40 protein-coding genes and 1 pseudogene are annotated in these 40,575 nt (G+C 58.5%); 21 read left to right on the top strand and 20 right to left on the bottom strand.

Features of this window, described 5'->3' with window-relative positions; genetic code table 11:
* Positions 1-225 precede the first annotated feature (225 nt).
* The 7 genes from ACSHXH_RS17065 (at position 226) to ACSHXH_RS17095 (ending at position 5,335) form a co-directional block, all read left to right on the top strand.
* On the top strand, positions 226-747 hold the full coding sequence (locus ACSHXH_RS17065) for an acyloxyacyl hydrolase (protein WP_435673006.1): 522 nt from the start codon (positions 226-228) through the stop codon (positions 745-747).
* Between the two features lie 303 nt (positions 748-1,050).
* Positions 1,051-1,851, top strand: a complete 801-nt coding sequence (locus ACSHXH_RS17070; RefSeq protein WP_435673007.1) for a hypothetical protein — start codon at positions 1,051-1,053, stop codon at positions 1,849-1,851.
* A gap of 83 nt (positions 1,852-1,934) precedes the next feature.
* Complete coding sequence (locus ACSHXH_RS17075) at positions 1,935-2,297, top strand: hypothetical protein (protein ID WP_435673008.1); 363 nt, start codon at positions 1,935-1,937, stop codon at positions 2,295-2,297.
* A gap of 35 nt (positions 2,298-2,332) precedes the next feature.
* Positions 2,333-2,740 carry a hypothetical protein gene (locus ACSHXH_RS17080; protein WP_435673009.1) on the top strand — a complete coding sequence of 136 codons (408 nt, stop codon included), beginning with the start codon at positions 2,333-2,335 and terminating at the stop codon, positions 2,738-2,740.
* A 242-nt stretch (positions 2,741-2,982) separates the two neighbouring features.
* Positions 2,983-3,885: a 2-dehydro-3-deoxygalactonokinase gene (locus ACSHXH_RS17085; protein ID WP_435673010.1), complete on the top strand. Its 903-nt coding sequence runs from the start codon at positions 2,983-2,985 to the stop codon at positions 3,883-3,885.
* Positions 3,882-4,490: a 2-dehydro-3-deoxy-6-phosphogalactonate aldolase gene (locus tag ACSHXH_RS17090; protein ID WP_435673011.1), complete on the top strand. Its 609-nt coding sequence runs from the start codon at positions 3,882-3,884 to the stop codon at positions 4,488-4,490. Before ACSHXH_RS17085 ends, ACSHXH_RS17090 begins: the two co-directional genes overlap by 4 nt.
* A complete protein-coding gene (locus ACSHXH_RS17095) occupies positions 4,490-5,335 on the top strand; it encodes an SMP-30/gluconolactonase/LRE family protein (RefSeq protein WP_435673012.1) in 846 nt (281 codons plus the stop codon). Before ACSHXH_RS17090 ends, ACSHXH_RS17095 begins: the two co-directional genes overlap by 1 nt.
* A 98-nt stretch (positions 5,336-5,433) precedes the next feature.
* On the opposite strand, the gene ACSHXH_RS17100 is transcribed toward ACSHXH_RS17095, so the two are convergent.
* From ACSHXH_RS17100 to ACSHXH_RS17110, 3 genes are read right to left on the bottom strand one after another with little or no spacing between them, the layout of a single operon-like run.
* A complete protein-coding gene (locus tag ACSHXH_RS17100) occupies positions 5,434-6,408 on the bottom strand; it encodes a glucokinase (protein WP_435673013.1) in 975 nt (324 codons plus the stop codon).
* A gap of 1 nt (position 6,409) precedes the next feature.
* Complete coding sequence (locus ACSHXH_RS17105; RefSeq protein ID WP_435673014.1) at positions 6,410-7,738, bottom strand: GH1 family beta-glucosidase; 1,329 nt, start codon at positions 7,736-7,738, stop codon at positions 6,410-6,412.
* A 12-nt stretch (positions 7,739-7,750) separates the two neighbouring features.
* Positions 7,751-8,776 carry a substrate-binding domain-containing protein gene (locus tag ACSHXH_RS17110; RefSeq protein WP_435673015.1) on the bottom strand — a complete coding sequence of 342 codons (1,026 nt, stop codon included), beginning with the start codon at positions 8,774-8,776 and terminating at the stop codon, positions 7,751-7,753.
* 242 nt (positions 8,777-9,018) lie between these two features.
* Here ACSHXH_RS17110 and ACSHXH_RS17115 point away from each other — a divergent pair, with 242 nt between their 5' ends.
* The 6 genes from ACSHXH_RS17115 to uvrA all read left to right on the top strand — a co-directional run bounded on the left by ACSHXH_RS17115 (position 9,019) and on the right by uvrA (position 18,477).
* Complete coding sequence (locus tag ACSHXH_RS17115; protein WP_435673016.1) at positions 9,019-10,287, top strand: ABC transporter substrate-binding protein; 1,269 nt, start codon at positions 9,019-9,021, stop codon at positions 10,285-10,287.
* A gap of 132 nt (positions 10,288-10,419) precedes the next feature.
* Complete coding sequence (locus ACSHXH_RS17120) at positions 10,420-11,439, top strand: carbohydrate ABC transporter permease (protein ID WP_435673017.1); 1,020 nt, start codon at positions 10,420-10,422, stop codon at positions 11,437-11,439.
* A gap of 13 nt (positions 11,440-11,452) precedes the next feature.
* Positions 11,453-12,610, top strand: a complete 1,158-nt coding sequence (locus tag ACSHXH_RS17125) for a carbohydrate ABC transporter permease (protein WP_435673018.1) — start codon at positions 11,453-11,455, stop codon at positions 12,608-12,610.
* A 70-nt stretch (positions 12,611-12,680) separates the two neighbouring features.
* The gene (locus ACSHXH_RS17130; protein WP_435673019.1) at positions 12,681-14,339 is read left to right on the top strand and encodes an alpha-amylase family glycosyl hydrolase; all 1,659 of its coding nucleotides are present in this window, start codon (positions 12,681-12,683) and stop codon (positions 14,337-14,339) included.
* A gap of 26 nt (positions 14,340-14,365) precedes the next feature.
* Positions 14,366-15,454, top strand: a complete 1,089-nt coding sequence (locus tag ACSHXH_RS17135) for an ABC transporter ATP-binding protein (RefSeq protein ID WP_435673020.1) — start codon at positions 14,366-14,368, stop codon at positions 15,452-15,454.
* Positions 15,455-15,606: 152 nt separating this feature from the next.
* The gene (gene uvrA, locus ACSHXH_RS17140) at positions 15,607-18,477 is read left to right on the top strand and encodes an excinuclease ABC subunit UvrA (RefSeq protein ID WP_435673044.1); all 2,871 of its coding nucleotides are present in this window, start codon (positions 15,607-15,609) and stop codon (positions 18,475-18,477) included.
* A gap of 5 nt (positions 18,478-18,482) precedes the next feature.
* Here the strand turns inward: uvrA and ACSHXH_RS17145 are convergent, their stop codons facing one another.
* The 6 genes from ACSHXH_RS17145 to ACSHXH_RS17170 form a co-directional block, all read right to left on the bottom strand.
* Positions 18,483-20,057 carry a Hint domain-containing protein gene (locus ACSHXH_RS17145; RefSeq protein ID WP_435673021.1) on the bottom strand — a complete coding sequence of 525 codons (1,575 nt, stop codon included), beginning with the start codon at positions 20,055-20,057 and terminating at the stop codon, positions 18,483-18,485.
* A gap of 147 nt (positions 20,058-20,204) precedes the next feature.
* A complete protein-coding gene (gene mmsB, locus ACSHXH_RS17150) occupies positions 20,205-21,077 on the bottom strand; it encodes a 3-hydroxyisobutyrate dehydrogenase (RefSeq protein ID WP_435673022.1) in 873 nt (290 codons plus the stop codon).
* Positions 21,078-21,080: 3 nt separating this feature from the next.
* Complete coding sequence (locus tag ACSHXH_RS17155) at positions 21,081-22,124, bottom strand: enoyl-CoA hydratase/isomerase family protein (protein ID WP_435673023.1); 1,044 nt, start codon at positions 22,122-22,124, stop codon at positions 21,081-21,083.
* A gap of 84 nt (positions 22,125-22,208) precedes the next feature.
* Positions 22,209-23,348, bottom strand: coding sequence for an acyl-CoA dehydrogenase family protein (locus tag ACSHXH_RS17160; RefSeq protein ID WP_435673024.1), 1,140 nt, complete (start codon positions 23,346-23,348; stop codon positions 22,209-22,211).
* Positions 23,349-23,423: 75 nt separating this feature from the next.
* Positions 23,424-24,551 (bottom strand): carboxylate-amine ligase, encoded by a 1,128-nt coding sequence (locus ACSHXH_RS17165; RefSeq protein ID WP_435673045.1) that lies wholly within the window; start codon positions 24,549-24,551, stop codon positions 23,424-23,426.
* A 100-nt stretch (positions 24,552-24,651) separates the two neighbouring features.
* Complete coding sequence (locus tag ACSHXH_RS17170; protein ID WP_435673025.1) at positions 24,652-26,151, bottom strand: CoA-acylating methylmalonate-semialdehyde dehydrogenase; 1,500 nt, start codon at positions 26,149-26,151, stop codon at positions 24,652-24,654.
* Between the two features lie 99 nt (positions 26,152-26,250).
* On the opposite strand from ACSHXH_RS17170, the gene ACSHXH_RS17175 reads away from it, so the two are divergent.
* The 3 genes from ACSHXH_RS17175 (at position 26,251) to coaD (ending at position 28,232) form a co-directional block, all read left to right on the top strand.
* Positions 26,251-27,156, top strand: coding sequence for a LysR family transcriptional regulator (locus ACSHXH_RS17175; RefSeq protein ID WP_435673026.1), 906 nt, complete (start codon positions 26,251-26,253; stop codon positions 27,154-27,156).
* 57 nt (positions 27,157-27,213) lie between these two features.
* Positions 27,214-27,648 carry a CBS domain-containing protein gene (locus tag ACSHXH_RS17180; RefSeq protein WP_435673027.1) on the top strand — a complete coding sequence of 145 codons (435 nt, stop codon included), beginning with the start codon at positions 27,214-27,216 and terminating at the stop codon, positions 27,646-27,648.
* Positions 27,649-27,731: 83 nt separating this feature from the next.
* Entirely contained in the window at positions 27,732-28,232 is a 501-nt protein-coding gene (gene coaD, locus ACSHXH_RS17185) for a pantetheine-phosphate adenylyltransferase (RefSeq protein ID WP_435673028.1), read from the top strand.
* 55 nt (positions 28,233-28,287) lie between these two features.
* Here coaD and ACSHXH_RS17190 read toward each other — a convergent pair whose 3' ends face one another.
* From ACSHXH_RS17190 to gap (ACSHXH_RS17215), 6 genes are all read right to left on the bottom strand, one after another.
* Positions 28,288-28,452 (bottom strand): hypothetical protein, encoded by a 165-nt coding sequence (locus tag ACSHXH_RS17190; protein WP_435673029.1) that lies wholly within the window; start codon positions 28,450-28,452, stop codon positions 28,288-28,290.
* A 372-nt stretch (positions 28,453-28,824) separates the two neighbouring features.
* The gene (locus ACSHXH_RS17195) at positions 28,825-29,301 is read right to left on the bottom strand and encodes a hypothetical protein (RefSeq protein WP_435673030.1); all 477 of its coding nucleotides are present in this window, start codon (positions 29,299-29,301) and stop codon (positions 28,825-28,827) included.
* Positions 29,302-29,382: 81 nt separating this feature from the next.
* Complete coding sequence (gene gap, locus ACSHXH_RS17200; protein ID WP_435673031.1) at positions 29,383-30,384, bottom strand: type I glyceraldehyde-3-phosphate dehydrogenase; 1,002 nt, start codon at positions 30,382-30,384, stop codon at positions 29,383-29,385.
* Positions 30,385-30,483: 99 nt separating this feature from the next.
* Positions 30,484-30,627 (bottom strand): glyceraldehyde-3-phosphate dehydrogenase, encoded by a 144-nt coding sequence (locus tag ACSHXH_RS17205; protein ID WP_435673032.1) that lies wholly within the window; start codon positions 30,625-30,627, stop codon positions 30,484-30,486.
* Between the two features lie 87 nt (positions 30,628-30,714).
* Positions 30,715-31,974 carry an MFS transporter gene (locus tag ACSHXH_RS17210; protein ID WP_435673033.1) on the bottom strand — a complete coding sequence of 420 codons (1,260 nt, stop codon included), beginning with the start codon at positions 31,972-31,974 and terminating at the stop codon, positions 30,715-30,717.
* A gap of 218 nt (positions 31,975-32,192) precedes the next feature.
* Positions 32,193-33,197, bottom strand: coding sequence for a type I glyceraldehyde-3-phosphate dehydrogenase (gap, locus tag ACSHXH_RS17215; RefSeq protein ID WP_435673034.1), 1,005 nt, complete (start codon positions 33,195-33,197; stop codon positions 32,193-32,195).
* A 376-nt stretch (positions 33,198-33,573) separates the two neighbouring features.
* Between gap (ACSHXH_RS17215) and ACSHXH_RS17220 the strand changes: the two genes are divergently transcribed.
* Together ACSHXH_RS17220 and ACSHXH_RS17225 are read left to right on the top strand one after the other, a co-directional pair.
* Entirely contained in the window at positions 33,574-34,530 is a 957-nt protein-coding gene (locus ACSHXH_RS17220) for a DUF808 domain-containing protein (protein ID WP_435673035.1), read from the top strand.
* Positions 34,531-34,575: 45 nt separating this feature from the next.
* Entirely contained in the window at positions 34,576-34,887 is a 312-nt protein-coding gene (locus ACSHXH_RS17225; protein WP_435673036.1) for a hypothetical protein, read from the top strand.
* 93 nt (positions 34,888-34,980) lie between these two features.
* Here the strand turns inward: ACSHXH_RS17225 and tkt are convergent, their stop codons facing one another.
* Positions 34,981-37,026 carry a transketolase gene (gene tkt / locus ACSHXH_RS17230; RefSeq protein WP_435673037.1) on the bottom strand — a complete coding sequence of 682 codons (2,046 nt, stop codon included), beginning with the start codon at positions 37,024-37,026 and terminating at the stop codon, positions 34,981-34,983.
* 236 nt (positions 37,027-37,262) lie between these two features.
* Between tkt and ACSHXH_RS17235 the strand changes: the two genes are divergently transcribed.
* Together ACSHXH_RS17235 and ACSHXH_RS17240 are read left to right on the top strand one after the other, a co-directional pair.
* Entirely contained in the window at positions 37,263-37,790 is a 528-nt protein-coding gene (locus ACSHXH_RS17235) for a hypothetical protein (RefSeq protein ID WP_435673038.1), read from the top strand.
* A complete protein-coding gene (locus ACSHXH_RS17240) occupies positions 37,790-38,182 on the top strand; it encodes a cell division protein ZapA (protein WP_435673039.1) in 393 nt (130 codons plus the stop codon). The genes ACSHXH_RS17235 and ACSHXH_RS17240 overlap by 1 nt, the downstream gene beginning before the upstream one ends.
* Before the next feature lie 79 nt (positions 38,183-38,261).
* Here the strand turns inward: ACSHXH_RS17240 and grxD are convergent, their stop codons facing one another.
* From grxD to xth, 4 genes are all read right to left on the bottom strand, one after another.
* Entirely contained in the window at positions 38,262-38,624 is a 363-nt protein-coding gene (grxD, locus tag ACSHXH_RS17245; protein ID WP_435673040.1) for a Grx4 family monothiol glutaredoxin, read from the bottom strand.
* Positions 38,617-38,754 carry a hypothetical protein gene (locus ACSHXH_RS17250; protein WP_435673041.1) on the bottom strand — a complete coding sequence of 46 codons (138 nt, stop codon included), beginning with the start codon at positions 38,752-38,754 and terminating at the stop codon, positions 38,617-38,619. The genes grxD and ACSHXH_RS17250 overlap by 8 nt, the downstream gene beginning before the upstream one ends.
* Before the next feature lie 106 nt (positions 38,755-38,860).
* Positions 38,861-39,103, bottom strand: a complete 243-nt coding sequence (locus ACSHXH_RS17255) for a BolA/IbaG family iron-sulfur metabolism protein (RefSeq protein WP_435673042.1) — start codon at positions 39,101-39,103, stop codon at positions 38,861-38,863.
* 76 nt (positions 39,104-39,179) lie between these two features.
* Complete coding sequence (gene xth / locus ACSHXH_RS17260) at positions 39,180-39,962, bottom strand: exodeoxyribonuclease III (RefSeq protein ID WP_435673043.1); 783 nt, start codon at positions 39,960-39,962, stop codon at positions 39,180-39,182.
* A 333-nt stretch (positions 39,963-40,295) separates the two neighbouring features.
* Between xth and ACSHXH_RS17265 the strand changes: the two are divergent.
* Positions 40,296-40,575, top strand: a pseudogene (locus ACSHXH_RS17265) (hypothetical protein); the annotation flags it as partial.

The raw sequence follows: 40,575 nt of genomic DNA on the forward strand, positions 1-40,575 counted from the left end.
GGTACTGCGACTCAAGTCGTGGGAGAGTAGGTCACCGCCAAACCTAATAAACCTCCAAATATCTCTCCTAAACGATACCTTGAATTTGACCCCCACGGCTTGCCGCGGGGGTTTTTTCTGGCCCTGTCCGTACCAGTTACCCACATGTTCAGCTAGGTCGCGCCGCTGGACTTTTGGTGTGAAATGACCCAATCCTTAGGGCGCGCAAGTGCAGGAGCAAACGACATGGCTGACGGTAGTTTCGCGGTTCTTTTATTCGTTCTTGGTCTGACTGATATGAGCATCAATCATTGCGGCACGCAGCCGGGATGCCTTGGTGCATCTGACACGTCCTCTCGGGTGTCCCTGTCACTGGGCGAGGTGGTCGAACGGCGCGCAGAGCCTGCATCAGAGCTGTATCTGCGCTATGACCTTGGGCAAAAGCGCGGCCCATTTGGGCAGGTGGCAGGGCTGTCCATTGGCGAAAACGGCGAAACATGGGTCGGCTTTGGCGCAACCTATGACATTCCCTTCGGTCAAACCGGAGCGTATGCGGAATTGCATGCCATGCCGGGACTCTATTTTGACAATGGCGGTTTTGACCTGGGTGGTGAGGTTGCCTTTCGCTCGGGGATCGAGCTGGGGTACGAGACCCGGCAAGGTTGGCGCATGGCACTCAGCTATGATCATCGGTCCAATGCGGGGATATACGAAGAAAACCCCGGCATTGAGACAATCCAGTTCAAAGTTTCAGTCCCGCTGAAATGATCGCCGCACGGGCCGTCATCACGGTCATACGGATTGTTTGAAGACTTGCACGCAAAGCACATCACGGATTAGGGTTGCGGTGCGCTTTTACCGCGTCCCGATCATGTCGGGTGCGTGTAAGGTGGCAGTTATTGTGTTCAGTTTATTCTTTAGCGGCTTATGCAATCACAAAGAAGACGCCCCTCCGGCAGCGAAATACGCCGGGCGAACAGAATTGCCAGCAGGACCTTGTCCTCGTCAACCGGGGATCAGGTCTGTCGGACCTGTAATAGTGGAGAGATTTGCGACAGTCTGCGCGCTCAATTGGCCCGCAATGCCGAAGATCAGGATCAGGCGATGTTGGCGTCCGCAACCTATGACCCCGATGCGCCGCTCCCGGAAGGCTACCGCCGTGCGACGGATGCCGATTTGCAGGCGATTGGGCTGTCGGATGGGGAAACAAGCTTGCTGGATATGCCGGGAGAGCCTGATTTTCACGCAGAGGCTTTCGTGCGAACAGCTGCTAACGGTAGCGAAAGCTATGTTGTGGGCTTCAAGGGCACCAGTTTTACGTCGCTCAGCGATTGGCGGAATAATCTGGGGCAGGGTATGGGAAGCGAAACATCCTACTATCGTCGTGCAGCCAGAATTGGACGTCAAGCTATGAATTCAGGTCACGATATTTCGTTTGTCGGGCATTCTTTGGGTGGTGGTCTTGCTGCGACAGCGTCCGGCGCAGGCGGATTGCCTGCACAGACGTTCAATTCTGCGGGCTTGTCACAGGCAACGCTTGACCGCATTGCTTTCGAAAATCCTTCACTTGTGAGCGCAACACATGTGGAAGGTGACATCCTGAATGGATTGCAGGACAATACGCCAATGGCGGATGCTTACGGGACGCGACGCGGTATACCTCCAGCCAGTGGATGGACATTTGGGGATGTAGCGGGCGGTGCTGTCGGCGCGGTTGCTGGGTCGCTTCTTGGTGGTAACACGACGACAGGCGGCCTTATTGGCGCCTATGGGACACGTGGCGTACGTTTGCACGGAATGGAATCAGTAGAAGAAGCGCTGGAGCATGAAGAAGACATGCTGCGAGAAGAGATGGATGCGAACGGATGCTAAAATGGTTCAAATGGGGGCGATACGCTCTTCTCATAGCGTTCATATTTGCGGTTGCTGCATGCCAAGATGAGGGATCAACGAACATGAATGATAGAGCAGTTGACATTGGCGAAGTAGGTCCTGACGGCAACCACATGATATTTCGGCGCATTGAACAGGATGATTTCGACGCTGTGCGCGCGTATCTGGAGGCAGGTTTGGACCCGAATGTCCGTGGATTTATGGACGAGACGGCGGCGATTTGGTCTGCTGGGTCGAACTCATGGCGAATGGTTGAAATTCTGATTGAGTATGGGGCTGATTTATCATTGCAGTCACGAGATGGGCGTACCCTTTCAAGCATGGTGCGGCAAAGTCTTGACCTCGGAAACGTTCGGCTGACCGCGCCAGATGGTCAAGCTTTCCTGCGCGTACAGGACGTTTTGCGTCAAAGAGGTTTGTTGTAGGCTTATTGCATCGCTGGAATGTTCTTGCAGCGGTCATGACGGTATCTCTTGCGGCATTCCATCCGGCCATTACCGAAGATGCGAGAACGTCTTCCAACGACATGAATGAGATCGCGGAAGACGGCAATCACATGATCTTTCAGCGTATTTTACGCGATGATTTCGACGGCGTGCGCACGTATCTCGATGCGGGGGCTGATCCCAATGTCCGGGGGTTCATGAACCAAACTGCCTCCATTTCTGCGGCGGCGTCAAATTCCTGGCGCATGGTTGAGGTCTTTTTCGAGTACGGCGCTGAGCTATCGCTTGAATCGCGTAATGGGAGGTCGGCTTCCAGTATTGTGCAGCAGCGACTTGAGCTGGGAAATGTAAGTTTGTCATCTCCTGATGGGCAGGCCTTTGTGCGCATCCAAGATATCTTGGGACAGCGTGGTGTGCTCTGAAAAGAGGCAGTGCCGCAATGGCATCTATGGGCTAGGGTGACGGGCTTTCATCCAGCGCGTCAACGGCGACTCTCTGATCCGACCCGCGCACAAGTGCTTGATGGGGCTATAGAACAGGTCTACGACGCAGGGAATAGCCCGGTAGGTCACGCCACGGACCTCGGCATCACAGAACACTAAGAGGCTCTCCTAATGCTTCCCTACACGCTCCTCCACATTTTTCATGGTCCGCAGGGCAGAGCATGACGGATTGGATCGCCGTTGATTGGGGGACATCGCAGTTGCGTGTCTGGGGGATGACAGGCACGGGCACTGTGACCTTTCGCAAAACCAGTGAGGCCGGGATGAACGGGCTGCCTCAGGATGGGTTTGAGCCTGCGTTGATCGACCTTGTCGGTGACGACATGCCCATGGCCGAAACCCCGGTGATCGTTTGCGGCATGGCGGGGTCGCGGCAGGCCTGGGCCGAGGCAGACTATGCCGCCGTGCCCTGCGTAGCACCTGGCTTGGACCGTGCGACAGCGGTTCAAACGCAAGACAAACGCCTGTCAGTGCATATTCTTCCCGGTGTCAAACAAGCCAGCCCAGCCGATGTGATGCGTGGTGAGGAAACCCAAATCTCCGGATTCCTGACCCTGAACCCGAAATTCGCTGGCATTATCTGTTTGCCCGGAACGCACACCAAATGGGTGCATATCAGCGCGGGCGAAATTGTAAGCTTTCGCACCTTTATGACAGGTGAGCTTTTTGCGCTTTTGTCGGATCGTTCTGTTCTGCGGCACACGGTGTCTGGCGATGGCTGGGATTGGGATGCGTTTACCGACGCGGTCAGCACCGCAATGTCCAACACGTCTGATCTGGCCGCGCGGCTTTTTTCCATACGCGCCGAAGGGATACTGAACGATCTTGATGCAAAGACCGCCCGTGCGCGACTGTCCGGTCTGTTGATCGGTTCGGAGCTTGCCGCCGCGCGACCTTACTGGCTGGGCCAGCATGTGGCGCTGATTGGCGATGATGCGCTGTGCAAGGCTTATGCGGACGCACTTGGCGCGCAAGGCCTGCCAGTCGAGCGGACCGATGCGGACCGGATGACACTTGAAGGCCTCAAAGCCGCCTATGCTGGCCTTAAGGCCACCACGTCATGAGTAGTCGCAACATCATCGCAATCCTGCGCGGCATCACTCCGTCAGAAGTCGTGCCCATTGCTGAGGCATTGATTGACGCAGGCATCGACAAGATCGAGGTGCCGCTGAATTCGCCTGATGCCTTTATATCGATCAAAGCGCTGGTGAACTCAGTTGGCCGCCGTTCGCTGATCGGCGCGGGCACCGTGCTGACACCCGATGATGTGCACCGTCTGCACCGGATCGGCGCGCAGTTGATCGTGTCGCCGGATTGCAATCCACGCGTGATTGTGGCGACAAAGCAGCTCGGCCTGCAAAGCTTTCCCGGTGTGATGACACCCACCGAGTGTTTCACCGCATTGCGCAACGGCGCGGACGGGTTAAAGCTGTTCCCCGGTACGTTGATCGGTCCCGCAGGGCTCAGGGCGCTCAAGGCGGTGTTGCCTGACGGGGTCCAGACCTATGCAGTGGGCGGGGCCGACCCGTCAAACTTTGCCGAATGGCGCAATGCTGGCGTGGACGGATTTGGCATTGGAACCGCGCTATACGCACCGGGGCTTTCGGTGGACGACATCACTTCCCGCGCGCGCGACATCGTTGCCGCCTATGACAAGAGTATGACCTGATGGCATCCGTTTTCAGCACCAGCATTTGCGCCCTTGGTGAGGGTCCGTTGTGGCATCCTGAGGAACAGGCGCTTTACTGGTTCGATATCCTGGGCAAGCGGCTTTATCGCAACGATGGCAGTAATGAGCTAAGCTGGGACTTTGATGAACATGTATCGGCGGCCGGATGGGTGGATCACGGCGTGCTTCTGATCGCCAGTGAGACATCGCTATCCCTGTTCGAAACCGCGACCGGCGAAACGACGTTTGTGCATCCCTTGGAGTTTGACAACCCGGTGACCCGGTCAAATGATGGCCGCGCCGACCCGTGGGGCGGGTTCTGGATCGGGACAATGGGCAAAAACGCCGAGCCGGGGGCAGGCGCCATTTATCGCTATTATGACGGCACGCTGACCAAGCTGTTTGACCGGATCACAATTGCCAATGCGATTTGCTTTGCGCCAGGCGGGACGCATGCGTTTTACACCGACACCCACAAACGCAAAATTCTGCGCGTGGCATTGGACGCGGATGGCTTTCCTGATGGCAAGCCGTCGCTGTTTGTCGATCTGACCGAGGCACAGGCCAACCCCGATGGGGCTGTTGTGGATGCTGCGGGAAACCTGTGGGTGGCCCATTGGGGCGTCGGGCGCGTGGTGTGTTACGGCCCGAACGGCGATCTGCTGCGGTTCATCACCGTGCCGGCGGTGCAGTCCACATGCCCGGCCTTTGGGGGGCCGGACCTCGCAACGCTGTTTGTCACCTCAGCGGCGGATGGGCTTGATCCTGCGGGGCCAAAGGATGGGATGACCTTTGCAGTTGAAGCTGGAACAAAAGGCCAGCCCGAGCATCGTGTGGTTCTTTGAGGGGTAGATGAAATTTTACCGTTTGGTAAAAAAATATCACTTTGTGTATAAGATACGAAGTGTATTTTAGATAATTGTTATAATTGCAAAATATATACTCACACCGGGCCGATCAGCTCTGCCAGATGCGCGGCTGATCCGGACAGGGCTGCGTAGTCATCCTCTACCAGATGCACCGGGAATTGCCGCATGAAATCCGAAAAACGGCCCTTGTCGCAAAAGGCCTCGCGGAAGCCGAGCCGGATCAGGTGTGGCGCAAAATGGCGGGTGACGCCGCCGATCAGGTAAATCCCGCCAAACGGCAAATGCACGAGCGCAAGATTGCCCGCAGCGCGGCCCATCATTCGGATGAACAGGCGCGCGGCATCCTCGGCAAGGGCGCTTGTCCCATCATTGACCGCCTGCATGATGCCACCCGCATCAAGTGGCGTGACGACACCTGCTTCCGCGCAGATAAATTCGTAAACCCGTTCAAAGCCTCGGCCTGAAAGGACATCCTCCAACCCCGGCGTGCCGTGTTTGCGCGCGATCCAATCAAGCAAGCGCAATTCATCCGCGCTTTGCGCAGGCAGGGATACGTGACCGGCCTCGGATGGGGGAACAAGCGTGCGGTCACCCAGCCGGTAGACTGCCGCAGCGTTCATGCCGGTGCCCACGCCAATCACCAGCCGCGCGGCGTGATCCCCGGCGCTCTGGCCCGGTAGAAGAGTGCGTACCGCGTCTGGCGTCAGATGATCAAGGCCGTGTCCTTGCGCTTGCAAGTCATTCAACACCGCCACGGTTGTGGCGCCGGTGGCATCCGCAACAGACGCACGGTCGACAGTCCAGCTCAGGTTCGTCAACTCACCAATCCCGTCGCGCACAGGCCCGGCCATGGCGACGCAGGCGGCATCCGGGGACACGTTCTGGTCCGCCAGATAGGCGCGCAGGACAGACACCAGATCGGAGTGATCCGCGTTGCGAAACCGCTTGATCGTGTCAGTCCGCACCGTGGCACCATCGGTCAGTGCAACACGTGTGTTGGTGCCACCCAGATCGGCGACAAGGGCGGTGAGAGTCGGATGTTTGTTCATGTCAGGTCCCGGTCAGCGCGGATTTGAGCGCGTGGTACGAGGATTTCGGCGTGCGGTCCAGCGTGTCAAAATCGACATGCACCAGCCCGAACCGTTTGTCATAGCCAAGCGCCCATTCGTAATTGTCCATGAGCGACCAGATGAAATAGCCTTTGACCGGCGCACCATCGGCCATCGCGCGTTGTATGGCCGCGACATGTTGGTTGAGATACGCAATGCGGTGCGGGTCCGCGACACTGCCGTTCCTGATCACGTCCGGTGCGGCCATGCCGTTTTCCGTCACATATAGCGGCAAATCGCCGGTATAGTCGCGGGCGGTGCGGGTCAGGAAGTTATACAGGCCTTCGGGGTAGATTTCCCAATCCATATACGTCTTGGGCAAGGGGCCTTCGACCTCGTGATGGCTGGGCCATGGCCCATCATTTGGCGCGATGATCTTGCGGGTGTAATAGTTGATCCCGCACCAGTCCAGCGGGCTTTGGATGACGCCGAAATCGTCCTGCCAGCCTTTGGGCATGTGCGGCTCCAACCCCTGCATGACAGTGGCGGGATAGCGGCCTTTGAATGCGCCAGACAAAAAGAATTCGTTGTAATATCCGTCGTATAGCGCCGCTGCTTCATGTGCCGCCTCGGTGTCGTCGGCAGGCGTGGCCCATTCCATGTTGAACACGCCGCCAAGGTTGGTCATCCCCAAGCCACGCATCGCCTGAATGGCGGTGCCGTGGGCCAGCAACACATGGTGCATCGCGTGGGCGGTGGCGCGGATGTCGCGCAGACCCGGCGCGTGATGGCCCAGGAAATGCGACAACCAGCCAACGCACCACGGCTCGTTGATCGGGGCAACTGAATGCATCCGGTCGCCGATCCGACCCATGATCGTTTCGGTGAATGCACCGAACCACTTGGGCATGTCCGGGTTGCGCCAGCCGCCCAGATCGGCCAACGCCACAGGCAATTCCCAATGGTATAGCGCGGCACAGGGTTTAAGCCCGCGCTCCAGCATTGCATCGGTCAACCGGTCGTAGAAGTCGAGACCCTCTGGGTTCGGCGTGCCGCGCCCTTCGGGCAGAACCCGCGCCCAGCTTGTGGAAAAGCGATAGGCATCAAGCCCGGCCGCCGCCACCAGATCAAGGTCGGCTTCAAATCGATGGTAATGGTCACAGGCCCGATCACCATTTTCCGCGCGCACCACATTGCCGGGGGTGGCGGCAAAGCTGTCCCAGTGGGTTTTTCCCGCGCCGCCAAAGGCATGGCCTTCGATTTGATAGCTGGATGTGGCGGTGCCAAACAGAAAGTCGTCAGGAAAATCCTGCCGTTTGAACGTCAGCATCAGGCAATTCCTTCAGGTTGCGGCAGGGCCCGTAGACCGCCCGATGATCAGGTCTGCTTCGAGCAGGCGGGTTTTCGGCGCATGTTTTGGGGCCGTGATCAGCGACAGCAACATTTCCGCCGCTTCGCCGCCCGCGTAGCGCACCGAGGACCGCAGCGCGGTAAAGATCGGCACATCATCGCCGTTCTCAAGATAGCTGAGCGCGTCGTCATGGGTGATGATCGAGACATCGCGCGCCAACACCAGACCGGCCTCGTGCACCGCGCGGCGCACGCCAATGGCGGTGATGATCGACGCGCAGACAAACGCCGTGGGTTTGATGGCGCGTGACAGCATCTCCTTGGCGGCGCGGTAGCCGTAGACTTCGGTCATTTCCTCGCTGCGCATGAGCGTGGGATCAATCGACAGCCCGTTGTTCTTGAGCGCGGCTTCGTATCCCCGGCGGCGGCGGAACGCGAAGTCCATATGCTCGAGCCCATTCAGAAGAGCGATCCGGCGATGCCCCAATTCGATCAGGAAGTGGGTGCCGCGTTCAAAGGCACCGCGGTTGTTCACGTCGATCCACGAGTAGGGCAGGTTCACATCGGTCGAACGTCCATGCACCACAAAGGGCAGGCCGATCCGTCCCAATAGCCCGATGCGGGCGTCATTGATCACCGGACCATGCACGATGATCCCGTCGACAGTGCCCCGGGCGCGGATATCCTGGTAGGCGCGCGCCTCTTCCTGATCCGGCACCAATGTGAGCATCATGTCATAGCCCGCGCGCGCATAGGCTTCGCCGGCACCTGCGATAAAGTCACCGAACACCGGGTTGACCATCTCGTGCTGGTTCGAGACGGGAATCACGTGCCCAATGGCCAGCGCGCGCCCTGTGGCCAATCCTTTGGCGCGGGTGTTGGGACGGTAATTCAGATCGTGCGCGGCTTTCAGGACGCGGTTGCGCGTGTCTTCATTGACCTCGGGATACCCGTTCAGGGCGCGGCTGACCGTGGTCTGCGACAGGTTGAGATGTTCTGACAGTTGCTTGAGATTCACTGATTTTGCCCAAAGCGCTTTGAAAACTGGGGTCAAGTTAGACACAATTCAAAGTATATGCAAAGCCCCTTTGCGCGTGCCAAGTTTCTGCAATGCAGCATAAATGGTGGGATTTTCTGCGGCTACACTGGATTGACAGATGGCCTCAAATCGCTACGTTCAGCGTATCCAAAGCGCTTTGGAGTGATTCCGAGGCGGTGGATTCGGTTAGGCGTCAAAAGGCGCAACTTGGGAGGAATTTCATGAAAAAGACACTCACATCGAGTGTGGCCATCGCCGCGCTGTGGTCCAGCGCCGCGTTCGCGGAAAATGTCACCGTATTTGGTCCGTGGCTTGGCCCGGACCAGGAACTGGTCGAGGCCGTATTGTCGGACTTTGCCGCGAAATCAGGCCACACTGTCAGCTATGTCGGCTCTGACAGCTTTGAACAGCAGATCGTCGTTGATGCCGAAGCCGGCTCTGCCCCGAACGTCGCTGTCTTTCCGCAGCCGGGTCTTGCATCGGACATGGCCGCGCGCGGATTCCTGACACCGTTGAAAGAGGGCACTGCGGAATGGCTGGCAGAAAACTATGCGGCTGGTCAGTCCTGGGTCGATCTGGGAACCTATTCAGGCCCCGATGGCGCGGACAGCCTGTATGGGTTTTTCTACAAGGTCGATGTGAAGTCGCTGGTCTGGTATTCGCCCGAGAATTTCGAGGATGCAGGCTACGAGATCCCGACGACGATGGAAGAGCTTAAGGCGCTGACCGATCAAATCGTTGCGGATGGCGAAACGCCGTGGTGCATTGGTCTGGGATCGGGTGGCGCAACCGGCTGGCCTGCGACCGACTGGGTCGAGGAAATGATGCTGCGCACGCAAGACCCAAGCGTTTACGACCAATGGGTGTCCAACGAGATTCCGTTCAACGACCCACGCGTCGTCGCCGCAATCGAAGAATTCGGCGCGTTTGCCCGCAATGATGATTACGTGGCCGGTGGTGCAGGGGCCGTGGCCTCGACCGATTTCCGCGATAGCCCCAAGGGTCTGTTTGCGGCACCGCCCCAGTGCTACATGCACCGCCAAGCGTCGTTCATTCCTGCGTTCTTCCCGGAAGGCACCGAAATTGGCGCGGATGCGGACTTCTTCTACTTCCCGGCCTATGCTGAAAAAGACCTTGGCTCTCCGGTTCTGGGCGCAGGCACACTTTGGGCGATCACCAACGAAAATCAGGCGGCCCATGATCTGATTGCCTATCTTCAGACACCCGAAGCGCACGAGATCTGGATGGCCAACGGTGGCTTCCTGACGCCGCACAAGGGTGTGGACAGCTCCAAGTTCGCAACCGAAGCGGCGGCCAAGATGAACGACATCCTTCTGGGCGCCACCACCTTCCGTTTTGATGCATCTGACCTGATGCCCGGCGGTGTTGGCGCGGGCACGTTCTGGACCGGCATGGTCGACTATTCCGGTGGCAAGGACGCAACCGAAGTGGCGACTGAGATCCAGAATAGCTGGGACGCGCTGAAGTAAGAGTATCTTGCAAAAATGTTGGACTGTGCGGGTAGCCGCGCAGTCCGCACCCACAAAGCTGCAAAGCCAAGACCCGTATAAGGGACAGCCAGTGGCACACACTGGATCAGCACACATTTTGGGAGGGACAGAATGAATCCCGCAATTCAAGGTTTGTTGACCATCGCCATCGGCGTCGGCGGATGTCTGAGCTATTTTTATTTTTCCAATCAATTTCTGGACAAAGTGCTGTTTCCGGCAAAGGGTCCGAACGCGGGCAAGAACATAAACCGCGCCAACATCGTGCGGCCGTGGCTGTTCCTGTTTCCTGCACTTCTGGCGCTTGGGCTTTACCTTGCCTATCCCGTGGTCGAGACGATCCGCCTGTCCCTGACCGAACGCGAAACACTGCCTGACGGCAGCACGGTCTACAATTTCGTTTGGTTCGCAAACTATGCGCAAATGGCCTCTGAGCCGAAATTCTGGGAGGCCATGCGCAACAACATGCTGTGGCTGATTGTTGTGCCCGCCATGTCGACCGCCTTTGGCCTGCTGGCCGCACAGCTGACCGACCGGATCAGGTGGGGCAATGTCGCCAAGTCGCTGATCTTCATGCCGATGGCGATTTCCTTTGTCGGCGCGGCGGTGATCTGGCGGCTGGTGTACGATGCCCGCCCACCGGGCACTGAACAAATCGGCCTTCTGAACGCGATCTATGTTTGGATCAGTGGTAATGACCCGCAGCAATGGCTGACCGTTCCGTTCTGGAACAGCTTCCTGCTGATGATCGTGCTGATCTGGATTCAGACCGGCTTTGCCATGGTGATCCTGTCCGCCGCCCTGCGTGGTATTCCCGAGGAAACGATCGAGGCGGCGATTGTGGACGGGGCCAACCCGTTTCAGATCTTCTTCAAAATCAAGATGCCGCAGATCGCGGGCACCATCGTGGTGGTCTGGACGACGATCACGCTGGTGGTTCTCAAGGTCTTTGACATCGTTTTTGCGATGACCAACGGCCAATGGGAGACGCAAGTTCTGGCCAATTACATGTTCGACAAGCTGTTCCGCGCCAATGACTGGGGTGTCGGATCGGCGAGTGCGATCGTGATCATGCTGCTGGTGACGCCGATCCTTGTCTGGAACGTGCGCAATGCGCGCAATGAAATGCGCTGAGGGAGACAGGGCTATGGATAATATTGCAGGAACCAAATCCTCTCTCACGTGGGCGGTGCATATCTCGGTTGTGGTGCTGGTCGCGTTGTGGCTGTTCCCGACGGTCGGTCTTTTGGTGTCATCCTTTCGGACGGCGGACCAGATTTCCACATCGGGCTGGTGGAACGCGCTGTTCCCGACGGAACAAAGCCTGACATTGCGCACCGCAGATCCGGGCGCACAGGTCCTGGTGGACGGTGTGTACGTGATCGAAGGCAACCTGTTCACAGGCGAAGACCTGTCCGACGAGATCGACATGTCGGCGTGGGGCACGTCCTCGCGCGATGTGGGGGCCTATGCGCCCGGTGACACCGCAGAACTGCGTGATGGGGAACGCATCACCGTTGCCGCAAATGGCGATTACCGTCTGGAAAGCCCCGTCGAGATGGAGGGCAGCCGCGGCCAGCGGATCTTTGTGACTGCCGAACTGCCGCCCGATTTCACGCTTGAGAATTACCAGCAGGTGCTTTTCTCGGGCAACGCGACCGACAGCATGACCAAGGCGTTCTTCAACACGCTGACCGTTACCATCCCGGCAACAATCATTCCGATCGTGGTTGCGGCCTTTGCGGCCTATGCGCTGGCATGGATGGATTTTCCGGGACGGGCACTTTTGATAGCGGTGGTGGTCGGGCTTTTGGTGGTGCCATTGCAATTGGCGCTGATTCCGCTGCTCAAGCTTCATTTGGGGATCGGCATTGGAAAGGGGTATCTGGGGACGTGGCTGGCCCATACCGGGTTCGGGTTACCTCTCGCCATTTATCTCTTGCGCAATTACATGGTCGGGCTGCCTCGGGATATCATCGAAAACGCCCGCGTGGATGGCGCAACAGAGTTTCAGATTTTCACGAAGATCATCCTCCCACTGTCCTTTCCGGCGCTCGCCAGCTTTGCGATTTTCCAGTTCCTCTGGACATGGAATGATCTTCTGGTCGCCAAGGTGTTCCTGATCGACGCAACCGGTCAGACCACCGTGATGACCAACCAGATCGTCGAGCTTTTGGGAACCCGAGGCGGCAATTGGGAAATCCTTGCCACAGCGGCGTTTGTGTCGATCTCTGTTCCGCTTTTGGTGTTCTTCGCCATGCAGAAATACCTCGTGCGCGGCTTGCTCGCGGGCTCTGTTAAATAACACGTCCCGCCATTGGCGGGGCCAAATCAACACTGCTCTCGCCAAAGGCGGGGCTTCGAAAACAGGATGAATGAACGTGGCAAACACTCTGGCCGCAGAAAACCCCGCTGTAGACGCTGACTGGTGGCGTGGGGCTGTGATCTATCAAATCTACCCGCGCAGCTTTCAGGACAGCAATGGTGACGGGGTTGGCGACCTTTTGGGCATCGCGCATCGTCTGCCCTATGTGGCGTCATTGGGTGTGGATGCGATCTGGATCAGCCCGTTCTTCACGTCGCCGATGAAGGATTTCGGCTACGATGTCAGCGATTATTGCGATGTCGATCCGATGTTCGGGTCACTGGCGGATTTCGATGTTCTGGTGCAGACCGCGCACCGGCTGGGCATCCGGGTGATGATTGACCTTGTCCTGTCCCACACATCCGACCAGCACCCGTGGTTCATGGAAAGCCGCGCGAACCGGACCAATGCCAAGGCAGATTGGTACGTCTGGTCCGATCCCAAGGACGATGGCACGCCGCCGAACAACTGGCTGTCGATCTTTGGTGGATCCGCTTGGCAATGGGATGCGCGGCGCGAACAATATTACCTGCACAACTTTCTGACGTCACAGCCCGATCTGAACTTTCACACCCCGGATGTTCAGGATGCACTGCTTGAGGCGACGCGGTTCTGGCTGGACAGGGGCGTGGACGGGTTCCGTCTGGACACCATCAACTTCTATTTCCACGACAAGGAGCTGCGCAGCAATCCGGGCCTGCCCAAGGACAAACGCAACGCCACCATCGCGCCATCGGTGAACCCGTACAATCATCAGGAACATCTCTATTCCAAGAACCAGCCCGAAAACCTTGGGTTTCTGGAACGGTTCCGTGTGTTGCTTGACGAATACCCCGGCACCACATCCGTGGGTGAGGTGGGCGATGCGCAGCGCGGGCTTGAAATCATGGGTGAATACACGCGTGGCGATGACCGGGTTCACATGTGTTACGCGTTCGAGTTCCTATCCGGGGCTGAACCCACCGCCGCGCGCTTTGTCGAGGTTCTGGGGCAGGTCGATGAGGTGGCTGAAGAGGGCTGGGCATGCTGGGCATTTTCGAACCACGATGTGGTTCGGCACGCAAGCCGGTGGAACCTGTCTCCGGCGGCGCAGCGGTTGTTTACAACGCTGATGATGTGCCTGCGCGGATCGGTGTGCCTCTATCAGGGCGAAGAGCTGGGTCTGACCGAAGCCGACGTGGCGTTCGAAGATTTGCAAGACCCCTATGGAATTGAATTCTGGCCCGAGTTCAAAGGCCGCGACGGCTGTCGCACCCCGATGGTGTGGCAAGCGTCGAACCAGAATGGCGATTTCACCACCGGCCAGCCGTGGTTGCCGGTGAGCCATGAACATCTGCACCGCACGGTCGCGCATCAAGAAGCCGACCCGGCGGCGATCCTGCACCATTACCGTCGCGCCATCGCGTTCCGTCAGGCACAGCCCGCCTTGGCAAAGGGCGACCATGACGGTGTGAAAAACGATGGCAGCATCGTGTATTTCACCCGCAGCTACGAAGGCAGCACCATCTTTTGTGCTTTCAATGTCAGCGACCAGCCGGCGACGATGGCGATGCCTTTGGGCAAATGGGCGCAGATCGGTCTGGAGTTGGGGAGCGCCGGACCACAGGCAGACGGCAAACTGCATCTTGGCCCGTGGCAACCCTGCCTCGCGCTTAAAATGATATCCTGACACACGGGATAAGGGAGGGACAAACCATGGCCAATTTGAAGCTGACAGATGTCGAAAAGACCTATGCCGGTGCGGTCAACGTGCTCAACAACATCAATCTCGACATCACGCAGGGAGAGCTGATCGTCTTTGTCGGGCCTTCTGGCTGTGGCAAGTCCACGCTTTTGCGGATGATTGCGGGGCTGGAAAAGATCACTGGCGGCACGCTTGAAATTGATGGCGAGGTGGTCAACGACATGCCGCCCGCGATGCGCGGTATTGCCATGGTGTTCCAATCCTACGCTTTGTACCCGCACATGACCGTGCGCGAAAACATGCAGTTCGCGCTCAAGATCGCCAAGAAACCGCAGGCAGACATTGACGCAGCGGTGAACCGCGCCGCGAAGATGCTGCAACTCGACGAATATCTTGACCGTTTGCCCAAAGCGCTTTCCGGCGGCCAGCGTCAGCGTGTGGCCATTGGTCGGTCGATTGTGCGTGATCCAAAGGTGTACCTGTTCGATGAACCGCTCTCGAACCTCGACGCCGCGTTGCGCGTGGCGACCCGGATCGAGATTGCCCAGCTCAAGGAACAAATGCCACAATCGACCATGATCTATGTGACCCACGATCAGGTGGAAGCCATGACCCTGGCCACCCGCATCGTGGTGCTGGCGAATAAGGGCATCGCGCAGGTCGGCGCGCCTTTGGAACTGTACGAACGGCCAAACAGCGAATTCGTGGCCCAGTTCATCGGCTCTCCGTCAATGAACCTGCTACCGGGCGAGATTGTCGGCACCGGCAGCCAGACCACGATAAAAATGGACGGCGGCGGCACGGCTGTGTCCCACTACCCGACCAACGACGCGGATATGGGCCTGAAGGTGAATGTCGGCGTGCGGCCCGAGGATTTCCTTGAAACCGATGGCGATTATATCTTTGAGGGCAAGGTCAACATCACCGAGGCTCTTGGTGAAGTGACGTTGCTGTATTTCGAAAAGCAAGGTGAGGCCGAAGCGGTGATCGGCAAACTGCCCGGTATCCATGCCGATCTGCGCGGCAAGCCTGTCAAGCTGGGCGCAAGCCCGGACAAGGTGCATGTCTTCGCGGGTGGCACGTCGTTGCTTTATCGGTAAGTACAAAGCAAAGCGCCTTCTAAGGCGCTTTGCTAAGACTATTCGAATAGTCTTTGAGCGCGATGCGTCGCGTTCCCACTTTGTTCTCAAAATTCGATTGGCGAAACCTCGGCAGTCCCCTATGTGTTAAAGCAATGACCACCGGGGGCAGTATGGCCGAGTTGAAGAACATCGAAGTGCGCGGCGCGCGCGAACACAATCTCAAGAATATCGACGTCGATATCCCGCGTGACCAGCTAGTTGTGATCACTGGCCTGTCGGGCTCTGGCAAGTCGTCGCTTGCCTTTGACACCGTTTATGCCGAAGGTCAGCGCCGCTATGTTGAATCCCTGTCCGCCTATGCGCGGCAGTTTCTTGATATGATGCAAAAGCCGGACGTGGATCACATTTCCGGCCTGAGCCCTGCGATTTCCATCGAACAGAAAACCACGTCCAAGAACCCGCGCTCGACCGTTGGCACCGTGACCGAGATTTACGACTACATGCGCCTGTTGTTCGCACGGGTCGGCACGCCCTACAGCCCGGCCACCGGCATGCCCATCGAGGCGCAGCAGGTGCAGGACATGGTCGACCGCGTCATGGGTATGGAGGAGGGCACGCGCGCCTACCTGCTGGCCCCCATCGTGCGCGACCGCAAGGGCGAATACCGCAAGGAATTCCTTGAGTTGCGCAAGCAAGGGTTTCAGCGGGTCAAGGTCGATGGTCAATTTTACGAATTGGACGAACCACCCACGCTTGACAAGAAATTCCGCCATGACATCGACGTTGTGGTGGACCGTCTGGTGGTGAAAGAGGGGCTTGAGACCCGTCTGGCCGACAGTTTTCGCACCGCGCTTGATCTGGCGGATGGCATCGCGATCATGGAAACCGCGCCAAGCGAAGGCGAGGGAGAGCCGGAACGCCATACGTTTTCCGAGAAATTCGCCTGTCCTGTCAGTGGCTTCACCATCCCTGAGATCGAACCGCGCCTGTTCTCGTTCAATGCGCCGTTTGGGGCGTGCCCGGAGTGTGATGGCCTTGGGGTAGAGCTGTTCTTTGACGAACGCCTTGTCGTACCCGACGCCACGCTCAAGATCGCCGATGGTGCGCTTGCCCCGTGGCGCAAGGGCAAATCCCCGTATTTCCTGCAAACCATTGAATCCATCGCCAAGCATTATGAGTTCAACAAGGGTTCCCGCTGGAAAGACCTTGATCCGCATATCCAGCAGGTGTTTCTCTACGGATCTGGCGACGAAGAAATCCCGTTTCGCTATGACGAAGGTGGTCGCGTCTATCAGGTCAGCCGCACTTTTGAAGGCGTGATCCCGAACATGGAGCGCCGCTACCGCGAAACCGATAGCAACTGGATCCGCGAAGAATTTGAACGCTACCAGAACAACCGCTCTTGCGGCACCTGCGGCGGCTACCGCCTGCGGGAAGAGGCGCTCGCGGTCAAGATTGCGGGCGTGCATGTCGGTCAAGTGGTTCAGATGTCGATCAAGGAAGCGTTTGACTGGTGCTCATCGGTGCCCGAACACCTGACCAACCAGAAGAACGAGATTGCCAAGGCGATCCTCAAGGAAATCCGCGAACGGCTTGGTTTTCTAAACAATGTTGGACTGGAATACCTGACGCTGTCGCGCAATGCGGGCACGCTTTCGGGCGGCGAAAGCCAGCGTATTCGTCTTGCGTCACAGATCGGGTCGGGGCTGACGGGCGTGCTTTACGTCTTGGACGAGCCGTCCATCGGCCTGCATCAGCGCGACAATGACCGCCTGTTGGGAACGCTGAAATCCTTGCGTGATCAAGGCAATACGGTGATTGTCGTCGAACATGACGAAGAAGCGATCCGCGAGGCCGATTACGTCTTTGACATCGGTCCGGGGGCCGGTGTGCATGGCGGGCAGGTGGTGTCGAAAGGCACCCCGCAAGAGGTTGCCGACGATCCCGCGTCCCTGACCGGACAATACCTGAGTGGCGCGCGCGAAATCGCGGTCCCGACAGAGCGGCGAACGGGCAAAAAAGGCAAGTCGATCAAGGTGGTGAAGGCGACTGGCAACAATTTGCAGAATGTTACCGCAGAATTTCCACTGGGCAAATTTGTCTGCGTCACCGGCGTGTCTGGCGGCGGCAAGTCAACGCTGACAATTGAAACGCTGTTCAAAACGGCCTCCATGCGCCTGAACGGCGCGCGGCAGACGCCTGCGCCTTGCGAGACGATCAAAGGGCTGGAGCATCTGGACAAGGTGATAGACATTGATCAGCGTCCCATAGGTCGCACGCCGCGGTCGAACCCGGCCACATATACCGGTGCCTTCACCCCGATCCGTGACTGGTTTGCCGGTCTGCCCGAAGCCAAGGCGCGCGGCTACAAGCCGGGGCGGTTCAGCTTTAACGTCAAGGGGGGGCGCTGTGAGGCCTGTCAGGGCGATGGGGTGATCAAGATCGAGATGCACTTCCTGCCGGATGTCTACGTCACTTGCGAGACCTGCAAGGGCGCGCGATATAACCGCGAAACGTTGGAAATAAGGTTCAAAGGCAAGAGCATAGCCGACGTTCTTGATATGACGGTTGAGGATGCACAAGAGTTCTTCAAGGCGGTGCCAAGCATCCGTGAAAAGATGGATGCGCTGATGCGCGTCGGGCTTGGGTACATCAAGGTTGGCCAGCAGGCGACGACCCTGTCGGGCGGCGAAGCACAGCGCGTGAAGCTGTCGAAAGAGCTGGCCAAACGCTCAACCGGGCGGACGCTTTATATTCTCGATGAGCCAACAACTGGCTTACATTTTGAGGATGTACGCAAGCTTCTTGAAGTGTTGCACGAACTTGTGGAGCAGGGCAATTCGGTCATCGTGATTGAACACAATCTGGATGTGATCAAGACCGCTGACTGGCTGATCGATATCGGCCCCGAAGGTGGCGATGGAGGCGGTCAGATCGTGGCGACCGGCACACCGGAACAGGTGGCGGCTGTTGAGGCGTCCCATACAGGGCGCTACCTCAAGCCGATGCTGGAGGCCAAGAAGAAGATCGCCGCCGAGTAAACCCACTATAGGGCACGGGCCTGCAAAGCCCGTGCTTCATGCGATTTCAGAATGGGTCTTGCCGCATCCCATCCACCTGAGGAAATATCGGCAAGCTCAGGGAAAAGCGTCAAAATTTCCTCATGTGCGTCTTGATCAAAACAGGCGGACATCATCGGTCCGGGCAAATAGCTTTCCGATGCCAAGCCAGAGCTTTCGAGGATCTGGTGACGGTCAAACAGCAGGTGCACGTAGGTCACCTGTTCGCCGCGCATGACATGTCGGACGGTTTTCCCGTTCACCAGATCCTTGGCTTTGACAAACACTTCGGACTCTCCGAACAACAATTCTGCCCAAATGTCACGGACCAGGACCCGGTGCTGTGGGGAAAGCATCACGTCCTCGGTTGCGCCATAGCTGCCTGCGGATATGCAGACGGGGGAAAACCTGTCCGTGGCCACAACCGTTTTGCTGCCAGCCCACCGGATCGGTTGGGGGCCGTCATCCAGCGTGGTCACCAAATCGCCTTCACGCAAGGAATCCACTGGTTTGGGGCCGTCCGGCGTATCGATCAGGGTGCCTGCCACGAAACAAGGAAGCTGGTTCACCTGCACGATGGCAGTGTCTTGTTGGCCCAGCCCGTTCGAGACGGTGTAGTTGAAATACGCGGTCTCAACATCGCCATCTGACAGAACGGTCAAGGTGCCGTCGGCGTTCAGAGTTACAACCTGACCAGAGGTGAGCGTGACTGTGCTGCCCACGACGACGGCTATGCCGTTGATATGGGTGACAGTCAGCGTGCCGCCGGTTGTGACGTCATTGGCCGTGACATCAATGATCTTGGAGCTGTTGAGGCCCACATTCGTGCTGTCGTCAACCGCGACCAGCGATGCTTGGGCCGATCCGCCTGCGATCAGCAGATTGGTGTCGAACGCGTTGTCCGACACGTCAGCCACACCGATTTTGATGGTGTTTGGAACACCTGCCGTGACCGGCGCCGCAACACTGAGCGTGACGGTAAACCCGTCCATTTCAGTGTTGAACTGGTCGGACATGTTGTCGTTGTAAAGGTTGGCCGCGGTCGAGCCGTTGATATTGCCGACGGACACGTTGCCGTTGCCCACTGTCACGGTGGCCTGGACCCCGTTGACCCAGATCCCGACAACATCAAGGAATTGAGAGTTAATATATTCGGGGTATTCCTCGGAACTGATGACAAAGTCGAGAGTGAGAAGATTCCCGTTCGGCGTGAAGGTGATTTCCAGAAATGCCGCATCAAATGTGGGTTGGTTGCCGGAAATCGCGGTGAAATCACTGTCACCGGCAGTGCCGTGCGAGGTAGACCGCCCGCCCGTTGTGTTGGTGTTCAGCGTCCCGGAGTTATTGGTGACCCCGGTTGCAGTGCCGGTGGATAGGATAACCCCGGTGTTGCCCGGAGTCAGCTCGGGCGAGATCGTATCGCCGTTTGTGTAGATGCCGGATGCTACGGCCGCGCCGGTATAGGACGCGCTGTTGACGGTGATGCCCGCGCCAAAAATGTTGGTCGCCATTTGCAGCGCCGTGGCGCCTGTGTTGATCGTCAGAGCCTGAGCAATGGGCATAACCGTGCCGCCTTACCATGAAACACCAGTTGCTTATGGTTTTGCCTGCCCAAGGCGGCGAATGTTTGTGGCAAATTCGTTAACTTTAAGGTTCTTTTTTCGGCTTTGTCCTGCGTGCTGCATCAATTGTGGCGGGTGGGCTGGCGATCAGGACCGCCTCTTGCCTTCAAACCGGGGCAACATAGCCGAAAAATCGCGCCCTTTGCCGTCCTCGTCTTCGACAAAGGCTCGGTAAAGCTCGGTTGCGGCCTGACCCAGTGGGGTGTCGGCATTCGACGCTTCGGCGGCCTGTTGGCTCAGTCGCAGGTCCTTGAGCATCAATTCTGCTGCAAAACCCGGGGTATAGCCGTTATCAGCCGGGCTTTTCGGACCAATGCCGGGGGCCGGGCAATAGGCGTTCATCGACCAGCTATACCCCGAAGAGGTGCTGACCACGTCGAACATTGCTTGCCGGTCCAGCCCGAGTTTATCTGCCAAAGCAAAGGCTTCGCAGGTGGCAATCATCGTCACGCCCAGGATCATGTTGTTGCAGATCTTCGCGGCCTGACCGTTCCCGGATGTGCCACAATGGACCGATTTTTGCCCCATTATCTCAAACAGCGATAGGGCGATCTGATAGGCCTCGACAGAGCCGCCCACCATGAAGGTCAGCGTCCCGGCAGAGGCGCCGCCAATCCCGCCGGACACCGGCGCATCAAGCGGCAAAAGCCCCGCCGCTTCCGCATCTTGCGCCACGGAGCGCGCGCTGTCGACATCCACGGTCGAGCAATCCAGCAGGACCGCGCCTTGCGATATGGCGGGGATGATTTCGGCGGCCACGGCGCGCAGGATATCGCCGTTGGGCAGCATGGTGATCACCACATCCGCGCCCGTTGCCGCCTCAGCCGCGCTGCGCGCGTTCGACACGCCGTTCACCGTGACGGTCGCCATGTCAAAGCCACTCACCTTGTGACCCGCGCGCGCCAGATTGGCCGCCATCGGCGCGCCCATATTGCCCAGACCGATAAATCCGATTTTCATGTTTTACGCCTTTCGTTCGAATGTCAGTGTGTGGCCAGTCACTGGACGCAGCATCGCGTCGATCGCGTCGGCGGGCACCCTGTCCAAGTCATGAATCCAGCGGGGGGATTTGTCTTTGTCGATGATCGCCGCCCGAATGCCTTCGATGAAATCGCCACGCTCCATCGCGCGCGAGGTAAATCGGTATTCAAGGTCAAAGGCATCGCGGATGGTCAGGTTCTCGTGGCGCAGCCGGTGGAGGATCTCGACCGCGCAGGCCATTGCCAAAGGCGCGTTGCGCGACAGGCGTGCCAGGGTGTCCGCCGCAAATGCGTCTGTGCTGGCACGGAGCGTTGATGTGATCGCGTTCAGGGACTGCCCGGCAAACAGCGCGTCGATCTCTGGCTGTCTTGCGGCAAGAGGTGACGCGGGCGCAGACTGTGCGGCACGGGTCAGGGCGGCCACATTCCCATCGGCACAGATCTTGGCTTTGACGGTGGGCCAAAGGTCTTCTGGCAGGTACAAATCCGCAAACCCGGCATAGATCGCATCGCCCGGACCCATACGATCGGCGGTGAGGCCAAGGTAGTCTCCCAAGCGCCCCGGAGCGTTGGCCAGAAGGTATGATCCACCGACATCGGGGATCAGCCCGATCCCGCATTCTGGCATGGCAATGAGGCTGCTATCGCCCACCACGCGGTGTGATCCATGACACCCAACGCCCACGCCTCCGCCCATGGTGAACCCCTGCAAGAAGCTGATGACCGGTTTGGGATATTCGGCAATCAGCGCGTTCATGCGGTATTCATCGCGCCAAAAGCGCTGGCCATAGGTGTAATCGCCGGCAGTGCCGGTGGCATACATTTCGGCAATATCACCTCCCGCACAAAAAGCTTTGTCGCCCTCTGCATCAATCAGGATCACCGTGACGGTCGGGTCCACCCGCCATGTCCAGAGCGCGTCTTCAATCGCCAGACACATCTCGTAGGTCAGCGCATTGAGCGCCTTGGGACGGTTGAGCGTGATGCGTCCGGCATGGCCGTCTTTGCGGATGTGAATGTCAGTCATGGGTCTGTGCCTTGTGGTCAGCGGGGAGGGGGCGCTGCCCCCGCGCGTGCCGCGCCCCCCGGGATATTTTGGAACCAGAGAAGATCAGGACGCCAGCATCTGCCGCGCCACGATCAGGCGCATGATTTCGTTGGTGCCTTCAAGGATCTGGTGCACGCGCAGATCGCGGACCAGCTTTTCGATCCCGTAATCGGCAAGGTAACCATACCCTCCATGCAGTTGCAGGCAGTGATCGACCGTGCTGCTGCCCGCTTCGGTGACGAATTTCTTGGCCATTGCACAGAAAGTGCCGGCGTCCGGTGCGCCTGTGTCCAACTTCCATGCCGCCTGCCGCAGGAAAACGCGGGCGGCCTGCATCTCGATCTCCATATCGGCAAGGCGGAACTGCAAGGCCTGGAACTGGTCAATGGATTTGCCGAAGGCTTTGCGCTCGCGCATATAGGCCAGCGTCGCGGTCAGCCCGGCTTGAGCCGCCCCCAAGGAACAGGCCGCGATATTGAGCCGTCCACCGTCCAGACCGGCCATTGCATAGGCAAAGCCGCGTCCTTCATCCCCCAAAAGGTTTCCTGCGGGGATCTTGCACGCGTCGAATTGCACCTGGCGGGTGGGCTGTGACCGCCAGCCCATTTTATCCTCCAACCCACCAAAGCTGAGGCCCTCGGTACCATCTTCGACCAACACCGCCGACACGCCTTTGGGGCCGTCTTCGCCAGTGCGGACCATGGTGATATAGGCGTCTGAATAGCCCCCGCCCGAGATAAACGCCTTTGTGCCGTTGAGCGTGTAGCCTGCGTTTGTCCGTTCTGCGCGGGTTTTCAAAGCGGCAGCGTCGGACCCGCTACCGGGTTCGGTCAGACAATAGCTCAGCACGGTTTCCATCGTCAGGGCATGTGGCAGCACGCGTGCTTTCATCTCGTCCGACCCGTAGGCGTCGATCATCTTGGCGCACATATTGTGGATCGACAGGAACGCCGCCACCGACGGGCAGGCCATCGACAGCGCCTCGAACACAAGCGTTGCGTCCAGACGGCTGAGCCCCGATCCGCCACTGTCCTCAGAGACATAAAGCCCTGCAAAGCCCAATGCGCCCAAACGCGGCCAGAGATCTTTGGGAATGGTGCCCTGCGCCTCCCATGCGCGCGCATGGGGCGCAATGTGTTCCTGACCAAAGGCATAGGCCATGTCGAAAATGGCAGTCTGTTCGTCCGAAAGGGCAAAATCCATCGCGCCGCTCCTCCCCTGGATGCGTGAATTGAACGCTTGTTTAATTTCCAACTGTTTCAGGAGTTTTGCAAGGGGTCAAAGCCCGTCATGGAACGCCTCGACCAAATGGCTGACCACGGCCTGCATCTGGGCATCCGCGTCTTTGCCTGCCGCTTTGGCCTCGGCCACAACAGCGCGTTGGCGCGTGCTGGCATTGCCCTGTGCGACGATGTCGCGGCTGTGTTCAAGCTCGGTCAGGCAACGCAGGATACCGGCGTCCTGTTCCAGCAACGCGATCAGTTCCTCATTGAGTTCCGCCATCGGGACGATCTCGCCCCGGCCGAAATCAATCAGACCGTCGCTGACCCCGTAGCGTTGTGCGCGCCAGCGGTTTTCGCCAATCAGGAAAGGATCATAGCGGCGCCAGCGCTGGTTGCGCACCCGCAGACGCCAGAGCATGCGCAAGAGGCATTGGTTGAGTGCGGCAAGCGTCAGAGTGTCTTCCAGCCGGGGCTGAACATCCATGATCCGGGTTTCCAACGTGGGAAACCGGGCAGACGGGCGCAGATCCCACCAGATTTTTGAACTGTCCTCGATCACGCCCAGATCGATCAACACCTGCACAGACCGTTCGTATTCCGACCAATTGTCAAAGGTGGGTGGCAACCCGGTGCGGGGCAGGTTGTCGAACACCGAAATCCGGTAAGACGCAAGCCCGGTATCTTCGCCCTGCCAAAACGGCGAGGACGTGGACATCGCCAGAAGATGCGGCAGGAAATACGCCATTTGTCCCATCAGATCGGCCCGCAGGGCATCGTCATTCAATCCCACATGCACATGCATCCCGCAGATGAGCATCCGCCGCACCACGCCCCCCAGCGCTGTTTGGAGGTCGTTGTAGCGATCCTTGTTTGTGTGGTGCTGGGTCTTCCAATCGCCGAACGGGTGGCACGACGCGGCAATCGGCGCAAGGTTATGTGCCTTGGCACAGCGCGCCACCGTGCTGCGCAGGCGTTTGAGATCGTCGCGCGCGGCGTTGATATCGGCACAGACCTTGGTGCCGATCTCGATCTGGCATTGCAGAAACTCAGGGCTGACCTGGCTGTCCAACTCGGCGGCGCAGGCCTCCATCAACCCGTCAGGTGCTTGCGCCAGCGCCATACTGTCGAGATCGACCAGCAGGTACTCTTCCTCGATGCCGATGGTGAAATCCGGTTCCTGCATTGCGCGCCTCGCGTTGTCCGCTCCCAGAATGGCGCGGGTGTCGGCAAAATGCAAAGGGGCCGCACTTTGGCGGCCCCGATCTTGAGTGTGTTGGCTGACCTCAGTCCATCGCTTTGAAGTTGAATTCGCCGCCCTCCTTGATGCCCGAGGGCCAGCGCGACGTGATCGTCTTGGTGCGTGTGTAGAACTTGAACGCGTCTGGGCCATGCTGGTTGAGGTCGCCAAAGACCGATTTTTTCCAGCCGCCAAAGGTGTGATAGGCCAGCGGAACCGGGATGGGCACGTTGATGCCCACCATGCCGATGTTAATCCGGTTGGCAAAATCGCGCGCCGCGTCACCGTCACGGGTAAAGATTGCGGTGCCATTGCCGTATTCATGGTCCATCGCCAGTTTGATGGCCTCTTCATACGATCCTGCGCGCACGGTGCTCAGGACAGGGCCAAAGATCTCTTTCTTGTAGATATCCATATCTGGTGTGACACGGTCAAACAGGTGTGGGCCAACAAAGAAACCATCTTCGTAGCCTTGCAGATTGAAGTTGCGGCCATCGACAACGAGTTCCGCGCCTTGATCGATACCCGACTGGATAAGACCCAGAATGTTCTGCTTGGCGGCTGCCGTCACGACAGGTCCGTAATCGACATCATCGCCAGCCGTGTAGGGGCCAACTTTGAGCTTTTCGATCCGAGGCACGAGGGCTTCGATCAGACGGTCAGCGGTATCTTCCCCAACAGGAACCGCGACGGAAATCGCCATGCAGCGTTCGCCAGCGGCCCCGTAGCCCGCACCGATCAGTGCGTCTGCGGCCTGATCCATGTCGGCGTCGGGCATGATGATCATGTGGTTCTTGGCACCACCGAAACACTGTACGCGCTTGCCGTTGGAACAGCCTTTACCGTAGATGTATTCCGCAATCGGGGTTGAGCCGACAAAGCCGATCGACTGCACCACCGGGTGATCCAGCAGCGCATCCACCGCTTCCTTGTCGCCATTGACGACCTGGATGATACCCTTTGGCAGACCGGCTTCTTCCAGCAATTCGGCCAGCATCAATGGCACCGAAGGATCCCGTTCAGACGGTTTGAGGATAAAGGCGTTGCCACACGCGATGGCGGGCGCGAACATCCACATCGGGATCATCGCAGGAAAGTTGAAGGGCGTGATGCCAGCGCTGACACCAAGCGGCTGTTTCATCGAATACATGTCGATGCCCGGTCCCGCGCTGTCGGTGTAGTCGCCCTTGAGCAGTTCCGGCGCGCCGATGCAGTATTCCACCACTTCAAGTCCGCGCTGTACGTCGCCTTTGGCGTCGGGGATGGTTTTGCCATGCTCGCGGCTCAGCGCTTCGGCCAGCTTGTCCATATCGCGGTTCAGAAGGCCGACAAAGGCCATCATGACACGCGCGCGGCGCTGCGGGTTGGTGGCGGCCCAAGCGGGTTGGGCAGCGGCGGCAATCTCGACCGCCTTGGCCACTTCGTCGTTGGATGCCAATGGCACCTTGGCCTGCACTTCGCCGGTGGCGGGGTTGTAGACATCGGCAAAACGCCCGGATGTGCCTTTGACGTGCGCGCCGCCAAGGTAATGGGTCAGCTCTTGCATGGAATCCTCCTCTGGGTGATTGCGCGTAGTCTAGTCTTGCAAAAATGCGGATCAAAGGGGCAATGTCTCAAAAGCGTTTTGCAAAAATGCAAGGATAGGGTGATGCAAAACTGGGACGACCTGCGGATTTTCCTGTCCGTTGCGCGCGGCACCACATTGTCGAGTGCGGGCAAAACGTTGCGGATGGATCCGGCCACGGTGGGGCGCCGCGTGGCGCGGCTGGAAGACCGGATGGGGCAGGCGCTGTTTGTCAAAAGCCCCCAGGGCTATGCGCTCACGGATGCGGGCACGCGGCTTGTCGATCATGCGGAACGCGCCGAACAGGCGGTGCAGGGCGCAGGCGTGGTATTGTCTGGGGATGCGGACACCCTGTCGGGCCAGATCCGCATTGGTGCGCCGGATGGCTGCGCCAATTTCGTGTTGCCTCGGGTGTTCGCGGATCTGTCCAAGGCCAATCCCGATCTAGACCTGCAAATCGTTGCATTGCCACGTGTGGTGAACCTGTCGCGGCGCGAGGCGGATATGGCGATCACGGTAAGCCCGCCCACCGCATCGCGGCTGTCCTATCAACGGATCACCGACTACAAACTGCACCTTGCGGCCAGCCGGACCTACCTGTCCACACGTCCCCCGATCCACAGCATTGACGATCTGCATGCGCATCGGATCGTGGGCTACATCCCGGATATGATTTTTGACAAGGAACTGGACTACCTCAGCGATCTCAAACTTGACCGGGTTGCGTTGGCGTCAAATTCGGCGTCGGTGCAACTGCACCTGCTGCGGCAACATGGCGGCATCGGAATTGCGCATGATTTCGCGCTACCCTTTGCGCCGGGGCTGGAACGGGTGCTGACCGGCGCGTTGTCCTTTACCCGCAGCTTCTACCTCGTGCGCCATGCTGAAGACCGCCGCCTTGATCGCATCAGCCGCTTTGCCACTGCACTTGTCAATGCGGTGCGCGCCGAAGTGGGTCGTCTTGAGGCACTGGTTCGAAACACTTGACAGATCACGCGCCTGTGCCGACGCTGGGACATCGACGTCGCTATGGGAGGTCTCGTCATGACGGTTCAAAAGATTCTGAAAAGCAAAGCCAACGACTCGGTTGTCACGGTTCCGCCCGGAACTCTGGTGTCCGAAGCTGCAAAAATCCTGTCGGAAAAGCGGATTGGGACCGTGGTGGTGTCGGAAGACGGGATCACCGCCTTGGGGATTTTGTCGGAACGCGACATCGTGCGGGAACTGGCAGCGCGCGGAGCGACCTGTCTCATGAACCCGGTGGATGACTACATGACCCGCAAGCTTGTCACCTGCCAACGCAGCGACAAGGCCGACGATATCCTTGCGCAAATGACCGAAGGTCGGTTCCGCCACATGCCGGTGGTCGAAGACGGCAAGCTGATCGGCCTCATCACCATTGGCGACGTGGTAAAGGCGCGCCTGACAGAACTGGCGATGGAGAAGAATGCCCTGGAAGGGATGATCATGGGGCATTGATGCCGCACCAGTCATCTACTTGAACTTCCCGCGCTTTTGATGCCAGACAGGGGCAACTTGACGACATTGCGGAGATACGGCCCATGCGCATCGGTCTTTATCCTGGGACATTCGACCCGATCACATTGGGCCATATCGACATCATCCGCCGCGCCGCCGCGCTGGTGGATCGGCTTGTCATCGGTGTGGCGATCAACCGCGATAAGGGGCCATTGTTCGACCTGGAAGAACGCGTGGCGATGATCGAGGCAGAATGTGTGTCATTGTCCGAACAGACTGGAATAGAGATCGTCGTGCATCCGTTCGAGAACCTGTTGATCAACTGTGCGCATGATGTGAATGCCACGATCATCGTGCGCGGTCTGCGCGCGGTGGCGGATTTTGAGTACGAATTCCAGATGGTTGGCATGAACCGCGTTCTGGATGACAGCGTTGAGACGGTGTTCCTCATGGCCGAGGCGCGGCATCAGGCGATTGCGTCAAAGCTGGTCAAGGAAATCTCGCGGCTTGGGGGCGACGTGAGCAAATTCGTCACAGCGCCAGTGCTGCGGGAACTCGACAGAAAATTTCACGTCTCAAAATGACAAAAGCCGCGCAGGGATGCGCGGCTGTGTTTTCGGTTGTCACACTTGGTGACGATTAACAGCCGTAGACGGCCTGGGCTGCGATTTTTTCTGCATCGCCCTGATAGATGTTCAGATCCAGCGCCACATCAAGTGGCATCGACCGGATTTCCCGAACTGTGCGGTTATACGCGGCCCGCTTTTCAAGACGGTCACGCAGGGAAGACATAAGATGGGCCATGGTCAGTCCTTTCCTTGCTCTATGGTCCTGTGCCGCAACGCTGTTTGCGCTACCAGCTACAGGTTTCAACATAGGAATGCTGCGCCGCAGCACAATGCACATGATGGAAAAGCCGCCTTGCAGTTTTTGCAAGTGTCGGGGGATGTTTGGGGATTTGGCTTATAAGGTGCGCGTGGTGTCGCCTTGCGGCTGTGGGGGTGCTCAAATTGAGTCCAATACAGACCGAGACGACGATGCGCCATGCCCTCCCGTGGCGAGATCGGGCGTGGCGCATGTGCGCCGGTTTGGCGTGTCCTTTGCCGGTTGCACTCGAATTGCGACCGTTAGCTGCGCCCGCGGTGCCGTTACTCACCCGGATAGTGCCTCAAGTTTTCACGCAAAAACGCGAGTGATCTGGGCCTTGATCTCTGCGGCGGGTGTTACGCCTTGCAGGGTGTGGATGTGCTGGCCTTGTCCGTCGAAGAACACCAGTGTTACGTGTGGTAGGCCAAGTCGGGATTGGAATGCTGCGCCGTCTACCGAGGTGATGTTCGCCACACGGTATTGAAACGCGGTGTCATCGCAAAGTTTGAATGCGGCGCGTGTTTCCTTTTGCAGGGACTGGCACAGACCACAGTTGGGATCGTGGATTTGCACGATGGTCGACGTGCCGTTGCCGACGACGGTCAGGTCCGCTTCGGTCAGCTTTTTTGAGAAATCCAGCGCAAATGCCGTGCCGCCGCCTGCAACGGCCACAGCGCCGATGCCATATATCGCTAACCGCCCCATCATATCGCGGCGCGACAGCTTTGGCGCCGGGGAAGGGGCGGCGTGTTTCGACTTGCGGGCTTTGGTGGTTTTGCGTGTCATATGTCCCTCGGGCTTTTTACAGAGGGTGACACAAAGGCGGGGCGCGGGCGAATGAACTCCGCTCGCGCGCCCGTGATCTGCCTAGATGAGCTTGCCCATAGCCACGGCGGTATCGGCCATGCGGTTGGAGAAGCCCCATTCGTTGTCATACCAGCTCAGGATACGGACCATGTGGCCGTCCATCACTTTGGTCTGGTCTGTGTGAAAGATAGACGAATGCGGATCGTGGTTGAAATCCGACGACACCAGCGGCTTGTCCGTGTAGCCCAGCACGCCTTTGAGCGGGCCATTGGCGGCTGTGCGGATCGCGTCGTTGATTTCCTCAACCGTTGTGTTGCGCGAGGCGGTGAAGGTCAGGTCCACAACCGACACGTTCGGCGTTGGCACCCGGATCGCCACACCGTCCAGCTTGCCGTTCAGTTCCGGCAGCACAAGACCAACCGCTTTCGCGGCCCCGGTCGAGGTGGGGATCATGCTCAGGGCGGCAGCCCGCGCGCGGTAGAGATCCTTGTGCATCGTGTCGAGCGTCGGTTGGTCGCCGGTATAGCTGTGGATCGTGGTCATGAAACCACGCTCGATCCCGATGGCATTGTTCAGCACATAGGCCACCGGAGAAAGGCAGTTCGTGGTGCAGGACGCGTTTGACACGATCAGATCGTCTTTGGTCAGGCTGTCATGGTTGACGCCGTACACGATGGTCTTGTCCGCGTCCTTGCCAGGAGCCGAAATCAAAACCCGGCTCGCACCGTTTTCCAAATGCGCCTGACAGGCTTCTTTGCTGGTGAAAATGCCGGTGCATTCCAGAACCACGTCCACATCCGACCATGGCAGGTCTGCGGGGTTGCGCATCGCTGTGACTTTGATCGGCCCACGACCCACATCAATCGTGTCTTCAGAGGTTTTGACCTCAACCGGGAAGCGGCCATGCACGCTGTCATATTGCAACAAATGCGCGTTGGTCTCAACAGGACCAAGATCATTGATGGCAATGACGTCGATGTCGGTGCGACCGGATTCGATGATCGCGCGCAGTATGTTGCGGCCAATGCGGCCAAATCCGTTAATGGCGACTTTGGTGCTCATAATAAATCCTCATCGGTTCTGACAGGCTATGGCGCCTGGAATTGTTATCGCTAACAAACAGAACCGCGCCAAGCTGTCAAGCAAGGTGGCGCAGCAGTGTCATCGCCAAAAAGCGATCCATTCGACCAAATCGATCCCCTTGGCCGCAAGGAACAAGAGTCCGTCACCGCCGGTCAGAAACGCATCAATTCCGATCCCGCCCAGGATCAGAAGTCCCAAACCGATTGCAATTGAATTGGTCATCTCGTGCCTGTCCTCTGCTCTGCGCGCACCATGCCAGAGCGGTTCGCGCTTGTCACGTTTTGCTGTGATTGGCGGGACGGGCGTGCATCATGTGTTGGTGTCCCGGTCGATCTCGGCTTGCTCTGCAGCCCATGCGCCGGCCGCTTCGACAACCACGGCGGATGCGGTGGGCAGAACGCCAAGATAGCTGTCCGTGTCTGCCGCAGCAATCGGTGGGCGCTGGGTCATGCGGTAGGCCGAATAAAGCGCGACCGCAGTGAACGTCGCGCTGAGCACCATCCAAAAGGCGGACGGGCCCAAACGCTCCATCGCGGCGCCGGCCACCAACGGGCCAAGAATGGCCCCGATGCCAAAGATCAACACCAGACCACCAGACGCGGCGGGCATTTCCTCGGGGTCTAGCGCGTCATTTGTATAGGCCAACAGCAGTGCGTAAAGCGGGGTTGTCACACCGCCGGTCAAAAATGCCACGGCCATAAGCTGCCACATGGCTTGTGCGCTCAGCGCCCCGGCGGCGCAAAAGCTGGCTCCGAGTATGGCACATCCGAGGATCAACTTGCGCCGATCCATGCGGTCCGACAGCCATCCCATCGGGTATTGCAGCAAGAGCGCGCCGCCAAACAGCATGGCAATGAACAGGGCAATCTGATCCGGGGTCATTCCAACCTGTGTGCCGTATACGGCACCCATCCCGGCCTGTGTGGCATAGACGGTGCCCAGCAGAAACATACCCGCCGTACCAAGCGGGGCCGCGCGGAACAGGGTGCGCAACGGCATAGAGCGTGTCACTTCGGTTGCCGGGGTGGGGGTAACGGATAGCAGGATCGGTCCAAACGAGATCGACACAAGGATCGACGCGCAGATGAAAAGAACCGATGTCGCCGCATCGCCCAGGGTCATCAGGCCTTGCGCTCCAATCAGGCCAAGCGTCTGCGCGATCATATAGGCCGAGAGAACCTTGCCGCGCGTTTCATTGGTCGCAGACGCGTTGAGCCAGCTTTCTGCTGTCACATAGATCCCCGACATGCAGAACCCGACCAAGACGCGCAACAGCGTCCAGGCAATCGGGTCGGTGAACAGTGGGAATGCGATAAGGGCTGCGGACATGAAGCTGCCAAGTGCCGCAAAGACCCGCACATGTCCGACGCGGCGGATCAGGTCAGGTGTCTTGCGCGCGCCGGACATGAAGCCAAGAAAATAACCCGACGCCACGATGGCCAGTTCTGTGGCGGAAAAGCCTTCAATCCCACCGCGCACGCCAATCAGCGTGAAATGCATGCCATTGCCAAGCATGATAAAGACGATTCCGACAAGCAGGGCCCAGATGCCAGAAAACACGGTGTTCATAGTGCAGCTCCGACGAAATGTGTCTTGTGCGACTGCGTTCACCCTAAGCAGCTGTTGCATCGCGTCTGATGCTGCACCGCCGCATTCAGAGCCTTTGGCGACAGATCTGACATGTCATTGTCAGGGTGGGTGCAGGACATCGGGGCAGAGCGGACCGACAAACGGGCCGCCCGATTAGGACGACCCGTTGAATTGCGTGCACTCTGTGAAGGATACGATCAGTGCAGCAACCGTCCCATCGCGCCTGCCACATCGGCCATCCGCGCCGAGAACCCCCATTCGTTGTCGTACCATGCCAACACGCGCACCAGCCGCTTGCCGACAACTTTGGTCTGGTCCGGCGCAAAGATCGACGATTGCGTGGTGTGGTTGAAATCAATGGAAACCTTGGGCTCGGGGTCATAGGCCAGAACAGTGCCCATATGGGTTGCAGCGGCCTCGCGGACCACCTCGTTCACATCCGCGACCGTCACGTCTTTGCCGGCGTAAAAGGTCAGGTCCACGGCAGACACGTTGGGTGTGGGCACGCGCACGGCAGAGCCATCCAGCTTGCCCTTGAGGTTTGGCAGCACTTCGCCCAAGGCGGCGGCGGCACCCGTCGAGGTTGGGATCATCGCCATTGCCGCCGCGCGCGCCCGGTACAGATCGTCGTGCCGCCGGTCCAATGTCGGTTGATCGCCGGTGTAAGAATGGATCGTGGTCATGATGCCGCTTTCGATGCCAAGCGCCTCGTCAAGCACCTTGGCCAGCGGGGCCAGACAATTGGTTGTGCAAGACCCGTTCGATATCATCGTGTCGCCTGTGACCAAGGACCGATGGTTGACGCCGTAGACGATGGTCTTTTGCACGTTCTTGGCTGGTGCAGAGATCAGCACCGCACCCGCGCCGCGTTCCATGTGCACGCCCGCTTTGTCGCCATCATTAAATTTACCTGTGCATTCCAGAACAACGTCGCACCCGGACCAATCCAACTCTTGTGGGTTATAGGTCGAAAACACCTCCATCGGGCCGCGTCCGAGATCCATCGTGTTGCCGCGCACTTTGACGTCGCCCCCAAAGCGCCCGTGCACGCTGTCATAGCGCAGCAAGTGGGCGTTGGTCTCGATCGGGCCGGTGGCATTGATCTTGACCACCTGCACATCATTGCGCGCGCTTTCCGCGATGTGGGCGAGGGTGCAGCGGCCAATCCGACCGAAACCGTTGATACCGAGCGTGACGGTCATGGATATGTCTCCTTGCGGTGCGATGGGCGGTGAGATGAACGCGGTATACGGGTGCATGCCGAAATCACAAAGGAAAAACACGTTGTTTCACAGCATGTTAGCGGTAAAGGTGTCATTGCGGCGCATGATTGCGCTAACGACTGTCAACGGTTTGCGGTAACATGCGGGCGGCGTTTCCGTTTGTGAAAGGATGACCCAGCGACTGGGTCTGTCGCGCAAGAAGATATCGGGTTTGATCCTTGCCAGGGGAATCACTTTGATGGCCGAGGTGTCTTGCGCTCAAGCAGCGCTGATATGACAGCTTCGAAATCCCTGCTGCTGGCGATTTGTGACCTCAAAGGGTATGTGTGCGGCAAGCAGACAGTGGAGCGTTGGTATGAGTGGATTGTTGGCCCTTCTTGATGACGTGGCGGCGATAGCCAAAGTGGCAGCGGCCTCTGTCGACGATATTGGTGCAGCGGCGGTCAAAGCTGGATCAAAAACGGCAGGGGTGCTGATTGACGATGCGGCGGTGACCCCGAAATACCTGCATGGCTTTGCGCCCGCGCGCGAATTGCCGATCATCTGGCGCATTGCCCGCGGATCTCTGATCAACAAGTTGGTGTTCCTGTTGCCCGCCGCCTTGCTGATGTCGAGCTTTGCACCGTGGTTGATCCCGCCCTTGTTGATCCTTGGCGGCAGTTACCTGTGCTTTGAGGGGGCCGAAAAGATCGCGCATGTGTTTGGGATACACAGCACGGGGCCTGGTGGGCCGGATGGCAGTCACAGCGTGGAAGATCCACTGCATCTTGAGGAAGAAAAGGTCAAAGGCGCGATCAAGACCGATTTTATCCTGTCGGCCGAGATCATGACAATCGCACTGTCGGTGATCGACAGCGACAATATCTGGATGCAGGGCGCAACGCTTGCATTGGTCGGGGTGATGGTCACGCTGGCGGTTTACGGGGCCGTGGCAGTGATCGTGAAAATGGACGATGTGGGGCTGTGGCTGAGCCGCGTGGGCCGGTTGAGTCTGACCCGCGCGTTCGGACGCGGGATCGTCAGGTTCATGCCGTGGCTGCTCACGTCGCTGACCGTGATCGGAACAGCGGCGATGTTGTGGGTTGGCGGATCGATCATCGTGCATTCTCTTGCGCAGATGGGCTGGCCGGGACCCGAGAACAGCATCCATCATCTGGCTGTGGCCTTTGGCGGCGGGCAGGGCTTTGCCGAATGGGGCATCACCGCCGGGATTGATTTTGTTCTGGGCTTGATCTGGGGGCTGATCCTGATCCCTGTCGGGGTCAGGATTGTCGGGCCCGTCTGGGCGGCGATCATGCCCAAGAGCCTCTGATCCGCATTAATCAGGTTTTTACCATTGCTGCGGTACGCCTGTGTCATGGCGATACCAACTTATCTTGAAGCGGAAAATTGGCTCCGCACTGTGTTCTCGGCCAAGGCAGTTGGCCGGGGTGGGGTGATCTACCGCGCGGCGCGGGATGTCGAACGGTATGCAGGCCGTGACGCGTTTATCCGCGAAGTGCACCGGCGCGGGTTTACCCTGGTCGAAAACGGCGATCAGTTTGTGGTTTTCTGCAACCGCGATCCGGTTCGCTTGTTGGTCGAGCGTGATCCGCCCAAGCTGTCGCAACGGGCGTGGCCCGTGCACATACAGGCGTGTGACGAACGGCACGGGACTGCGCGGTTTTGATTGGCGGGAACTCAAACCCGTTCATGCACTGCATCACTGCATCACTGCATGACAACCGGGCGGCTCCGCAAATCAGCGAAGCCGCCGGTGTGTTTACACGCGCGGATCAGCCTGCCAGCGGCCTGCGACCAGATCACGAACCTTTTGCGCCACACCCTCTGCCGTAATGCCGAACTTTTCGTACAGCACCTCAGCCGGAGCAGACGCACCAAACCCGTGCATTCCGACAAAGCCCGACTTTTCGCGCTTGCCGCGTTCGCCGAACAACCAACGATCCCAGCCAAAGCGAATGCCCGCCTCAACAGCAACCCGAACCGGGCCACCCGGAAGAACGCGCTTGCGGTACGCCTCGTCCTGTTCCTCGAAAAGCTCCCAGCAGGGCATCGACACAACCCGCGTACCGATCCCTTCGGCCTGAAGGATGTCGCGCGCCGCCATCGCAATCTCGACCTCGGACCCGGTGGCCATCAGGATCGCCTGACGTTTGCCGTCTGCATCCGCCAGCACATAAGCCCCTTGTGCCGTAAGGTTCTTTGTTTTGTGCTCGGTCCGCACCGTGGGCAGGTTTTGCCGCGTCAGTGACAGAACCGAAGGTGTTTTGGTTTGGGTAAACGCAATCTCCCAGGCCTCGGCCGTCTCAACCGTATCGGCGGGGCGGAACACCAGCGTGTTTGGCGTGGCCCGGCTGATCGCCAGATGCTCGACAGGCTGGTGCGTCGGGCCATCCTCGCCCAGACCGATGGAATCGTGGGTCATCACATAAACCGTTGGCACCTGCATCAGCGCGGACAGGCGCATCGCGGGGCGGGCATAGTCTGTGAAACACATGAACGTGCCGCCATAGGGGCGGATACCGCCATGCAACGCCATCCCGTTCATGGCTGACGCCATTCCGTGTTCGCGGATACCCCAGTAGACGTAACGACCCTTGCGGTTGTCTACGTCAAAGACGCCCAGATCGCCGGTTTTGGTGTTGTTCGATCCGGTCAGATCGGCCGAGCCGCCAATGGTTTCCGGCAGGATTGGGTTCACAACTTCCAGCACCATCTCAGAGCTTTTGCGCGTGGCCACTTTGGGTGCGGTTTCGCTGATCTGCTTTTTCAGGGCTTTGATGGTCGAGGACAGCTTCTTGGGTGCGTCGCCTGCCATGGTGCGGGCATACTCGACCTGACGCGCTGCCGACATTTCTGCCAGACGGGTTTCCCACGCGGCACGCTCGGTTGCGCCGCGTGCGCCGATTGCCTCCCAAGCCGATTTGATCTCGGAAGGCACGTCGAACGGGCCCGATGTCCACCCCCAAATGGCTTTCGCCGCCGCGTTCTGATCCGCATTGGTCAACGCGCCGTGGCCCTTGGACGTATCCTGCGCGGCGTGGCCCAAGGCGATATGCGTCTTGCACGCGATCATTGACGGACGGCTGTCTGCCTTTGCGGCCACGATGGCCGCGTCGATCTCGGCGGGGTTGTGGCCGTCAATGCTCTGCACATGCCAGCCCGCAGCGGTGAACCGCGCGACCTGATCGGTGCGATCCGACAGGTCAACCGTGCCGTCGATGGTGATGTTGTTGTTGTCCCAGAACACGACAAGCTTGGACAGTTCCTGACGTCCGGCGATACCGATCGCCTCGTGGCTGATGCCTTCCATCAAGCATCCGTCGCCGGCGATGACATAGGTGTGGTGATCGACCAGCTTTTTGCCAAACCGGGCGCGCAGTGCTTCTTCGGCCATGGCAAAGCCGACTGAATTGGCGATGCCCTGACCCAACGGCCCGGTCGTGGTTTCAATGGCTTGCGCAAGGAAATTCTCGGGATGGCCAGCGGTTTTCGCGCCCCATTGACGGAAATTCTTGACCTCATCGAGCGTGATCTCGGCATCGCCCACAAGGTAAAGGAGCGCATAGAGCAACATCGATCCGTGGCCTGCTGACAGGATAAACCGATCGCGGTCGTGCCAATCAGGACGGGTGGCATCAAACTTCAGGTGCTTTTCATAAAGGACAGTGGCCACATCGGCCATGCCGATGGGCATGCCCGAATGTCCGGAATTCGCGGCTGCGACGGCATCCAGCGTCAGCGCACGGATCGCTGCTGCCTTGTTCCAATGGTCAGGGTTCTGGGCTTTGAGGGTCTCGATATCCACGGGCCATCTTGTCCTTGTAATGGGGGCAAAGGGGTCATTTACGGCGCTCATACCAGTGTCACGGCAGAGATCAAGCCGCACCCATCTTGCGGATGTGCATAAGGGGGCGCATTTTTGGACGTGGATTGTTAAACTTTCACATTAAGAGAACGGAGCGATTCGTTTCGACAGCACAGAAAATTGCGTCTAACGGCCTGAGGTAAAGGTCGAGCGTACAACAATCGGGGATCAGGCAAATGACCCAAATTAACGAGTTACAACACCGCATCACCGCTGCGCTGGACCGCGTGGCGCAGGGCGTGGCCCAGATGCAAGAGCGTGCAGCGCAAGCGTCTTCTCAACCAGCGCCACAACCAGGCATCGACCCCGAAGAGGTGGCACGCCTCAATGAGGCGCTGGATGAAGAAAAGCTGGCAAATGCCCAGCTTGAAGAACGTGTGCGCAAACTGCACGAGACCCACCGGCAAGAGCTTGAGGCGGCCAAGGCTGCTGTTGTGCCCGCCCCGAACGTGGATGTGGCTGCGCTCGACTTGGAAATGCAGCGCTTGCGCCAATCCAACGAGATGCTCCGCGCCACCAATGAGGAAATGCGCATAGCGCTTGCGGAAAACGTCGGCGAACCGCATCTGATCAACAAGGCGATGCTGGCCGAGCTTGAAAGCCTGCGCGCAGCCCGCGCTTTGGAGGCCGCAGAAACCAAGGCGATCCTTGCCTCCTTGACCCCGTTGATCGAGGCCGCAGTACAAACTGAGGAGGCGAACTGATGCCTGAAGTCGAAATCACCATCGGGGGTCGGACCTTTGATGTGGCCTGTCAGACCGGCGAAGAACAATATCTGCATTCCGCAGCCAAGATGCTCGACACAGAGGCGCAAGTGCTGGCGCAGCAGGTGGGGCGTATTCCCGAGGCGCGGATGCTCTTGATGGCGGGTTTAATGCTGGCCGACAAGACGGCGGGTCTCGAAGACAAGCTGCGCGAAACCGAAGACCGGGCTGCTGGCTATCTGTCGGAATTGCGGGCGCTGAAAGAAGCACCGCCGCCCACGCCGGAACGGATCGAAGTGCCCGTGGTGCCAACAGATGTTACGGAATCGCTTCAGGAAATCGCCGCCCGCGCCGAAGCGTTGGCCCGCGATGTCGAGGAAAAGGCCGGCTAAGGGACTTTCGCACCCAGCCGGAAAACGAAAAACGGCGCCACAGTGGGCGCCGTTTTTGTATCACCAAGCCGGATATGGCTTAAGCGTTGGCCTCGCGGATTTTCTCGGCCGCGTCTTTGTCAAAGGTCACGCCGGTTTCTTCAAGCAACTGATCCAGTTCCCCGGACAGGGTCATCTCTGTGATGATATCGCAGCCGCCGACAAATTCGCCTTTGACGTAAAGCTGCGGAATGGTCGGCCAGTCGGAATATTCCTTGATGCCCTGACGGATGTCTTCGTCGGCCAGCACATTCACATCGGCATACTCTACGCCCATATAATTCAAAACGCCTGCTACCTTGCTGGAAAACCCGCATTGCGGCATGGATTTGGTGCCTTTCATATAAAGCACCACGTCATTGGCTTTGACGGTTTCTTCAATCTTTTTCTTTGCGTCAGACATTGTCTTTCTCCATCTCTTCGCGGCGTTTCCGGTCCTTGCGGATATACGGCATTGTTGCGCCAACAGTTATAAGGGTGACAAGGCCAATGGCGGCAAACATTGGCCAGGTGTTCGACAGAAAGGCGATCATGGTGCGCCTTCAGATGGCAACCCTGCGGACACCGGCGATTTCCAGACGAAATACGCAAACGGTCCGATCAACAGGATCATCAGGATATTGAGCAGATGCGCCCGCATCAGTCCGGGGCCTTTGTGGTCAGTGCAAGCGCGTGCAGCTCACCATGCGATCCGTCCATCTTGCCTTTGAGGGCGGCATAAACGGCGCGTTGCTGTTGCACACGATTCATGCCCTTGAAACTTGCGTCGATCACTTCGGCGGCATAGTGGTTTCCGTCGCCGGCAAGATCGGTGATCGTGATCTTGGCATTAGGAAATCCCGCGCGGATCAGGTCTTCGATTTCCTGCGCTTGCATGGCCATTGGGCAGCTCTCCGTGATTGTGCATTAAAAAAAGATGTATGTCGGAGTCGTGAATTTCGCAAGACGGGGTCTCCGGTTACGCGGCCAATGTCACCCAGACCGGAACGTGATCCGACGGTTTTTCCCGACCGCGCACGGCGCTTTCGATCCAGCAGTTGCTCAAAAGGTCGGCGCAGGACGGTGTCAGCAGAAAATGATCAATGCGGATGCCATTGTTTTTCTCCCATGCGCCCGCCTGATAATCCCAGAATGAATAATGCCCGCCCCCTTGGGTGCCCGCGCGAAACGCCTCGGTAAAGCCAAGGTTCAGGATACGGCGGAAAGCGGCGCGCGATTCAGGCCGGAACAGGGCGTCTTCAGTCCAAAGCTCTGGGCGGGCCGCGTCTTCGATTTGCGGAATGATGTTATAGTCGCCCGCCATAAGCGCGGGCATTTCAGCAGCAAGCAGATCATGCGCTCTTGCGTGCAACCGTTTCATCCAATCCAGCTTGTAGTCATATTTGGGGCCAGGGACCGGGTTTCCGTTCGGAAGGTAAAGCCCGCATACCCGCACTGCCTGCGTCTCTCCAATTACGGTCGCTTCGATCCAGCGGGCCTGTTCGTCACTGTCATCGCCGGGAAGACCCCGCGTGACATCCTCGAGCGGCAGCTTGGACAAAATTGCCACACCGTTGAAGCCTTTTTGGCCATGTGTCTCAACTCTGTAACCAAGATCCTCAAGCGGCTCGCGGGGGAACGCCTCGTCTATGGATTTGATCTCTTGCAACAGCGCCACATCCGGCGCGCTGTCGCGCAGCCAATCCGTGAGAGCGGGCAGGCGGGCTTTGATGCCGTTGATGTTGAACGTGGCAATTTTCATCTGCAATCTCCCGGATTGCCCTATCTATTTCAAGAAGGGGCAGACCATACAAGCGGTGATCGTGACGAATCGACCGACTGTCCGTCTGGCACCAAAATCTCAGGAATTGGGAAGGTTTGACGCGGATGAGCGGCTCTGCACTCCGGCGGCAAAAGTTATCCCCAGATTTTTCATGTCTGTTGATAACTCGAGGAGCGTTGCAAGGCGAACAACCTATGGGTGAATCTTCATGTGGATAAGTTTCAGATATACATCTTTAGCGATATTCAGTCTTCTCATTTTCAATTTATACGTGCCAAGCTTCCCTCATCAACCAAGCCACAGGAGGGCACCATGACTGCAGTTCGTAAATTCCAGGCTATCGCAAACCTCGTTGCAAATCAGCGCAATATCGCCACCGAAGCCGATATTCACGGGGGTGATGCAACGGCGCTTTTCACCACAAGCTGCGCACCGACCACATCTGACGCGCGCCTTGGTGATCTGGTCGAGATGTTCACGACGAGCTGCGCACCGACCACATCTGACGCCCGCACTGGTGATCTGGTCGAGATGTTCACGACGAGCTGCGCACCGACCACATCTGACGCCCGCACTGGTGATCTGGTCGAGA

It is taken from the genome of Marivita sp., assembly GCF_051251565.1.
Lineage (GTDB): Bacteria > Pseudomonadota > Alphaproteobacteria > Rhodobacterales > Rhodobacteraceae > Marivita.

Excerpts from the sequence above, each read along its gene's own strand:
- ACSHXH_RS17065 (WP_435673006.1), top strand. The coding sequence starts at position 226 with ATGGCTGACGGTAGTTTCGCGGTTCTTTTATTCGTTCTTGGTCTGACT.
- ACSHXH_RS17075 (WP_435673008.1), top strand. The coding sequence starts at position 1,935 with ATGAATGATAGAGCAGTTGACATTGGCGAAGTAGGTCCTGACGGCAAC.
- ACSHXH_RS17080 (WP_435673009.1), top strand. The coding sequence starts at position 2,333 with ATGACGGTATCTCTTGCGGCATTCCATCCGGCCATTACCGAAGATGCG.
- ACSHXH_RS17085 (WP_435673010.1), top strand. The coding sequence starts at position 2,983 with ATGACGGATTGGATCGCCGTTGATTGGGGGACATCGCAGTTGCGTGTC.
- ACSHXH_RS17090 (WP_435673011.1), top strand. The coding sequence starts at position 3,882 with ATGAGTAGTCGCAACATCATCGCAATCCTGCGCGGCATCACTCCGTCA.
- ACSHXH_RS17095 (WP_435673012.1), top strand. The coding sequence starts at position 4,490 with ATGGCATCCGTTTTCAGCACCAGCATTTGCGCCCTTGGTGAGGGTCCG.
- ACSHXH_RS17100 (WP_435673013.1), bottom strand. The coding sequence starts at position 6,408 with ATGAACAAACATCCGACTCTCACCGCCCTTGTCGCCGATCTGGGTGGC.
- ACSHXH_RS17105 (WP_435673014.1), bottom strand. The coding sequence starts at position 7,738 with ATGCTGACGTTCAAACGGCAGGATTTTCCTGACGACTTTCTGTTTGGC.
- ACSHXH_RS17115 (WP_435673016.1), top strand. The coding sequence starts at position 9,019 with ATGAAAAAGACACTCACATCGAGTGTGGCCATCGCCGCGCTGTGGTCC.
- ACSHXH_RS17120 (WP_435673017.1), top strand. The coding sequence starts at position 10,420 with ATGAATCCCGCAATTCAAGGTTTGTTGACCATCGCCATCGGCGTCGGC.
- ACSHXH_RS17125 (WP_435673018.1), top strand. The coding sequence starts at position 11,453 with ATGGATAATATTGCAGGAACCAAATCCTCTCTCACGTGGGCGGTGCAT.
- ACSHXH_RS17130 (WP_435673019.1), top strand. The coding sequence starts at position 12,681 with ATGAACGTGGCAAACACTCTGGCCGCAGAAAACCCCGCTGTAGACGCT.
- ACSHXH_RS17135 (WP_435673020.1), top strand. The coding sequence starts at position 14,366 with ATGGCCAATTTGAAGCTGACAGATGTCGAAAAGACCTATGCCGGTGCG.
- uvrA (WP_435673044.1), top strand. The coding sequence starts at position 15,607 with ATGGCCGAGTTGAAGAACATCGAAGTGCGCGGCGCGCGCGAACACAAT.
- ACSHXH_RS17145 (WP_435673021.1), bottom strand. The coding sequence starts at position 20,057 with ATGCCCATTGCTCAGGCTCTGACGATCAACACAGGCGCCACGGCGCTG.
- mmsB (WP_435673022.1), bottom strand. The coding sequence starts at position 21,077 with ATGAAAATCGGATTTATCGGTCTGGGCAATATGGGCGCGCCGATGGCG.
- ACSHXH_RS17155 (WP_435673023.1), bottom strand. The coding sequence starts at position 22,124 with ATGACTGACATTCACATCCGCAAAGACGGCCATGCCGGACGCATCACG.
- ACSHXH_RS17160 (WP_435673024.1), bottom strand. The coding sequence starts at position 23,348 with ATGGATTTTGCCCTTTCGGACGAACAGACTGCCATTTTCGACATGGCC.
- ACSHXH_RS17165 (WP_435673045.1), bottom strand. The coding sequence starts at position 24,551 with ATGCAGGAACCGGATTTCACCATCGGCATCGAGGAAGAGTACCTGCTG.
- ACSHXH_RS17170 (WP_435673025.1), bottom strand. The coding sequence starts at position 26,151 with ATGCAAGAGCTGACCCATTACCTTGGCGGCGCGCACGTCAAAGGCACA.
- ACSHXH_RS17180 (WP_435673027.1), top strand. The coding sequence starts at position 27,214 with ATGACGGTTCAAAAGATTCTGAAAAGCAAAGCCAACGACTCGGTTGTC.
- coaD (WP_435673028.1), top strand. The coding sequence starts at position 27,732 with ATGCGCATCGGTCTTTATCCTGGGACATTCGACCCGATCACATTGGGC.
- ACSHXH_RS17190 (WP_435673029.1), bottom strand. The coding sequence starts at position 28,452 with ATGGCCCATCTTATGTCTTCCCTGCGTGACCGTCTTGAAAAGCGGGCC.
- ACSHXH_RS17195 (WP_435673030.1), bottom strand. The coding sequence starts at position 29,301 with ATGACACGCAAAACCACCAAAGCCCGCAAGTCGAAACACGCCGCCCCT.
- gap (WP_435673031.1), bottom strand. The coding sequence starts at position 30,384 with ATGAGCACCAAAGTCGCCATTAACGGATTTGGCCGCATTGGCCGCAAC.
- ACSHXH_RS17205 (WP_435673032.1), bottom strand. The coding sequence starts at position 30,627 with ATGACCAATTCAATTGCAATCGGTTTGGGACTTCTGATCCTGGGCGGG.
- ACSHXH_RS17210 (WP_435673033.1), bottom strand. The coding sequence starts at position 31,974 with ATGAACACCGTGTTTTCTGGCATCTGGGCCCTGCTTGTCGGAATCGTC.
- gap (WP_435673034.1), bottom strand. The coding sequence starts at position 33,197 with ATGACCGTCACGCTCGGTATCAACGGTTTCGGTCGGATTGGCCGCTGC.
- ACSHXH_RS17220 (WP_435673035.1), top strand. The coding sequence starts at position 33,574 with ATGAGTGGATTGTTGGCCCTTCTTGATGACGTGGCGGCGATAGCCAAA.
- ACSHXH_RS17225 (WP_435673036.1), top strand. The coding sequence starts at position 34,576 with ATGGCGATACCAACTTATCTTGAAGCGGAAAATTGGCTCCGCACTGTG.
- ACSHXH_RS17235 (WP_435673038.1), top strand. The coding sequence starts at position 37,263 with ATGACCCAAATTAACGAGTTACAACACCGCATCACCGCTGCGCTGGAC.
- ACSHXH_RS17240 (WP_435673039.1), top strand. The coding sequence starts at position 37,790 with ATGCCTGAAGTCGAAATCACCATCGGGGGTCGGACCTTTGATGTGGCC.
- grxD (WP_435673040.1), bottom strand. The coding sequence starts at position 38,624 with ATGTCTGACGCAAAGAAAAAGATTGAAGAAACCGTCAAAGCCAATGAC.
- ACSHXH_RS17250 (WP_435673041.1), bottom strand. The coding sequence starts at position 38,754 with ATGATCGCCTTTCTGTCGAACACCTGGCCAATGTTTGCCGCCATTGGC.
- ACSHXH_RS17255 (WP_435673042.1), bottom strand. The coding sequence starts at position 39,103 with ATGGCCATGCAAGCGCAGGAAATCGAAGACCTGATCCGCGCGGGATTT.
- xth (WP_435673043.1), bottom strand. The coding sequence starts at position 39,962 with ATGAAAATTGCCACGTTCAACATCAACGGCATCAAAGCCCGCCTGCCC.